The sequence below is a fragment of the Vallitalea sp. genome (genome assembly GCF_025211055.1).
Classification (GTDB): Bacteria; Bacillota; Clostridia; order Lachnospirales; family Vallitaleaceae; genus Vallitalea.
On record NZ_JAOARO010000035.1, the window covers coordinates 1 to 57671 of the forward strand.

Genomic DNA, 57671 nt, shown 5'->3' on the forward strand with positions numbered 1-57671 from the left:
TATATTTCATAATCAAGGCGCGAAGCGCACATTTTTCGATGAATATGTCAATGGTTTTTGACAAAAAAGTGGGGGGTTTTAATAAAAAGGAATCTAGAAGCGTTGAATTTACTGGCTTAGAGATTCCGAGAGAATATTATACTTTTAGGAGGATTAAAAATGGAACAATACAAGAAAGAGTTTATTGAGTTTATGGTTGAGTGTGGAGTATTGACTTTTGGTGATTTTGTTACTAAGAGTGGGAGAAAGACTCCTTTTTTTGTGAATACAGGTAATTATAGGACTGGGAGTCAGTTAAGCAGACTTAGTGAGTTTTATGCTAAGGCTATTATGGATAATTTTGATACTGATTTTGATGTGTTGTTTGGACCAGCTTATAAGGGAATACCTCTTAGTGTAACTACAGCAGTGGCACTTAGCAATAATTATGATAAAGAAGTAGCATATTGCTCTAATAGAAAAGAAATAAAAGATCATGGTGATAAAGGGATTTTGCTTGGAAGTAAGTTGCGTGATGGTGATAAGGTTATAATTATTGAGGATGTTACTACTGCCGGGACATCAATTTATGAGACTATGCCAATAATAAAAGCTAATGGTAATGTGGATGTAAAAGGATTGATTATATCTGTTGATAGAATGGAAAAAGGACAGGGAGATGCAAGTGCTCTTACTGAATTATCTAAGAAGTTTGATATGAAAACTTGTGCTATAGTAACTATGGATGAGGTTGTAGAGTATCTATATAATAAAGAGATTAGCGGTAAAGTATTGATTGATGATGAGATGAAAGGTATGATAGAATCTTATTATAGTATTTATCGAGGAACTTCCACCATCTATTAATACCCATTCAAGGGCTGTATTAGAGATTTTGGGTTTATACAGCCCTTTGTGTTAACTTTATCATACTAATTCAGCTAATCTAGTAACAGCTACAAATATGTCAGAAATCTTATACCATGTTGGGTAATCAACTATTCCAGTAACTGGAAGTAAAAACGCTTTTTGGAAAGTTTCTACAGCTTCTTTTGTCTTGGGACCAAAAACTCCATCCACTTTTAATATAGGAATAGCAGGATAGTTTTTGGATATAGCATTAAGTTGACGTTGTATAACTCTGACAGGTTCTCCAGTTGAGCCTTGCTGCAAATTATAACCTGGAAACGATGAAGGTATTCCACTTACTTTTTCAGCAGTATTAATATACATATCCATACCATAGAAGTAACGAAGGATTTCTATAGCATCTTCTCCTAGATCACCTCTATATTTGCTTCCCCATTGAGTCATCCAATTTTCACATTGAACTCTTATACCATCACAATATTGAGTTAATATAGGTTGAACAATTCCAGGTCTTGAAAGGTAATTTACGAATAATTGATCAACTATATCTGATATATTTCTATATACATTCCGACCATATACGAATTTATGGTCAAATGCTGTAGAAGATGTAATGTTAAAGTTTTTACCTTTTGCTCTGTACCATTCTGTATAAATTCTATTTAATGTAAATGATAGTATAGCTAGTATATTAGCTTGTATAGTACTTTCAGGCCAAGTAGAATAGATTTCAGATGAAGCTACATTTTTAATGTAACTAGTGAATGGAACAAAATAATTAGGGGCACTTGTATCATCAGGTGATCCATCATGAACAATAATAATGCTAGGTACAACGGGCTGGTTTAATACAATAAAACTATCTTCAACATCATCTTTTACTTCACTTTCGGGAATTTTTGGTGGATATTCTGCATATAGAGTGTGGGGGTCAATGACTAATGTTTCTTGCTGTTGTTTCTTTATCTTTGAAGAAACCTCTACGGTAGGAATCATTCTTACATCTTGCAGAGCCAATTCATTGGGTAATATCTGACAACCTTCAATATTAACTGACTCAAATTCTGGTGCGGTTATTTCAAGATTATATTCTGAATAAGGTTTTGGATTATTAGGTTCAAGACTATATTCAAGTGGCGGAGCATCTAAGTCTATAGTTACTGTTCTACCAAGATTAGTGGTAGTAAGTTCTTCAACGATTTCATTACCAGGAGTAGTTTTTCTAATGGTTACTTTTGCAGAATTAATAGGCTTAAAACCTAATTGAGTGACCGTATTTACTGATAATTGACCAAAAGATTGAGTAGATGTTTCGGCTGGATAAATCCTTTTTCTCATAATTCTCCTTACTATTTAGGCATGATTTTATTTACTTTTAGTATATGAGAAGACAAGTATTATTGCTAAAAAATAAGTTGAATAGTTCTCAACAAAAAATAATAATCAAAAAAAGAGAATACTACTTCCGTAGTATTCTTATGTGGGGGAGAACATATTGTAAACAGGGATACTAAGTAACCTATTACAACCAATCTATACACTAGCCTTTATATAAAGACCAGAATAAGGTTGTTTGATCCTTATATAAAGGCTAATTTATTATCCATAAAAAAGCTTCCATACAATGAATCGTTATTTGGTATCCCTGTAGTAATAAGTATATCCAAATATATTTTTTTATATTCAATCACAAGATAAAATTTTTAACTAAAATAATAAATTAATTTTAGTTAAAGTTGATATTTATTGACTATAGTAATATGTAAAGGTAAACTATAATTAAGCTTGAATTTTATGACATAATAACAATTATGATTTATCCACAAAAAGTAATTAAGTATTGAATATTAGATCTTTTATTTTGTGGAATAATACTATTTTTTATAGGAGGAATTAAATATGAATATAGCTAGTTACATAGACCACACAATACTTAAACCAGATGCGACAAAAGAACAAGTCAATAAAATATGTGAAGAGGCAAAAGAATATAATTTTGCTTCAGTATGCGTAAATGCATTTAGAACCAAATTAGTGAAAGAGCAGTTACAAGGTTCTCATGTAAAAGTGTGTACAGTAGTAGGATTTCCACTTGGTGCTGTACCAACAGAAGTAAAGGTTTTTGAAACTAATTTAGCTATTAAGCATGGAGCTAATGAAATAGATATGGTTATTAATATTGGTGCATTGAAGGACAAGGATTATGATTATGTCTATGAAGATATCAAAGGTGTTGTTGATGCTTGTAAAAATAAAGCGTTGGTTAAGGTAATTATTGAAACTTGTTTATTGACAGATGAAGAAAAAGTTAAGGTTTGTGAATTGTCTGTTAAAGCAGGAGCAGAATTTGTTAAAACGTCAACTGGATTCAGTAAAGGTGGAGCAACTGTAGAAGATGTATCACTGATGAAGAAAACAGTTGAAGAAAATGCAAAAGTAAAAGCTTCTGGTGGCATAAGGGATTATGAAACAGCTAAAGCTGTTATAGATGCTGGAACTGATAGAATAGGTGCAAGCGCAGGAATTGCAATTGTTGAAGGTTCTAAATAAGATATTACCATCAGTAAGTTATAGGCAAGCCTTATGGCTTGCCTAATTGAATATTTTAGATAATTCATCTAATATGAAATCATTTTGTGCTTTATTCATAAAACAAAAGCGGAAAAATTGTGAGTTGAGAAAAGGGAATGTAGAGGCATCTCTAATCATAATTTTTTTCTTGATTAATTTTTCAAATAATTCATGTGAATCAATATCGTCTCTTAATATTTTGATTAAAATAAAATTAGCTGTTGGTGGGAATACTTTAATATCTTTCCAGCTATTCAATTCCTTGTATATTCTATTACGTTCTTGTTCAATGAAATCTTTTGTCATTTTGATATATTCTTCATCTTCAAACATAACTTCACCAGCAAAACTTGCTAAAGAATTGATTGTCCAAGGATTTTTTAGATTATTGATCTTCTCCATAATTGTTTTATTACCACAGATACCGTATCCTAATCTTAAGCCAGGTGAAGCATAGAATTTTGAAACTCCTCTAGTTATAAACAAATTATCATATGATTTCGTAAGTCCAACAGAAGTTATTTTATCCACTTCCTTTGTGAACTCTATATATGTTTCATCTATCATAACATAAATATTTTTTTTATGACAATATTCCAAGATGCACTTAATGTCTTTGGAATAAATAGATGTTGATGTAGGATTATTAGGATTACATATAACCAGTAGCTTAATATCATCTGTTATTTTAGATAATAGATCTTTAATATTTATCTTGAAATTAAGTTCTTCTTCCAAAGCATAATAATCAGAATGACCTCCACCTATTGAGATTTCTCTTTCATATTCTGAATATGTAGGACCCACAATAAGGGCTTTTGTTGGTTTGATGATATTAATGAATATGGAAATGAGTTCAGTTGAACCATTACCAACAATTATATTTTCATAATTAACACCAATGTATTTAGCTAGTTGTTTTCTTAATCTAGTATACACCCTATCAGGGTACATACCAATAACATTAACATTTTTTGATAGTAATTCTAATAGATTCTTAGAAACTCCTAGAGGGTTGACATTTCCGCTATAATTGATAATATCATATTTATTAATATTATAAACTGATTCTATTTTCTCTAGGTCGCTACCATGAAAATGACTTTTTTTATTTGACACACAATCACTTCCTTTACATATTAATTATACCTATTAATATAGATAATGCAAGATATAAACATATTGATAGTTCAAAGGTAAAAAAACCAAGAACTACATTTTATGTTTCTTAACTAGAGAAATAGTAATTAAGAACAAAGGAATAATTAACAGAATAAATAAGCCTAAAAAACCCAGATAATTATGTGATTTTCTTAGTAAATCCATAGTAAAAGGAATTAATGAGAAAATATAGGTTGTAAGACAAACAATGAAAACAATTATATTTCTATTAATCTTAACAAATACTTTGCTTAATAAATGAATTCCCATATACAAAGAAAGAACAATGGATGAATAACTAGTTAATATCCATGCTATGATAAAGAAAAAATCTAGTCTTTTTAATGATTGCAAAAAATCTATTTCAATTCTTCTAATTGTGGCAAATATTGCATCCTCATAACGTATTACACTATCAACACCCATTACAGCGATACTTGTTTCTACAGCTGAAATATAAATAAATGTAATTATAGCAATAGTTATTACTAAGTATTTAATTATTCCTTTATTTTTTTTACCTATATCCATAGGAATTACAGCCAAAATTTCTATTCCTACAAAAGGAAACACTATATCAGGTAGAGTTTTTACTATATCTTTTGCTTTAAAATGGAAAAAAGGTTGTAAATTAGTTAAACTTCCTTGACTAAATGTTGCTAAGATAAGTATTAGAGAGAATACTATAATAACAATACTTAGAATCTCGCATAACTTACTTATAACTATAATATTATTTATTAATGCATAAAATGTAATAGTCACCATAAGTAAAGATAGAGCCCAAACTGGAGTATTTAGTAAAAAGGATAACTTTATTGTTTCACTAGCTAGTCTTGTTATGACACATCCTAATGATATGGAATAGATACATATAATAGTTATAATTATATTTGTTATGACTTTCCCGGTAAGAATTATGCTATATTCATATATAGTTTTATTGCTGAACTTTTTTGCTAGGTAAACAAATAAAAAACTAGAAAAAAGAATGATGGTTGAACCAATAATAATAAGTATCCATCCGCCAGTACCTAGATTTTTTGATATGTTTTTTGGTAGAGATATTATTCCATATCCTATAATGAATGGAAATATTATAAAAGCTATTTGTTTATTAGAAAGAGTTTGATTCAAATTATATCACCTATCTTTATTGCCTTTTATTATCTTTAGTTTTTAGATAACTAGGTCTTTTGGTTGATGTTCTTACATCACTTAGTAGTAAATTTTTTAAATCTTTAAAATTAAAAGGAGATAAAGGAGAGACGTATGAAACACCAAAACTATCTATTGAACAAAGATTAATAATTATAAAGATTATTCCCATAGTAAACCCAAACAATCCAAATATACTAGTTATAATAATCATCAAAAATTTTAATATTCGAAATGTATTAGTAATAGTATAATCAGAAGTAGCAAATGAACCCATTAATGATAAGGATACAATTATAACTAACAAAGGACTTATTAATCCTGCAGCAACAGAAGCCTGCCCTATAACAATTGTTCCTACTATTCCAATAGCTGGACCTATTTGTTTTGGAAGTCGTGTACTAGCTTCTCTAAGAATTTCAGCAACTAATTCCATTAAAAATGCTTCTAAAAATCCATTAAAAGGAACAGTAGCTCTTGACGTAGCTAAACTGATAATGTAATGAGTAGGAAGTATATCCGAGTGAAAGCTTACTACAGCTACATAAAGAGAAGTTAGAAAAAGAGATATAAAAGTACATAATACTCTAATGAATTTAGAAAATAAGCTTATAAAAACATTATCGTAATGATCATCACTGGCATCAATAAATTCGATAAAAGTCTTGGGTACAACCAAAGCAAGATTTCCACCTTCTACTAATATAATAATCTTTCCATCTAATATATTTGCACTTGCAACATCAGAACGTTCTACTATACCAGCTTGAGGGAAAAAATTATATGGATTATTTAATATGAATTTTTGAACGTATCCAGATTCTAATATACCCTCTACATTTATTTTTGATATTTTAGTTTTTATAGAATCTACCAAATTATCGTCAGCAATATCTTTTATATATATGATGGCTATGTTTGTAAGGGTTCTTTTGCCCACTACATATTCATCAATTCGTAGTTGAGGATCTTTTAACCTATATCTAATAAGAGAAAGATTGTCATCATAGTTTTCAGTGAAGGCATCTCTTGCACCTTTTATAGTACTTTCAATAGTAGGATCTTGAACTTGACGTTTTTCTATTTTTAGTGTATTTGCTATAATATATTTATCTTCATTAGGGATAAGAATAATAGACTGACCTTTTAAAATATAGTCTATAAGGTTTGCTTCATCTGTATCAACAGTAATATCATCCATATATATTACTGAACTAATAATATTATCAATAGTTATATTTTTTCTAGTTTCAAGTATTAGGGGTTTAATAATACTTGTAGTCAACCTTGATCTATTGGTAAGTTGCTCTATAAAAAGAATAATAACTGTAGTGTCACTTACTTTTAAGTATCTTGATGTAATGCTTAGTTCTTCTAATTTTTTTGGATTAATTTGTTTACTGTATTTATTTATTTTCATATTTATCATCCTTTTGTGTAACTATATTAGGAGTTTTTTTGTATTTTTTAAATAATAATATAGAGAACAATAATAGGGGTAATGCAATATTGATAACTATACCAATATATCCAATAGAATCTAAAATTGATTTTGTAATTATCATACTTTGAGGAGTAAGGCATATAATCATAGATAATATAAAAACAATTAATACAATAAGATTTTGATTCTTACATTTGAATAGTTTAGTAAAAAGATGAACAGTAATATATCCTTCTAGTAAAACAGTGCAGTATAATGATAATAACCATATTATTAAAAAAACGCCATCTAGTCTTTTTAAAAATTGCAAACCATCCACTTCAATTCTTCTCATAGTAGCAAATACTGTTTCATCATACTGAACAATGCTATCAACACCCATTACAGATATACAAGATTCAATTATTAACAGATACATAAAACCAATAATTAACTGAATAAAAAGTACATTTCTAGATATTTCTTTTCTATTGCTATTCATTGGAATGACAGGTAGTATTTCAAGACCAGTTAGAGAAAAACCAATTGCTAATAAAGAATCAAAAAATTTTAAATCACTAAAATTAAAAAAAGGTTTTATATTGGTTATTTTTCCTGTGAATAAAAGAGTTATAAAAATAGTTATTCCAAATATAATAATTATCATACCAAATATTTCACAGATTCTTGCCATAGATACTAGATTTTTAGTCATTGTATAAAAAGGAACTATAATTAATATGGTAGATATAGCCCATATGGGAGTATTAATTAACATAGTTAATTTTATAGTTTCACTAGTCATTCTAGCAATCAATCCACATATAAAAAGTGTATATACTGCAAATATTATTAATACTAAATAAGATATAAATTTTCCTGTAAGAAGGGGCATATATTCATCTATAGTTTTATTAGGAAAAGCAGTGCCTATATATACAAACATATAAGCTAATACAATTATAATGATAACCCCCACAATGACTACCATCCAACCTCCAGTGCCAGCATTTTCAGCAATACTTTTAGGAATTGATAATACAGCATAACCCATAGTTATACTAAAAAGAAAATAAGATATTTGTCTGCTTGTCAAAGGATTATTCATTATTTTCCTCCTCTTTTGGAGCACTTTTTAAGTTTTGGTTAATAATTTTGGTTGTAGTATTAACATTAATTACAGCTGATAAAAAAGCATCTTCCCAATTAATTTTATTATATTGATCAACATGTTGAGATTTAAATATCTCACCAAAACTAAAAATATCACAAGTATAATCTTTTTGGGCTTTTTTTATAATATTAAGGATAGAGTCTTTTATTTTTATTGATATTTCATTTTCTAAGGCATGAATCATTTTATCATCTAATTTTTTAATATAATATTGATAACTCAATTCGGCTTCAAGTTCAAGATTGATATCAATAATTACATTATCATTTTTATAATGTGTAGTGATATCTCTATTACCAATTTTAATTCTAAAATTATATTTATTATTGGAATCTATAGGATTGGTAATCACTTCTCTTAATTTTGGATTTTTTGCTAATAGATATAATATTGGTTTTGTATCTTCTATACTAATTACATCAATAAACTTTGAATCCTTCATAACACATAATCCTAAATATTTTATATCATTTGATTCAACACCAACATAAGGTAGTAGATATCCTTCTGTACCAAAAGCAATAGTAGAAAGAATGTCACCAACATTAGGACATATAGACATACCTTTATCTTTTAGATGAACCAATATATCATCTAATAAAAAACCTATAGATATATCTTTATCAGTTTTTAATTCAAAAATATATCTAGGTGATTCACGACTTACAATAGGAAATAGAGTTTTTCTATAATCATATTCACTGTCAATTCTATTTATATAAGGTTCAATACCACTTTTTGCATAATTCTCTCCAAACACAACTACCCTAGTTGCACCAAGAAATGTAGAAAAAGGGTTGTTAGAATCATAATTAGATCTGGCTTCTTCAAAAGTTTTGCCATAAGATAATATCGTATATACTCCAGAATTTACTGAGGTTTCTTCTGTTTCCTTAGTTGTACTAAGTTTTACAATTTCTCCAGAAAATTCTATGAGATCATTGACGATATCAACACCTATAGAAACTGCAATACATTTTTTATTAATATCTTTTGAATCCCAACAACCTGTAATTAATATCATGGGAATAAGAAAAATACATATTATCTTTTTGTACATAATTTCACCTTTAATTAAATTTATATTTTAGTAAAGATTAATGAAATTAGTATTACCAATATATGAAATAATAAACATAAATTGACACTATTCTTGACACTTAATTAAGTGAACAATATAATAAATATATACTTGTAATAATATATTACTTGCTAATAATCATAATGTTGAAATATGAAAGAGGTAGCTAATGGGACTAATAGCAAACTTAAAGAATATATTTACCAAAAAAGTTGTTGCTGATATTGATGAAAAGAATTACCTTGGAGTTGATATTAATAGTGTTTATAATGATGTAGAAAATACATATAAATTGTGTAATAAACTTAAAAATACTTATAAGGATAAAGAACAGGTTATAGTAGAATATGATAGATTGAATAAGATTCATACTAGTATTCAGCAGATTGAAAAAATGAATAAAAAGCAATTAGTGGAATTTGAGGATTGTGCCAATAATTATATTGCTGTTAAAAGTGATAAAGTAGAATATGTGGATAGAATAAAGGGTGTAGGACAACAATTTGATTATCTTCAGGATTATGAGGAAGATATTAATGATGTAATTAAGAATCTAAAAAGTGTTGAAAAACGACAACGAGATGTTAAAAATGATATTACATATATAGAGGGAGAAAAAGGTGATCTTCTCTATGGTAAAGAGAGGTTAATTAAGGCACAGAAATATGTAAAAGTATTGATGATTGCTTTATTAACTATTTTTGCTTTTTCTGCATTAATATTAAGCATTATGTATACTAATAATGATATTGATATTTTTATTCCTTCAGTAATTATGATTGTAGTTGTAGGATTCTTCAGTATGTGGATATATATTTTCAGGAGATATGTCATACACGAAATCAAGAAAAACAATATTTTGATGCAAAGGGCTGTTGAGCTTCTGAATAAAGTAAAACTGAAATATGTTAATAATGAACAGTTTCTAGCTTATGAATATAATAAATACAAGGTTAAAAGCGGAGATATGTTGGAGGATAGATGGAAACAATATGAGCAGAATAAAAAAGATAAGAGCAATATACATAGAATATCAGGTAATATAGTTATTTTGGAAGATGATATTGAAAGAGTACTTAAAAAACATGGTATCCAATCAATTAATTATATCTTAGATAACATTGATATATATACCAATAAAGAAAATAGATATACGGGTATGGAAAAAATAAAGCAAGATAAAAAAACTCTAAAAAATACTTTGGAACAATATAATAATGAGATACAGCTTATAACCAAAATACTAATTGATGTTAAGAATAATGATACTACTAATGAAAAGGTTATAACTAAGATGATTAATGATGTACTTATATAATTAAAATTATTCTTCTTGGTGCAAGCAAGTCAGAAAAAGAGTTTTGTTCTGACGTGGCATTTGCAAAAATAGCCTTGACAAACAAAAAATATTATAATACCATATAATATAATTAGTTAAAGATAGTATAAATGCAGTGAGAAAGAGGAGTATGTTTGATACGGCTTACAGAGAGGAAAATTACCTTGAACTTAGTTCAGGTAGCTGAGAAATTTTCTATGATATGACAAACAGAAGGTAGCTTTTTAGCAATTTATCTGAAATTATAGTAGGATAAATCGGATGACTCCGTTAATGGTTATTAAGTGCTTATTTTGTATTGGTTATGCTGATACATATAAGAATTAAGGTGGTACCACGGTCTTATCGTCCTTATAGGGGATGATGGGATTTTTTTATTTTTAGGAATTATTTTTGATGAGGTGATTAAATGAAAATAATAGGCATTATTTTACTAGTAGTTGGAGTAATAATTTTTTATGGTGCAAAGCTTATGTATAGAAGGAATAAGAAAAAGTTAGATTATAATCCTAATAGGAATGATAATGAGGAATTCTTAGCGTTGTTGAATAACGGAACTATTGTTACTAGAATAATTGGAGCATTATTAGTAGTAGTTGGTGTAATAATAATTGTACTATTTAGTTAATATATAATTTTAGCACTATAGATACTCATACAATCTTATCAAAGGACTAAAAATAATTTTAAAAAATATATAGGAGGCAAGTTATGGGAAAAAATTTAGATAAAACTTACGATCCTTCTAAGGTAGAAGGAAGATTATATCAGAAATGGATGGACAATAAATATTTTCATGCGGAAGTAGATAGAACTAAGAAACCATTTTCTATTGTGATTCCACCACCAAACATTACAGGGCAGTTACATATGGGGCATGCTCTTGATAATACTATGCAGGATATTCTTATAAGGTTCAAAAGAATGCAGGGTCATAGTGCCTTATGGCAGCCAGGAACAGACCATGCAAGTATTGCTACAGAAGTAAAAATTGTTAAGAAAATGGCAGAAGAAGGAATTACGAAAGAAGATATCGGAAGAGAAAAATTTCTAGAAAGAGCTTGGCAGTGGAAAGAAGAATACGGTGGAGTAATAGTTGATCAGCTTAAGAAATTAGGTTCATCTTGTGATTGGGATAGAGAAAGATTTACTCTTGATGAAGGATTATCTAAGGCTGTTGAAGAAGTATTCATCAAGTATTACAACAAAGGTTACATCTACAAAGGTTCCAAGTTAGTTAACTGGTGTCCAGTTTGTCAAACCACAATATCAGAGGCAGAAGTTGAACATGAAGAAAAAAATGGACATTTCTGGCATATTAAATATCCTATAGTAGGTTCAGATGATTTTGTTGAGATTGCAACAACAAGACCAGAAACTATGCTAGGGGATACTGCAGTAGCTGTACATCCTGATGATGAACGTTATAGCGATCTTATTGGTAAAAAAGTAATTCTACCATTAGTTAATAAAGAAATACCTGTAGTAGCAGATAAGTATGTAGATAAGGAATTTGGAACAGGAGTAGTTAAGATTACACCAGCTCATGACCCTAATGATTTTGAAGTTGGACTTAGACATAACTTAGAACAGATAAATGTAATGAATGATGACGGTTCCATAAATAAAAATGGTGGTAAATATCAAGGATTAGATAGATACCAAGCAAGAAAGCAAATGGTAAAAGACCTAGATGAACAAGGATTACTTGTAAAGGTCAAAGAACATACACACAACGTAGGTATGCATGATAGATGTAAAAGCGTTATTGAACCAATGATTAAACAACAATGGTTTGTTAAGATGGAAGAATTAGCAAAACCTGCAATTAGAGCTCTAAAATCTGGTGATTTAAAATTCGTACCAGCCAGATATGGTAAGATATATCTTCATTGGTTAGAAAATATTAGAGACTGGTGTATATCAAGACAGTTATGGTGGGGACATCGTATACCAGCTTACTATTGTGAAGATTGTGGAGAAATCATAGTTAGTAAAGAAGCCCCTGAAAAATGTACTAAATGTTCTGGTACTAAGTTCCATCAAGATGAAGATTCACTTGATACATGGTTCAGTTCAGCATTATGGCCTTTCTCAACACTTGGCTGGCCTGAAAATACTGATGAATTAGGATATTTCTTCCCAACTAATGTACTGGTAACAGGATATGATATCATTTTCTTCTGGGTAGTTAGAATGGTATTCTCTTCAATGGAATTCATGGGTGAAGTACCTTTTGATACAGTACTTATACATGGTCTTGTAAGAGATTCACAAGGTAGAAAAATGAGTAAATCTCTTGGAAATGGTATTGATCCATTAGAAGTAATTAAGCAATACGGAGCAGATGCTCTAAGATTAACATTAATGACTGGTAATGCACCTGGAAATGATATGCGTTATTACGATGAAAAAGTTGAAGCAAGTAGAAACTTTGCCAACAAGATATGGAATGCATCAAGATTTATATTAATGAATCTTGAAAACATAGAAGAAAGAGAAGTAGCATTAGATGAATTGACACCAGCAGATAGATGGATATTATCTAAAGCCAATACTTTAGTAAAAGATGTTACAGAAAACATGGAAAAATATGAGTTAGGTATTGCTGTAGCAAAATTATACGACTTTATCTGGGAAGAATTCTGTGACTGGTATATTGAAATGGTAAAACCTAGATTATACAATGATGATGACGATACCAAAGCAGCCGCATTATGGACCCTAAGAAATGTATTAATAACATCACTTAAGCTATTACATCCATATATGCCATTTATAACTGAAGAAATATTTACTTTTCTTCAAGATAAAGAAGAATCTATCATGGTTTCTAACTGGCCAGAATTTAAAGAAGAATGGAATTTTACAGCAGAAGAATCAGAAATCGAATTAATCAAACAAGCTGTAAGAAGTATTAGAAATGTAAGAGCCGAAATGAACGTACCACCATCAAAGAAAGCAAAAGTTTTTGTTGTATCCGATAAAGAAGAAGTAAGAAATACATTCCAAAAAGGAAAAGTATTCTTTGCAACACTTGGATATGCTAACGAAGTAGTTATTCAAAACAACAAAGATGGTATTGATAATGACGCAGTATCAACAGTTATAGAAGATGCAACTATATTTATGCCTTTTGCTGAACTTGTAGATATCCAAAAAGAGATAGAAAGATTGAAAGCCGAAGAAAAGAAACTTGAAAGTGAATTAGATCGTGTAAATAAAAAATTAGCTAATGAACGATTTGTTAGCAAAGCACCTGAAAAAGTAGTTGCCGAAGAAAAAGCAAAGCTTGAAAAATATTCAAGTATGATGGAACAAGTAAAAGAAAGATTAAATAATTTGATTGCAAAATAAATAAAAAAGTAAGTAAAAAAAGACAACGGGTGTGTATATAAAGGGTCTGTCTAAAAATACATTAATTATGAGACTCAGCTTCCGTAAAATGGACTCTATTTAGCTACCCAGACCCTTAAACGTCCTGTTTAAAGGGTCTGGGCTACATTAGATAATTTGTATTGTGATACAGCCCCCTTTTTACTATATATGCCACTCTTGAGCCAGTAAAAGCTCTAATATTTCTTTAGATTATAAAAGAAAAAAGAAAAATAAACTTGTAATCCTAAAGTTAGAAACCTTAAATGCCAGATTAATAGAGGGGTTATACCTACCATTCTCCAAAGAAATTATCTCCATTCAATATCTCCTTTAGTAAAAAATACTACTTACCTCTTAACAAATGTAAAGTGAACTTTACATTGCATTTTAATTCAGCAACATTATACACAATCCCCATTAAGATACACATCGAATAGAATAGGGAGGTTACTAAACTCTTAAAAACTAACTACAATGAAAATCTGAGTTGACGTACATAATAAAAAGGTGGTATAGGACTCGTTTTACGCAGACCGTTCCTTGGAGTAAGGCAAGTAAAACGAGTCTTATACCACCTGCCCCCACATACTAAACCCAACCATCTATTTTACTATTGAAACTCCCAATCTTATATGATACATTTATATAGAATTTAATCATAAAAATTAATCGAAAAATACAACTATATACATCGAGCTTATGTATTTTAATATAAACCCCTGGAGGTATTAACCCTTGAACTATAATGAAGCTACTAAATATATAATTAATATATCAAAATTTGGAAGTAAATTAGGACTAGATAATATAAAAATGCTACTAAAACTATTAGATAACCCCCAAAATAACCTAAAATTCATACACGTAGCAGGAACTAATGGAAAAGGTTCTGTATGTACCATGCTCTCATACATACTATGCGAACATGGCTACAAAACTGGACTATTCACATCACCACACCTTGTAGAAATAAACGAAAGAATAAAAATAAACAACACTAACATAAGCAACGACGACCTAACAGACATATTAAATCTAATTAAAGAAAAAATAGACTATATGGTTAAAAGTGGTTTTAATCATCCAACTTTTTTTGAAGTATTGACAGCAGTAGCATTTGTATATTATAAGAAAAAAAATGTAGACTATGTAATATTAGAAACAGGACTAGGAGGTAGATTAGATTCAACCAATGTAATTCAAAATCCTATAGTATCTATAATAACATCAATTGGATTTGACCATGTTGCTATTCTTGGAAATACTATAGAAGAAATTGCAAGAGAAAAAGCAGGAATAATAAAACAAGGTAGACCTACAGTTTTATATTATAATAAAAAAGAGATATTTGATGCAATTAATGTCGAATGTACAAATAAAGAATCGAAACTTTATAGTTACAATGATTTCAACTATAGTATTTTAAAAAGAACCAAGAAAAACATTGATTTTTCTATAAATAACAAGTATTATAATTATGAAGAAGTTTTTTTGAACACTATAGCTAATTACCAAATGATTAATGTTTCTATTGCACTTACCGCTGTTGAAGTATTAATTGATGAAGGTATAAATCTAAACCCACAATCTATATTAAAAGGTCTAAAAAAATTCAAGTGGCCAGGTAGAATGGAATATGTAATGGATAATATGCTAGTTGATGGAGCACATAATACCCAGGGTATCATCATGTTTGTAAATAATATTAATACTTTATATAATAATACAGAAATCAACATTCTATACGCTAGTTTAAAAGATAAACCTTATAATGAAATGATTAGTGAACTAAAAAAATGTAATAATATAAATAAGATGATTTTGACTCAGATAGATAGTGATAGAGCAACAGACGTTAATCTACTTAAGGAATCCTGTGAAAAATTAGGTTACGATAATCTTTGTCCAATAGCTAATATAGATGATGCAGTTAATTATGCAATACAGTTAAGTCGTGAAGGTAGAATGGTATGCTGTATCGGTTCACTATATCTGGTTGGTTATATTAAAAGTAAAATTATAAAGGAGGACCAATATGATTAATTTTGAAGAAGAGATTAAAAGATTTAAACCATGCCTAGAAATTGAACAAGCAGAAGAATCAATATATGCTTATGATTCAAAAGATGTGTCCGATATTTTACAAGAGATGATTAAAGAAATAAAAAATGATGATAAGTAGAGTGGTGAGATAATAAATGAGTAAATTATGCCTAAAATGCGGTAGTGAATTAAACGATGAGGATATATGCACTAATTGCGGACTAAAAAATGGTATATATGAAAATATTCAGAATGCTTCAAAAATACTTTATAATCAAGGTTTGCAAGTTGCTAAGCTTAGAGATCTTACTGGTGCTATTAGCTTGTTAAAAAGAAGTTTAAAATTAGATAAAAACAATATAGATGCCCGTAATTTATTAGGACTTATATATTTTGAGATTGGCGAAGTTGTATCAGCACTACAACAGTGGGTAATAAGTAAAAACATACAAAAAGAAGATAATATTGCTGATTATTATATTGAAAAGATTCATCATAATCAACATAAATTAGATACAATAAATTCTGCTGTTAAAAAATATAATCAGGCATTGAAATACATTGAACAGAAAAGTGAAGATTTAGCAGTTATACAGCTAAAAAAAGTAATAAGTCTTAATCCTAATTTTGTAAAAGCTTATTGTTTGTTAGCACTTTGTTACATACATGACAATAATTTAGCAAAGGCAAAAAAAATATTATTAAAAGTTTTATCTATCGATAAAAGTAATTATGTAGCATTAAAGTATTATGAACAAATAACATCACAAGATCCAGAAGAATCCAAAGAAAAAGATAAGATATATGCAATTGACAAAAAACAAGATAGTTTTTCAATTAAGGCTAAACCTAAAAAGGAAAGCAGGATTAATCCATCAGTTTTACAGTTCGGTTACGTAATATTTGGTGTTGTCATCGGACTTCTAGTTGCAGTATTTCTTATTGTACCAGGAAAAGTAAAAAGCAAAACAAAAGAAGTTGATAATCTAAGAAAAGAGATATTAACTAAGCAAAATGAATATGATACTTTGTTAGATTCTCTTAATAGTGATAAGGAAAAATTACAATTAGAGCTAAATGAGAAGAATGAACTTGTTAAGCAATATGAAGAAAAAACCGCTAACTATGAAGCGCTAGAAAATCTTCAAAATGCAGTTTCATTTTATCTAGATAATAACAAGGAAGCCGCAGCTAATAAATTATATATTGTTAAACCAGAGAATTTGACGTCAACTTCAAAAGAATTATATAATAAATTAAGACAGGAAATATATCCTGTCATAGCAAAAGATGCTTTTAATGAGGGTTCAAGATTATATAGTAGAGGTAAAAGCCCTGTAGTTGAAAAAAAACTCAATCAGGCTATTACGTATTTCAAAACTGCTACAAAATTTGCAAGTAGTGATGCTTATTTTACAGATGACATGCTTTATTACGAGGCAAGATGTCATCAATTATTGGGTAATAACAAAGAGGCAATTGATTTATTCCAGAAACTGCTAGATCAATATCCAAAATCAAGCTTTAGGACTTGGTCAAATAACTATATTAATGAATTGAAAAATTAAAAATATAAATAAGGAGCTGTTTCATAATATTTTTATGGTAAACATTTTGATGGAAATACTAATCTATCATTTGATTAAAAATATTATGGAACAGTTTTTTATTTTAAAAAAAATTATAAATAAAAAAGGAAATTGGAAATAAATGGAGAATTTATTAAAATATGTAAAATATTTACAGGAGGAGGTAATCTAGTGTCTACCCAATGTAAAATTGTAAAGAGAAGCTTAATTGTAAATGTTTCTGAAGAACTTGATCATCATAATGCAGAAATAATTAGAGATAAGATTGATAAGCTTATAATAAAACATAATATTAAGTGTGTCATATTTGATTTCTCCAATACGAATTTTATGGATAGTTCGGGAATAGGGGTTATAATGGGACGATATAAGAACATAAAAAATATGGGAGGTAATGTTGTAGTTACAAATGTTAATACTAGAATGGATAGAATCTTTAAACTATCAGGTTTATATAGAATAATTAGTAGTTATGATAGTGTAGATCAAGCACTAAAAAATATTTCTAATATTAGCTGAATAATATATTTGATTATAATAAAGGGGGATATTATGAAGTACGAAAATGAAATGAAAATTGAGTTTAGTAGTAAATCACAAAATGAGTCTTTTGCAAGAGTGGTAATAGCATCTTTTGCGGCTCAACTAGACCCAACACTTGAAGAATTATCAGATATTAAGACAGCTGTTTCAGAAGCTGTAACCAATGCAATTATACATGGTTATGAAGAATATGATGGACAAGTTTATATGTATTGCAAAATTACAGATAATAAAGTATATATAGAAATAAAAGATTTTGGAAAAGGTATTGGTGATATTGATAAAGCACGTGAACCCCTATTTACTTCAAAACCTGAATTAGAACGTTCGGGAATGGGTTTTACAGTCATGGAGACTTTTATGGATGAAGTGGAAGTAGAATCAAAAGTGGGTGTTGGATCAAAAATAATTATGAGGAAAAAGCTAGAGAGTTTAGAAAAGCTTTGAGAAGGTGTTGAATATGGATAAAACACTAGAACTTATAAAAAAATCTCAACAAGGGAATCAAAACGCAAGAGAACAGATTGTCGAAGAGAATATTGGATTGATCTGGAGTATTGTAAAAAGATTTTCTAATAGAGGGTACGATTTGGACGATTTATTTCAGATAGGTAGCATTGGATTGTTAAAGGCAATTGATAAATTTGATTTATCATATAATGTAAAATTCTCAACTTATGCTGTTCCTATGATAATGGGAGAAATAAAAAGGTTTATGAGAGATGACGGAATGATTAAAGTCAGTAGATCATTAAAAGAAGTAGCTAATAGAGTACGTATCAATAAAGATCTTTTGAATAAAAGATTAGGTAGAGAACCCACCATAGATGAAATATCTCATGAGATAGGTACATCAGTTGAAGAGATCGTAATGGCTCTAGAATCTAATGCAGAAGTAGAGTCTCTCTATAAAACTATTCATCAAGGAGATGGTCATCCTATTTTCCTAATAGATAAACTTGAAAAAAACACAGATGAAAACACAGTGATGATAGATAAAATAGCGTTACGTCAGGTAATTAGTCAATTATCTCCAAAAGAAATGGAGCTAATTATACTTAGATATTATAAAGATAAAACTCAGACAGAGATAGCAGAGAAGATTGGTATATCTCAAGTACAAGTTTCAAGGTTAGAAAAAAAGATCTTAAGTCAGATTCGTGAAAAACTATCATAAAATAGAGTAATTATTTGAAAATTACTCTTGTCATATATTTGTTTATTTGTATTTTCATTCCCATTAAGGAAGATAAAAATTAATTTTATCTTATCCAAACCTATGATTTCTAATCATAGGTTTTTTTTTGAATTTTATAATGAAATAGTAACTTTTCTTGTAATTACCAGAATAGTTATGGTTAATACTTCAAAAAATATTAGTAACTTATATAAAATTTTAAAGAGGTGATTAAATGAAATATAAAAGAATATTGATAATCGCTATTATGCTTGTATTAGTATTAGTATCTGTTATGACTTATATGTATTTTAATAAAGAAACAGATATAACATATCAAGGAACATTTGTTAATCGTACCTTTAATAAAAAAGGGTGATTAGATGAATAATGTATATATTAAAGCTAGTAAAAAAATATGTATTACAGGGAAAAAAAATGTTATTATTGACGATATCGCTGATATAGAAGGTAGAAAAGATATCATAGACAAGATAAAAAATATTATAGTATTTACTATAGATACTAATGAAAAAAAGAATTACTTATTATCAATAATTACAGTAATTACAGAAATACAAAAAGTGTTCGAAAATATAACGATCCATAATGTTGGTGAAGAGGATATTATAATATCCTATAGCCCTAAAAAGAAAGAATGTAAGTATAAGAACCTAATTAACATCTTCAAGGTTATATTTGTTTGTATTACCCTGTTTACTGGTGGTGGTATTGCAATAATGACTTTTCATACAGATGCAGCTGTACCAGATGTATTTGTAAGATTATATAGTTTGTTTTTAGGTGAAGAAAACCTTAACCCTCTAATTATTGAGATACCATATTCTATTGGTTTGGCAGTAGGTATAATCGTATTTTTTAATCATTTCTCTTCAAAAAAATTAACAGATGACCCTACCCCAATAGAAGTAGAGATGAGATTGTATGAAAGAGATGTAGAAGATTGTATTATAGAAAATCTTAGTGATGAAGGGAATAAACAATAATGGTTTTACACTATTTATTATTAATAATTATTGGATTTGGTGGTGGGGTAGTTATATCAGGGGGTGTCTTTGCTTTTATAGCTATTATCGGAATTGTGCCTAGATTAGCACAAAAAACCGCAACACAAAAATATATATGGATATATGAAGATGCCATTATGTTTGGTGGAATGTTTGGAACCTTAGTGATGATTATGGATTTTGAACTACAATTAGGGAATATTGGAGGGATTGTATATGGATTCTTTTCTGGTATTTTTGTAGGATGTTTAGCTGTTTCTTTAGCAGAAGTATTAGATGTAATACCTATTTTAACCAGACGATTTAATATAAAAGTAGGAATGACATATTTTATAGTAACATTAGCAATTGGAAAATTGATAGGTTCATTACTCTACTTTATCATACCGGGATTTTATAAGATAAAGTAGAGTAGAGAGGTAAGAAAGGATTTTTATAATGGAAAATATTAATGAGAAGCAAAAAGAATTTCAAAAATTAGTTGATAAAACTTCGCCAAAAGCTAGTTTGTTAAAAAACTGTATATGGGCTTTTGTAGTAGGGGGAATCATCTGTTGTATTGGTCAGGGAATTACTGATTTGCTAATGTATGTAGCAGAACTTCCCAAGGATACAGCATCTACTTTTACTAGTATTATTCTAGTATTCATTGGGGCATTATTAACTGGACTCGATATATATGATAGTATTGGAAAAAAAGCAGGAGCAGGTTCAATAGTACCTATTACAGGATTTGCTAATTCTATTGTATCTCCTGCTATTGAATATAAAAATGAAGGTTATGTATTTGGAGTAGGAGCTAAGATTTTTACTATAGCAGGACCAGTTATTCTATATGGTATGATTTCTTCAGTTATAGTAGGATTAATTTATTATATGGTGGGTGTAGGATAAGATTGAGTTAGTAGAAATTATAGTATTTTTTTTTGAAAGGATGATTATAGCATGGGTAGTCAGGTAGGAGAGCAAACTATAGCTTTTGATAACCCCCCTACTATTATAGGACAAGGAAATATTGTAGGACCTAAAGAGGGTAATGGATTATTAAAGGAATATTTTGATAAAATATTAGAAGATACTATGTGGGGAGAAGAATCTTGGGAAAAAGCTGAGAGCAAAATACTTAATACAGCTATAAATTTAGCAATTGATAATGCAAATATTGCAAAAAATGATATCAGGTATATTTTCGCAGGTGATCTTTTAAACCAATTAACAGCTAGTACTTTTGCTATTAGAGATTTTAAAAAAGCCTTTTTTGGGTTATATGGTGCTTGTTCAACTATGGGAGAATCATTAATATTGGCTTCTATGGCTGTAGAAGGTGGTTTTGCTAATTATTGTGTAGCAGCTACATCCAGTCATTTTTGTGGAGCAGAAAAACAGTTTAGATATCCTTTGGAATTTGGTAATCAAAGGCCACTAACTGCTACTTATACAGTTACTGGTAGCGGGGCTGTTGTAGTGGGTAATACTGGAAATGGTCCAAAAATTACACATGTCACACCTGGAAAAATAATTGACCTAGGTGTAAAAGATACCATGAATATGGGAGCTGCTATGGCACCTGCCGCAGCTGATACTATAATTACTCATTTTAAAGATACTGGCAGATGTGCAGCTGATTATGATTTAATCGCAACAGGAGATCTAGGAATGGTAGGTAAGAAATTGACCATTGAATTGGTTGGAAAAGCAGGATACGATTTGAGTAATAATTATACAGATTGTGGTATTGAGATATTTGATAATGAAAAACAGGATACACAATCAGGTGGTAGTGGCTGTGGTTGTTCAGCAGTTACGCTGACAGGTTATATTTTAAAAGAGATGGCTAAAGGTACATTCAATAGAATTTTATTCATACCTACAGGGGCATTATTAAGTCCTAGCAGCAGTTTTCAAGGTGAGAGCATACCGGGTATAGCTCATGCTGTTGTAATACAAAATAGCCAAGAATAGTGTGAAGGAAGGGACATTATGATTGATTATATTAAGGTTTTCGTTACTGGTGGAGTAATATGTGTAATAGCACAGATTTTAATGGATAAGACAAAACTAATGCCTGCAAGGGTTTTGGTTATTTATGTTTCATTGGGAACATTTCTAACTGGACTAGGTCTATATGAACATATTGTAGAATTTGGTGGAGCAGGAGCAACTGTACCTCTGATAGGATTTGGTTATTCGTTAGGTAAAGGAGTAATAGAAGCTGTGAAGACATCGGGTTTTTTGGGAGTTTTTACAGGAGGAATGACAGCAACTTCTGGAGGAATAACAGCGGCTTTATTATTTGGTTATCTTGCAGCAATATTATTTAAGCCAAAAGATACAAAATAGAAGAAATAATATAGGGCTGTCACATTACAAGTGACAACCCTTTTATTATTCTTGATATATGAATGGTGGTGGTGAATAGTAATCGTCATCAAGATATGGCTTTTTATTATTGTCTTCGCTTTCAATAGGTTTATCTTCTGGTGCTATGAATTCTTCATCTTCGTTAATGTTATTATTAAGATCACCATCAATATAATCTGTTGGTAATTTGATTTTTGGTTTCTTAACATGAGGCCCATGTACGTTGCAATATTCACCAATTGTACTGTAGAGTATTTCATATTTTCTATCTTGTATCCTTGGAGGATGTTTAGGGTCCCAATTGGAAGGAACAAGAGGTTCAGGTCTTTTTATGAATACTTTTGTATACTTACTAGTACTTGGACAATATTTATTAGCAGGAAGTCCAGAAATAGAACAAATAGTTTGCTTCACATGAACATCACAAGTCTCAGTTGGAACTGTGCCCTTCTCAAAGAATTCAGTCATGATTGTAGAACCACGAGGGTCTTTATTACATAATCCTAACTTAGCCAGTTTACCAGATTCAGTACATATCTTAGCTGTTATAATATTATCAGGTTTATAGAACTCTTTTCTAGGCAGCCCTTTATGAATTTCTTCCATAATTTTTCGCCAGAGTATCTTATGATAGCTCCTTTTATAAGCTTGTTCTTTGGGTGTGTCATAACCTTGCCATATACTGGCAGCATAATAAGGAGTATATCCTGTAAAAACAAGGTCTTTCTTCTCAGAAGAGGTTCCTGTTTTACCAGCAATGGGCATACTAACGCTATTGAACTTCACAATTGTTCCAGTACCTTTTTTTACTACATCTGTCATAGCATTAGTCAATAAAAATGATGTTGTCTCTTTCATGACTCTAACAGGCTTTGGTTGTTCATTGTTAAGGATTAGGTTATTGTCATGGTCTAGTACTTTTGTATAGAAGATAGGTTTAACATATTTACCAGTATTGGCTATAGTACCATAAGCTGCTGTCAGCTCCAATAGACTAACACCTTTAGTAATGCCTCCTAGAGCTAGAGAATAGTTTTTATCAGAGTATATTTTCCCATTTATGGTTTCCTTTTCTACCAATGATGTAAATCCAAGATTTAATAAATAATTAAAACTTGTTTCTATTCCTATATCCATCAATGTTTTTACTGCATGAATGTTGATAGAATAGGTGATACTGTCTCTTACAGTTGATAATCCTTTATAATTATATTTGTATTCACTGCTGTCATACCAATTGTGTACTTCCCACGGTACAGAATTTTTTGAAACAGAATATGAAAAGGGTACATCATCTAGTACGGTAGCTAATGTGTATCTACCAGTATCAATGGCTGGAAGGTAGGCGGCTAATATCTTAAAAGTTGAACCAGGGTGACGATAGGTCTGTGTAGCTCTATTTAACAGTTGGTTACCTAGTTTTTCACCTCGACCTCCTGCTATAGCTTTTACATGCCCTGTGTGATAGTCGAGTATTACCATAGCGGCTTGTGGCTGAGGTACTAGAATGCTTGATTCCGATATTACTTCATCTCCTTCTAAGATCCATGAAGCTTTTAATTCTTCTGAATAGGCTAGTGCTTCTTTATCAGTATCGAATTCTTTCTCTTTATAATAATGTTTTATCCCAGAATCTTTTTTATTCACTGAGAGACTATACATAATTTTAACAGAGTAATCTTCCTTTTTAGGAGGATAGTTGGATTCATCAAGGAATTCTTTATCCACTATATTTTGTATATTGAAGTCTTGAGTAATATATATATTAAGTCCACCTGTGTATATAAGGTCATAGGCTTGTTTTTCTGTGTAACCTTTTTTAATGACTAAGTCATCTTTTACTCGAAGAATGACTTCATCCACAAAATAAGAATAGTTAGAACTTTTATTAGCACTTTTATTAGTTAATTCAATCTTGGAATATACATCTTCTTGTATGGCTTGATTATATTCACTTTCAGTAATCTTACCTTGCTCAAGCATTTTACGAAGAACTATAAGTTGACGTGAATGATTATTTTCTGGGTTAGCTATTGGGTCATATCTAGTAGGATACTTAGTGATACTTGCAATAACTGCTGATTCTGCAAGAGTAAGGGTTGAAACATCTTTGTTAAAATATCTATTGGAAGCTGCTTGGACTCCATTAGTACCACGCCCAAGAGTAACTGTATTCAGATAACTTTCCAGTATGATATCTTTATCAACTCTTTTTTCAAGTTCGATGGCTAGATATTGTTCTTGGATTTTTCTTTGAAATGTTTGGGTAGCCGATAGGACATTATTCTTTATGACCTGTTGAGTTATAGTACTTGCACCTTCGCCTGTTAGATCTTTTGATTTTATATTATTTATGATGGCTCTTAGAATACCCTTTAGGTCAATGCCCTGGTGTTCGTAAAAACGTTCATCTTCAATTGCAATAAAAGCGTTCATTAAGTGTTCAGGCATTTGGTCTAATGATGCATATATTCTATTAGCATCAGTTCCATGAAGTGTAGTTATTTCATTTCCAAGCTGATCATATATAAAAGTTCGATATCCTTTTGGCATAATATCCTTATCATAATTTATTTCTGGTGCTGCATCAATGATTGCTTTAGTTATACCAAGCCCAGCCATTATTATGAGTCCAAAGGTTATTAAAAGAGTTAATACTAAGATTCGGATAAATGATGTGCTGATTGATTTTTTTACTTTATTCGATTTTGATTCTAATTCTTTTTCCCTTTTGCTTTTTGAGTGATTGCTATAATTCATATAATAGCTCCTTATAATGTCATTTTGATTGTTTCCTAGTATTTTTCCTATATTAAAAGGATGTCTTTTTTGGGAGTCTATTATTCACAATTTAGGGGAAAACTTACAGTTTTTTTTAAGTATATATACAATAAGAGAAACCCCTAGGAAGAGGTTTCTCTTATTATATTATCAAGGATTTGTATTATCACTATTTGCATCGTTAGTATGTTCCTTAGGTAAAAATGGTGTAAATAAATCAGGGTTAACATCATTATTATTATTAGTATTAGTATTGTTATCATTACTACTATCAGGGTTCATATAATCTGGTGGTAGAATATATGGTACTTCTGGCTCTGGCTCTGGTTCTGGACCATGAATATTACAATATTCACCAATCATTGATGGCGGAAGTTCATATTGTCTATCCTGAATTGTAGGTGGTCTTCTTGGATCCCATTCTTCTGGTACGAATGGAATAAGTCGTTGAATATATACTTTTTCTTCCTTGCTTGATTCAGGACAATATTCTGTAGCAAATAATTTAGAGTCTTTACATATTGTTGATTTTATATGAACATCACATGGTTCTGTTGGTTCGGTTCCTTTAGCAAAATATTCTGTTCTGACAGTAGAACCTCTTTGGTCTCTATCACATAGTCCAGACACAGCTAGTTTTCCTGATTCTGTACATATTTTTTTGGTTACAATACCAGATGGTCTATTAAATTCTTTTCTAGGTAATCCTTCATGTATTCGCTGCATTATTTCTTTCCATATCTTTTTATGATAGTTTAGATATTTTTGTTCCTTTTGAATATCATAGCCTTTCCACACAACAGCTGTATAATATGGAGTAAATCCAGCAAAAACTAAGTCTTTGTCACCTGTAGATGTACCTGTTTTACCTGCAATAGGCATGCCAGTAAATCTTACTTTTTTACCAGTACCATTTTTTACAACATCAACCATAGCATCTGTTAACAAGAATGCAGTCGTTTCTTTCATTACTGTTCTTGTAGCAGGTTCTTTTTGAATAAGTAGTTTACCATCATGGTCAAGTACCCTTGAATAAAATGTAGGTTCTATATATACACCATTATTTGCAATAGCTGCATATGCACCTGTTAGTTCTAATACAGTAACACCATTTGTTAAACCTCCAAGTGTTAGGGATAAACCTTTATCAGTAAAGTTTTCCCCATTTACAGTTTTCTTTTCAACTAATGTTGTAAAACCTAAATTAATTAAATAATCAAAGCCTGTTTGTACACCTATATCATTTAGAGTTTTTACAGCTAGTATATTCATTGAATAACGTATACCTTCTCTAACGGTTGTAAGACCTCTAAATTTATAATCATAGTTCTTAGGCCAGCCCTTAGGTTCATTTGAAAATTGAGTAGGAACATCATCAATGACTGTAGCTAATGTATAACCAGCTGTATCAATAGCAGGTAAATAAGCTGCGAGTATTTTAAATGTTGAACCTGGGGAACGAGTGGAAGTCGTAGCACGGTTAAATGTGAGATTTCCTACTTTTTCACCTCTACCACCTGAAAGAGCTTTTACATAACCTGTATGTTGATCAATAAGTACCATTGCTGATTGGGGCTGTGGTATATATGTAGGTTTTTCAGCAACTATTTCATAGCCTTCACCAGTTAATTCTTTTTTCAATTGTTCAATATAATCATTAGCTTCTTGGTCAGTTTCAAAAGTTTTGTTTTTATTAATGTCTTTTTTATTACCTTTTTTATCTTTTACTGTTACTGAATAATCTAGTATAACACTGTAATCAACATTTTTCTTAGGGAAAAAGTCTTCATTAGTGTAAGTTTCATCTACTATTTTTTGTATATCAGTGTCTTGATTAATATAAATGCTTAGTCCACCACGATAGATTAAGTTATATGCTTGAGTTTCAGTATATCCTTTTTTAACCATAAGGTCATTTTTTACTCTTGAAATAACTTCATCAACGTAATAAGAATAACTTGAATTACCAGCATAAGTTTTGTTTACTATTTGAATATTATTATATACATCTTCTTTTAGGGCTTTATCATATTGAGCTTGAGTAATTTTTTCCTGTTCTATGAGTTTTTTGAGAATTCTTGTTTGTCTTCGCTTGTTATTATCAGGATAAGTAACAGGATCATAAAAACTAGGGTTCTTAGTTATTGAAGCAATAACTGCTGACTCAGCAATTGTTAATTCGCTTACATCTTTATTAAAATATTTATTAGAGGCAGCTTGTACACCATTGGTTCCTCTTCCAAGTGCTACAGTGTTTAGATAGTTCTCTAATATGGTTTTCTTGTCAGATTTTTTTTCAAGCTGTACGGCTAAATATTGTTCTTGTATTTTCCTTTCAAATGATGTTTCTGTTGATAATATATTATTTTTAATAAGCTGTTGAGTGATTGTGCTGGCACCTTCACTTAAACTTTTTTCTTTTATATTAGTAAAAATAGCTCTAAAAATACCTTTTACATCAATTCCATTATGTTGCCAAAAACGTTCATCTTCTATAGCAATAAAAGAGTCTTGAAGATAAGTAGGTATTTCATCAAGTTCTACAAATATTCTATTAGCATTAGACCCATGTAACTGAACAATTTCGTTACCATCTTGATCATATATAAATGAAGTATATCCTTTTGGAACAATATCTTCTACGTTAATATCAGGTGCAGAGTCAATGATGGATTTAACAAACCCTAAACCAGCACAAACACCTACAATGATTAGTAACAATAATGCAAAAACTAAAATCTTAATAAAAGATGTGCTTACACTTTTCGTGGCTTTACTTGATTTGGAATCAAGTTCTTTTTGCTTTTTCTTGTTGGAATCCTTACTAAAATTCATAATTTTCCTCCTTCATACAGATGATATTATATCAAATATAACTAGATATAGAAAGGAAAATATATATTTTGGAACAAATTTAATATTTATTAACAAATTATTCATAAATTGTATTGTGTTTGTAATTATTCTGCAAAGGCTTTATTAAATATGGTTTCAGGGATTACACAATCTTATTTCAATAAGTTTAACTTAATAGGTAGACATACACAAAATGTTATTGCTTATCATATAATTTATATAAGGATTAAGAAATGCTGTTAAGTAACAATAGACATAGGAGGAGATATGAGAAGGAATATAAAAGGCAGGAAGCCGAGAAAGAGTAGAAGTAAGAAAAAACGATTTGGTGCATATATATGTATCCTTATAGCAGTAATAAGTCTTAGCTTTATTTTTGTATATACATATTTAGATAAGCAGATCTTACCTATTGTAGTAGCTATGTCACAGTTGAAAATCAAAACAATAGCTACACAGTCCATAAATGATGCAGTTAGAAAAACATTAGAAGAGAAACAAATAAATACTGATGAGTTAGTGACGTATATATATAATGAGGAAGGAGAGATAGTATCATGTGGTATTGATACTATAACCATTAATGAAATATGTGCTGATGTCATCAATAAGATCTCAGAAGAAGTGGATAAATACACAGATGAAACTATACCTATACCATCTGGTAATCTAATAGGGTCTAATATATTTGCAAATACAGGCCCTAATATAGAGGTGGAAATACTTCCTTTTGGTACAGCTACTATCAATTATGATAGGGAATTTAGGTCAACAGGGATAAATCAAATAAATCATAGAGTATGGCTTAATATAGAAACCACTATGCAGGTTGTAGTTCCTCTTGCATCTGAAAAAGTAACAGTATGTCAACAGGTAACTCTAGTAGATAGAATCTTAAGCGGAATAGTACCTCCTAATTATGTAAATGTTCCAGATAATAATATCTTGGATGTAGCACCAGGAGAATTCAATAAGAATTAATCTATATGAGTATTCCAAAATACAATTTATAGTATACTACTTGAATAGAATAGACTTTGTTCATCTAAAACAAAGTCTATTCTATTGGGTACTTACAACATATCTTCTCCAGGAGCCCAATCAACTGGACATAGACCACCTGCTTGTAAAGCTTGTAAAACTCGTAGGGTCTCATCTACAGAACGGCCTACATTAAGATCATGTATAACACTATATTTTACAATACCTTCTGTATCAATAATAAATAGTCCTCTCAAGGCTATACCTTCATCTTCAAGTAATACACCATAATCTCTTGAAACTGATTTTGTTATATCAGAAGCAATTGGAAAATTAATTTTACCAAGATTATCATTTATCCAAGCTTTATGAGAGTGTTCGCTATCTACGCTTACACCTAAGACTTCTGCTCCAAGTTTTCTGAATTCTTCAATTTTCTTACTATAACCTGTAATCTCTGTAGGACAGACAAAAGTAAAGTCTAAAGGATAAAAAAATAGTACCAACCATTTACCTTTATAATCTTCCAACTTTGCTTTACCAAAATCACTTCCATCACCTAGGGCTGTTGCCATTTCAAAGCATGGAGCTTTTTTACCAACTATTCTATCCATATAATTCCTCCTTAAAATAATGAATTTTAACCTTTTATAAGAGTATTAGATTTTTAGGATAATATTATTCTCTTATTAATACATAAGATAGTTGTATAGTTATTTTATCCTTATTAAGCCTTGATTTTATAAAATTAATTATGATATAATAAAATAGTATTTGTAATTAGAACCACTATTTTGTAAGGACGAAATTTATTAAAAAGTAAAAATAAATTATAGCGAGGTGTTTATATGATATTTACTAAAATGCATGGTTGTGGGAATGACTATATTTACATTAATGGTTTTCAAGTAGAAGTAGATAATCCTGCTGAACTATCTATTAAAATGAGCAATAGACATTTTGGAGTAGGTTCTGATGGAATAGTACTTATATTGCCATCAAAAAAGGCTGATTTTAGAATGAGAATGTTTAATGCAGATGGTTCAGAAGCTGAAATGTGTGGAAATGCTATTAGATGTGTAGGAAAGTATGTTTATGATAATAAGATGACAAAAAAGACTAGTATAACAATTGAAACTCTAGCTGGTAATAAGATACTTGATATGACAGTAGTTGATGAAAAGGTCACATATGCAAAAGTTGATATGGGAGAACCAATATTAAAGGCAGAATATATTCCTGTAATTAGTGATAAATATCCTGTAATTAAGGAAAAAATAGATGTTAATGGTAAAAAATATGAATTTACTTGTGTGTCTATGGGTAATCCTCATGCTATAACTTATGTTGATGATACAGATACTTTCGAAGTAGAAGAAATAGGTAAGTTAGTGGAAATAGATGAAAAATTCCCTAAGAAAGTAAATGTGGAGTTTGTACAAATAATAGACAATGAAACTATTAAGATGCGTGTATGGGAGAGAGGCTCTGGAGAAACTTTAGCATGTGGAACTGGGGCTTGCGCTACTCTAGTAGCATCAGTTCTTAACAATTTAACCAATAGAAAAGCTGTTGTAAAATTAACTGGTGGAGATTTATTAATAGAATGGGATAAAGAGAGTAATCATATCTATATGTCAGGTGAAGCGGTAACTACATTTGAAGGAGAATGGTTATTATAGAATTAATAATAAAAACTGGAGGTAAAATAAATGGAGACCTATATTCAAGAATTAATAGCAGACAGAATTGGTGGAAATCAATTTGGAAAAAGCACAGTGATATATAAATTTGAAAAGATAAAAAGAGCTAAAGCTGTAGCAATAAGCGAACATCCAGATATCAAAATCATTGATATGGGTGTTGGTGAACCAGATTCAATGGCAGATGAAGGCGTTGTTAAAGTATTGTCAGAAGAAGCAGCCAAGTGGGAAAATAGAAATTATGCTGATAATGGAGTTGAAGAATTCAAATCAGCCGCTGCGAAGTACTTAGAAGATGTCTATAATGTAAAAGATATCAACAGTGACACAGAGGTTAATCATGCAATAGGTTCAAAACCAGCCCTTGCTATGATGGCTCAGGCATTTATTAATCCGGGAGATGTCACTTTGATGACTGTACCTGGATACCCAATAATGGGAACTATGACAAAATGGCTTGGTGGAGAAGTTTTTAATCTAAGTTTGGTTCAAGAAAATCACTTCTTACCGGATCTAAATTCCATACCTAAAGAAATACTTAAAAGGGCTAAGTTGCTATACTTAAATTACCCAAATAACCCTACAGGAGCAGTTGCCACTGAAGAATTTTTTAAGGAAGTAATTAAGTTTGCAAAAGAAAATGATTTGATTGTTGTACATGATGCTGCATATGCAGCTTTGACATTTGATGGAAACAAACCATTAAGTTTCTTAAGTGTAGATGGAGCTAAAGAGGTAGGAGTTGAAATCCATTCATTATCTAAAGCTTATAATATGACTGGATGGAGGATTGCTTTTGTAGCAGGTAATGAAAAAGTAGTGAGTGCGTTTGCAGCTGTAAAGGATAATAATGATTCTGGACAATTCAAAGCTATCCAAAAAGCTGGTATCTATGCTCTAGAACATCCAGAGATTACTGAAAAAACTGCAGCTAAGTATTCAAGAAGACACAATATGCTTGTTGAAGTTCTTAATAAAATAGGTTTTCATGCAAAAAAACCAATAGGTTCTTTCTATTTATATGTTAAAATTCCTAAAGGTGTCAAAGAGGGTATTGATTTTGAATGTGCTGAAGATTTTTCCCAGTTCTTAATAAGAGAAAAATTGATTTCAACTGTACCGTGGGATGATGCAGGAGCATTTGTAAGATTCTCTGTTACATTTTTAGCAGATACAGAGGAAGAAGAGAAGAAAGTTATTGATGAAATATATAATAGGTTATCAGATGTTGAATTTATTTTTTGATTGAAATGGGGGCGTTCCTATAAAAGGGACGCCCTTGTTTATTAATTTTAATGCAACAAAGAAAATATAGATTATTTGCTGAACAACATACTGTAATATATAGAATTTTGTTAAAATAACAATTGAAAATATTCTAAATAATGATATAATAATATGGTTGAAAAAATACATAATAGAAAAGGAGTTAAGTTTATGAAAAAATCAGTAAAATTATTAATGAGTATTAGTTTGTGTATGGTTATGGTGTTAGGTTTATTTAGTATTAATATTAGAGCTACTGAAGATAAAAAAGTAGCACTGTATTATGCAAAAATAAAAGAGATCCGTGATCATGGAGTAATAAAAGGATGGACTACTACAGGTAAAATCGCTGTAAGAGATTTAGGAGATAGTAAAAATGTAGTAGTTCATTATACTAATAATGGTGGAAAAACTTGGAGTGATATATCTGCATCATATTTAAAGACTTCTTCAGATGGATATGATATCTATATATTTGAAACACCTATGTACCCATGGAATGGTTATTATTATTATAAATATAATAGTTCATTTGCTATTAAAGTGGAAAATGATGGACAAATATTCTGGGATAATAATAACGGGGAAAATTATTCGTTAAATATTTCAAGTACAAATTGTAGTCAAGATTATAAACTAAATAAAAGTAAATTATTATTAAAATCAAACTATAAGAATGAAAGTGGATTTCATGGAACTGTAATAATTAATGATTTTAATTCTAATAAAATCCTAACTGTAAGATATACAACTGATAATTGGAAAACTTATAAAGATGTTAAGGCTTACAAGAACTCTTGTTATCAACCATATACAGATATGGAATTATGGACATTTGATATTATTGAAAATGCAGAGACTTATGAATTTGCAATCAAATGTGAAATTAATGGACAAACATATTGGGATAATAATTTTGGAGATAATTATATCTATAACAAACCATTCTAGAACTTATTGTTTTGTTAATCTAATACATAAGAACAGAATTAATAGGCGTTCCTTGATGGAACGCCTTATTACTAGATTAAAAATCCTGTCAATGAGATATATTTTATGAAAATCATCCTTTTTAAGATAAGAGTAAGTATATCAGAAATACATGTTCATAATATATTCTTTGTTGAATTTCATATTAGTTGACAGTTCGATATATTTGCATTTTGATTTTATTTCATCAAAATTATTGGAACTGTTATCATTTAATAGATATTTAACACAACCGCCTAATGAACTATTACCTATAGTTTCAACTTTATTTTTTAGTTCTTTTTGAAATAGACCTATTGTTATAGCATTAGCAATATTAAGATTGCTGCCAAAACCTCCAGCTAGAAAAACTTTATCAACATCATTAATGGATATAGAAGCTTCATCTAATAATACGCTTATTCCCGCTGAAATAGCAGATTTGGCAAGTTGGAGCTGTCTGATATCTTCTTGATATAATCCTATTTCAGATTGCTCATCTTGGTATAGAATAACTTTATCAATGTTTAGTTTTCCTGTATTATCTATTACATCAATATCAAGTAGTTCAGCAGTTATATCTACAAGAGCTGAACCGCAGATGCCTTTTGGAGTGCTTTTACCAATAACATCGTATTTGAATTTATTATCCATCAATCTAATATTACAAATAGCTCCATCAATACTTTCCATGCCGCATTTAATATTAGCACCTTCAAAAGCAGGTCCTGCTGCAGTTGCAGCACAGATAATAGAATCATCCTTAGTCTTAAGAGCTATTTCTCCATTGGTGCCTATATCAATAAAGAGTATATTTCCTTCTTGATCTATAAGGTCACTATAATAAAAACCTGCTATTATATCAGAGCCAATGTAAGCAGAAACTCCAGGTAATAGAGTAACATTACAATCAAGTAGATTATCTGTGAATAGTTGACTATATAAGTATTCATTAAGAGATAAGTCCATTGTTGTAAAAGGACTTATGGATAATTTATAAGGATTGACGCCAGTCAATAAATATTGCATGGTAGTATTACCGCTAATAGTTATTTCCACTATATCTTTTTCATTCAATTCATATTTATCCACAATAATTTTTATACCAGAACTAATTTCATCACAAATCAATTTAGTCTGAGTGTTTTGGGTGTCTTTTATAGCATAATTAATCCTGCTTATTACATCTGCACCATAAGCCTTTTGAGGATTAACATTTTTATATATACCTATTTCTTTATTTTTCAATAGATCAATAAGAGTTATTACAATAGTAGTAGTACCTATATCAATACCCACACCATATGCAGTAATTTCATTATTAGCAGATCTAAGTATTTCTGTATTGTTCTTAGATAACAGATAGATATCTTTTATTAGATTCTCTATATTAGATAGTTCTTTTACTGCATTCAAAGAATATTTATAATCTACTCCTAATTTCTTATTAATTAATTCTACTACACTACTATTATTATTATGACTTTCTATTATCCCATCAATTTTAAGTAATTTATATTTCTGTTTTTTGATATTACCAATTTTATAGCCAGTCTGTATTCTTGAAGTAGTAGCTTCTTCATTTAATTCTATAGTCATATCATTATCAATATTATGGAAGCAAGATAGAATTATACCTTCTTCAATCTCAATATCTGTAAGGAATTTTTTCTCTTCATCTGATAGTTCTATATTACCTTCTATAAGTTTCACCTTACATTTACCACATACTTTTTTGCCACCACAATATGCTTTAATGGGAAAGTTGTAATGTCTGATAACATTTAGAAGATTCTCACCTTTTTTCACTTGAAATCTATGGGATTTAGTAGCTTGTTTTATTATTAAATTATATTTTCTGAAAGTACAAGAGGGATTAGTGCATTTACTACAATTATGGTCTACTGTAGAAGGAGGTATATTTGTTGATGCTCCATAATAATAAGATAAAGTTTTAGTAGGAGAGAACATATATCCTGATGTTATAGTAATATCAGTAGGTTCTTTCTCATTAATCATATCTAGTATTATCTTTTGGAATTCGATACTTGATTCACTAGAGCCAGGTTCTATTCTTGAGGTTAGATTGATATCATAATAACTTTGTTCTTTTTGCAGTAATTGATATAGAGAATTACTTATATCAAACAACATCTGGTCACCTATAGTATTCAACATCATACCTTTTAGATAATCATTATTATCAAAATAACGTTTTATCTCTTCATCAATATAACTACCCAAAGTAACTAAACAAAAAATCACTTGTTCACAATTATTGTTAATATAATTATTATTATCAGTTATAATATAGTATCCTTTTGGGGTAATATTCTTAACAGAATTTTCAACTACTTCTTCATATATTTTGCAGTATTCACCATAATTAGTACTATCTTCGTAGCACTGCATAGTATTAAGTACTTCCTTCTTATTAAATATTTTATTAAATTCAATAACCATTTTTGATAATCACCTCCATAAGCCCTCCATTAAATAGAGAGTTAAAATACGATTATAATTATATATTATAACTCTTCATTTTATAACTCTCAAGGAATTCTATAGATAGATTTTATATGCTAAAATAATTCTTTGCTAGATATAATGGAGATTAATGGAAAAGTATTGCAAGAATAATATTTTTATAATATACTCTTAACTAATAAAGATTGCTGATAATATTAATACTATATGAAAAGGAGGCATTGTTATGTTAGGAGAAAGCAGATATACAAAAGAAGATATAATTAAAATCACACGTGAAGAGGATATCAAATTCATAAGACTTCAATTTGTAGACATTCTAGGTACTCTCAAAAATGTGGCTATTACAGATGAACAACTTGAGAAAGCGTTAAACAATCAGATATTGATTGATGGTTCATCAATAGAAGGATTTGTTAGAATGGAAGAATCTGATATGTATCTAAAACCAGATTTGGATACTTTTGAGATATTTCCTTGGAGACCTCATCAAGGTAAAGTAGGTAGAATGATATGTGATATATATAATCTTGACGGTACTCCTTTTCAAGGCGATCCTAGATATGTTCTTAAGAAAGTAATAAAAGAAGCTGCAGATATGGGTTATGACTTTAATGTAGGACCAGAATTTGAATTTTTCCTATTTCAAATAGATGAAAATGGTTATCCTACAACAACAACTCACGATAATGCAGGATATTTTGATCTGGGACCAATTGACTTAGGGGAAAACGTAAGACGAGACATAGTACTTACACTTGAAGAAATGGGATTTGATATTCAGACCTCTCACCATGAAGTAGCTCCAGGTCAACATGAAATAGATTTCAAATATAGTGATGCACTAAGATCGGCAGATAATATTGTCACTTTTAAGTTGGTAGTAAAAGTCATTGCAAGAAAACATGGACTACATGCTACATTTATGCCTAAGCCTATCTTTGGGATAAGTGGTTCAGGAATGCATTGCAACCTGCTTATGTATGATGAAGATGGTAGGAACATATTCTACGACAAAAAAGATGAACTTAATCTATCAAAAGAAGCATATTATTTTATTGGTGGATTATTGAAGCATGCAAAAGCTTTAACTGCTGTAACTAATCCTACAGTAAATTCTTATAAAAGATTAGTATCCGGATTTGAAGCACCTGTCAGAATTGGTTGGTCAACTATAAATGCCAGTCCACTTATTAGAGTTCCAAGAGGTAGAAATAAAAAATCCCTGATTGAGCTTAGAAGTCCAGACCCTTCCTGTAATCCATATTTGGCAGTTGCAGCAATATTGAAAGCAGGACTTGATGGTATTAAGAACAAGATAGAACCCCCCAAAATGATGGAAAAAAAAGAGCTTAGTAAAGTACTTGATACACTTGATGTAGAATCAACAATTCCAAGTACTCTAAAAGAAGCCTTAATAGATTTATCAAAAGATGAAATTATAAAAGAAGCATTAGGTGATGTTTACGAGAGATACATGAAAGCAAAAAGTCTGGAATGGGATGAATATATATCAGTAGTTCATTCATGGGAAGTTGAAAAATATATTTCAAGATATTAAGAAAATATTTATAGCTGAGTAAAAGGATGTTTTGTGTATGGGAGCTAGAATCATAGTAGGATCCTCTAACAAAAAAATATTGAAGCAATTATCGCACTTCCTTAATGAAAATGGATATAATGTAGTAGGTGAAACAACAGATGGATATGACATCCTAAGGAGAATCCATACGGTTTATCCAGATTTATGTATTATGGATTTTAACATGAAGGGAATTAACGGTCATGACGTAAGTGAAGTGCTGGTAGCAGACAATGTATGCCCAATCATTACTATAATTGGTTCATCCCAACTACAGTATTTTACTAACCTAAAACATGAACCAATATTTAGTTTGCTAATCAAGCCTATTAATAAAGATTCATTAATAAATACTATTGATTTATTGGTTAAAACATCAAGGAGTATAACTAAGTTACGCAAAGAAGTCAGTACTCTCAAAAAGAAGCAAGAAGATAAGCAAATAATTAATCAAGCTAAACAATTATTATTAGAGAATAACGGTTTAACAGAAGAAGAAGCACATAGGAAGATTCAAAAACTCAGCATGAACAAGGGTATCTCAAAAAGAATAGTAGCTATAGATATTATTAACAAATATAAATGATAATAGTTTGAAAATTATGTATAATAAAATTTTGTTAATTAATACTTGCATTATCAATTGTGATATGATATATTATATACAGATATAATCGGGCAAAGGAGTCCGGCTTTAACTAAACTTTTAGAACAATGGCGTTCTTAGGGAAGTTCCCTTAGTAACGCTTTTTTTATTAGATTTTTATATGAAAAGTAGATTAAGATTAGGAGGACATAGTATGAGTATCAACGATTTATTCGGAACAAATGTATTTAGTGATGCAGTTATGAAAGAAAGACTTCCAAAAGAAACATATAAATCACTTAAGAGAACAATAGAACTTGGAGAACCACTAGAGAAGACAACAGCTGAAGTAATTGCAAACGCTATGAAAGATTGGGCTATAGAAAAAGGAGCAACTCATTACACACACTGGTTCCAGCCTATGACAGGAAAAACAGCAGAAAAGCATGACTCTTTTATATCATTAACTCCTGACGGAAGAGCAACTATGGAGTTCTCTGGTAAAGAGTTAATTCAAGGAGAGCCTGATGCTTCATCTTTCCCTAATGGAGGACTTAGAGCTACATTTGAAGCTAGAGGATATACAGCTTGGGACCCAACATCACCAGCTTTCCTAAAAGAAGATTCAGCAGGTGTAACATTATGTATACCAACTGCGTTCTATTCATATACTGGTGAAGCTCTTGATAAAAAAACACCATTACTGCGTTCAATGGAATCTATTTCCAAACAAGCAATGAGGGTATTAAAATTGTTTGGAGAAACAAGTGCTAAGAAAATAATAACTACAGTAGGAGCAGAACAAGAGTATTTCTTAGTAGATAAAAAATATTACCAAGCAAGAAAAGATCTAATATTTACTGGAAGAACATTATTTGGTGCAATGCCTCCAAAAGGTCAAGAATTGGATGACCATTATTTTGGAAGCATAAAAGAAAGAATTGCTAATTTTATGAGAGAATTAGATGTTGAACTATGGAAGTTAGGGGTATCTGCTAAGACAAAGCATAATGAAGTAGCTCCAGCTCAATTTGAAGTGGCACCAATATTCTCAACAACAAATATTGCAACAGACCATAATCAGTTAATGATGGAAATCATTCAAAAAATTGCAATGAGACACGATCTAGTATGCCTATTACATGAAAAGCCATTTGCTGGAGTTAATGGTTCAGGTAAGCATAACAACTGGTCATTAGCTACTGATGATGGTATTAATTTATTGAAGCCAGGAAAAACACCTGAAGAAAATGCAAGGTTCTTACTTTTTCTATCAATAATTATTGCAGCAGTTGACGAATATGCTCCATTACTCAGATTATCAGCAGCTAACCCTGGTAATGATCATAGATTAGGAGCTAATGAAGCCCCACCAGCTATAATTTCAGTATTCTTAGGAGATAAATTATCTAGTATAATCAATCAAATTGAAGCTGGAGACCTTAATATAGAAAAACAAGTAGAATTACTTGAAGTAGGTGTTTCTACACTTCCAAAACTTCCAAAAGATTCTACAGATAGAAATAGAACATCACCATTCGCATTTACTGGTAATAGATTCGAATTCAGAATGTGTCCTTCATCCGCATCAATAGCCGGACCTAACATTGTTCTTAATACAATTGTTTCTGAATATCTTAGAAGAGTTGCAGATGAATTAGAGAAAGCTGATGATTTCAATGAATCTCTTAAAAAAGTTATCATAAGATTAATAAAAGACCATAAGAGAATCATATTTGATGGTGACGGTTATTCTGATGAATGGGTTCAAGAAGCAGCAAGAAGAGGACTTCCTAATCTATCATCAACAGTTGAAGCCTATACTTATTTTGATAAACCAGAAGCTGTTGAATTATTTGAAAGACATGGTGTCTTTACAAAAGGAGAAATAGTTTCTCGTAAAGAAATCGTATTTGAAGAATATGCAAAAATAATTAATATAGAGGGACTTACAATGTCTCAAATGGTTAGAAAGCAGATTATTCCTGCATGTATTAATTACATGACTGGTGTTGCTGAATCTATTAGCAAGATTAAGGGTGTGTGTCCTTCAGTAGATGTATCTGTACAAGAAGAACTTGTTAATAAGATTTCAAAACTATTATTTGATGTTAGAGTTAAAGTTGCTGACCTTAATAAAGCAATTGAAGAAGCTAAGGTAATTAGTAATATTGAAAGTATGGCATTTGCTTATAGAGAGACAGTATTCCCAGCTATGGCAGAATTAAGAAAACCATGTGATGAACTTGAAAAAATAGTTTCAGAAGAAGCATGGCCATACCCAACATATGATGAACTATTGTTTAGAGTTTAGTCATATCAGATACACTTAATTACGGTTATAATATACTCCTTAATGTAAATATATTATACTAGTCTAACCATGAAGAAAGCAGTTATAGCAATCTTCGTGGTTTTTCTAATATCTATTTATTTTATATTTGTTAATAATTAAAAGGTCTGTTATAATATTAAATAATCTATAAGATTAAACATATTGTTGAGGTGGAATAAAATGATTGTTACTATAGCACTTAATCCTTCAATTAATAAATTGGCAGTTATAGACGGGTTAGAAGTGGATGGTGAAAACAAAGTACAGGATTATCGTATAAGTCTTGGAGAGAGCCCGATATATACTGCATATATAATAAAGTTACTTCAAGGTGAACCATATGTATTAGGATTCTTAGGAGGAATGGGCGGTAGGTTCATTCATAATATAATGCAGAAAAACAGAATAAAATCTGATTTTGTATTTAACATGGGTGAAAGTAAATCTATTTATAGAATTGTTGATTCAGTTAATGGAAGACAAACTACGTTATTGGATGACAATATGTTAGTAGATGAAAGAGACAAGAAGAATCTGAAACATAAACTGCAAAATAGAATAAAAGATGCTAAAATAATGATTTTAGGTGGAGATATGCCAAGAGGTACTGATTTTAATCTGATTGAAGATATAAGTTCAGTAGCTAAGAAACATGATATAAAAGTGATTACTGCATTAGAAGGACAAAATCTACGTAAGTCGTTAAAACTTAATCCCTATGCTCTGAAGATAAGTGATAAGAATATTTCAGATTTAGTTAACGTGGATACGTTAACCTATGATAAGTACTATGTATTAAAAGAGTTGTACCATATACTAATATCAAATAAGATTCATTATATATTATATGATTCTGCCGAGGGTCTTTATGTACTTTCTAAAAATAAAATATGCAAAGTTATATTTAGTGAAACTCCAGAAATAACCGACGGAATTGGTGCAAGTGATTCAATGGTTGGAGCGTTTGCTGTTTCTATAGAAAGAAAATATGAGCAGGAAAAGATGGCTAAACTAATTATGGCAAGTAGTATAGCAGTAAAAAGTTCAAAATATCCTACTATATGTAATAGGAAGGATATAGATTATTATAATAATAAGGTAAAGATCGTTGAAATAATGAATAGGAAAAGGGGTTTTATAGAATAAAACATATATTTGAATATGATAATAAAAATATCGCAGTAATATCATATATATGACGGTATTATACAGAGATGCTAAGATGTAATGAAATGATACGTCGAAAGAAGTGATTTTCTACATTGATTTGCGATATGTTTATATAGAATACCTACTATAAGTAATATATAATGATGATAAGGCATGAAACTACAATATGTATTGTGAAAGAAAAAAATAGGTACTACATATTGTGGAAATATTAATGATATTTCTAGAAAGCTAGGGGATAGTTTGGACATGTCTATTAGATTTTATTACAGAGAGCGGGGATGTTATTATGAAAAAATACCTTAAAGGAACAAGACAAGTTATAACTGAGAATAATCGAATTATTAACCTAGAGTATTATTTAGTTGAATCTACATACTACGAAAAAGATAAAGCTAAAATTGCATACGGTATTGAAATACTTAAGAGAGATAATTGTAATCATTTAGAATCCGATATTGTTTCTAAGGTAACTGACAGTAAAGATAAAATTATAAATATAATTAATAAGCTTATAGCTAATATAGTAACTCCTGTGGGTATAGTTTGTGCGATTGATGAATTATTTTAACTTAAATATAGAAAGGACTGTTCGATAATAGTACAACATTAAAAGTACTATGGAACAGCCCTTTTTTTATAGTTAATCAGTTTTAATGTGATTTTGTTTGAAGGTATTAGGAGTCATTCCACTAATCTGTTTAAATATCTTACTAAAATGACTCTGAGTTGTATAACCTAATCGGGTAGAAATCTCTACTAAGGATAGGTTGGTGAACAGAAGTAGATGTTTAGCTTTTTTTATTCTATTTATATGAATATATTTAGTAAAACTAATACCTACTTCTTTTTTAAAGGTTCTGGATAAATAACTACTATTAGCATTAATATAATCAGCAACATCAGTCAATGCAAAGTTGGTACAAAGATTATCATTAATATATTTAATTACTTTTTTTGTTAAGGGAGAGTAATTATTTTTATTAGTAGATAGACTATTCTTTATCTGAGTCATGAAATCAAGTATCATAATAGCATTAAGATTAATTAAAGATTCTTTATCTCTTAGAGATTCTATTTTATTAATGTATAGGTCACTAAGGAAATATGCATAGTTTTCTTCTAAACCTGTTTCAATAGCCATTCTAGTTATGAGTGCACAACTGCAAATCATATTGTTCTTCAGAGATCTTATGGAGTTGTTTTGACATAATACTGAAAGAGGATAATTACTATACTCATATCCAACCTTTTCTATTTCATCTATATTACCAGTAATAATTGCCTGATAAAGTTGTTTTTCTAATTCATAAGGGTAATGGGAATAGTTTGTAGAATCATTTTTTGATTCTTGGTATAAGTATTCCTCTTTCTTGGACATATCAGTTATTTTAAGTGAGTTAAAAATCTGACTAAAATCCATATTACCTATAAACACAAAATCCCTCCCAAAAGTAAAATTTACGAAAAAAATAGTAAATAAAATGATATACATTATATAGATAAATCTTTACAATATAATCAATACCATTAATACAATTATATCAGATTGAAAGGTAAATAAATAGATAAAATTAAGGAGGAGATATTATGCAAGAAAATATTAATAAGCTTCTATCAGAGTTGACATTGGAAGAAAAAGCTTCTTTATGTTCAGGTAAGGATTTTTGGACTACAGAGCCAATTGAAAGATTAGGTATTCCCTCAATAATGGTTACTGATGGACCTCATGGATTAAGGAAACAAGCAGGCGATTCAGACCATCTAGGAGTTAATACCTCGGTACCATCAACTTGTTTTCCTTCTGGTGTAGGGTTGGCATCATCATGGGATAGAGATTTAGTACAAAAAGTCGGTGTAGCATTAGGTGAAGAAACACAATCAGAAAATGTATCAGTTCTATTAGGTCCAGCAGTAAATATTAAGCGTTCACCTCTGTGTGGAAGGAATTTTGAATATTTTTCAGAAGACCCATATTTATCAACTCAAATAGCTAAACATCATATATTAGGTGTTCAAAGTCAAGGAGTAGGAACATCTATAAAACATTTTGCAGCCAACAATCAAGAATACAAAAGAATGAGTGTTAATACTTTGGTTGATGAAAGAACCTTAAGAGAAATATATCTTGCTAGTTTTGAAACTGCCATCAAAGAAGCGAAACCATGGACAGTCATGTGTGCTTACAATAAATTAAATGGGACTTATTGTGCTGATAACTATAAACTGCTAACAGAAGTTTTGAGAAATGACTGGGGTTATGAAGGTTTAGTAATCTCAGACTGGGGAGCAGAAGATGATAGAGTAGAAGGAATCAAAGCAGGTATGGACCTAGAAATGCCAGGTAATGGAGGACTCAATGATAAAAAAATTGTTGAAGCAGTCAAAAATGGTACTCTAGATGAAAAAGTTCTAGATAAAGTTGTCAACAGAATATTGGAACTAGTTTTTAAAGGCATAGAGAATGCAAGAAATATGAATTTTGATAAAAAAGAACATGATTTATTAGCAAGAAAAGTTGCATCAGAATGTATGGTACTTCTAAAAAATAATGATAAAATACTTCCAATGGATAAAAATAAAAAAGTCGCTGTTATTGGTGAATTAGCAAATAACCCAAGATATCAAGGTGGGGGAAGTTCACATATTAATCCTACGTTTTTACACAATGCTTTAGAAGAAATGAAAAAGCTGGGTACAGTAAGTTTTGCTAAGGGATATGATATTAATGTTGATGAACCTAGCCAGGAATTGGAAAATGAAGCAATAAACTTAGCAAAAGATAGTGAAGTTGTTGTAGTATTTGTTGGTCTTCCTGATAGATATGAATCAGAAGGATATGATAGAAGACATATGCAAATGCCTGAAAACCAAGTTCATCTAATAGAAGAACTAAGTAAAGTGAATGAAAATATAGTTGTAGTATTATCTAATGGTTCTCCTATAGAAATGCCTTGGATAAATAGTGTGAAAACAGTGTTAGAAGGTTATCTAGGTGGTCAGGCAGGTGGAGGAGCTGTCGCTGATATTATATATGGCAAGGTTAACCCATCAGGTAAACTAGCTGAAACATTCCCAATTAGGTTAAAACATAATCCATCATCATTGAATTATCCAGGAAAAGAAAACAAAGTCTGCTATAACGAAGGATTATTCGTAGGGTATAGATATTATGATGCCAAAGATATAGATACTCTATTTCCATTTGGACATGGGCTTAGCTATACTACTTTTGAATATACTGATATTGAAATAAACAAAAATGAAATACAAGATTCAGAAAAAGTGGAAGTTACTGTAACAGTTAAAAATACTGGAGATCTAGCTGGAAAAGAAGTTATTCAAATATATGTGAGAGATATTGAATCATCAGTTATAAGACCAGTAAAAGAGTTAAAGGATTTTGCTAAAGTACAATTAGTACCAGGTGAAGAAAAGAAAGTGAAATTTATATTGAATAAACGTTCCTTTGCTTATTATAACGTAGACATTAAAGACTGGCATGTGGAAACTGGTGAATTCCAGATATTAGCTGGTTCTTCAGTAGTCAATTTACCTCTAAAAACAAATATTAGAGTAAATTCAACAAGAAAAATTAAAAAGTCATTTGATAGAAGTTCAACATTTGTAGAAATAGCAGAGCACCCTGTAGGTGCAATGATAGTAAAACAAATTACTGAGAATATGAAACAAATGTTCATTGATACAGATATATTTAATGAAAGTGCAATAGAGGAGATGGCGGCAACTAATACTCTAAAATCACTTATAACATTTGGTGCCATGAACGAAGAAGAATTACAAAATCTAATTAATCAACTAAATGCATAGATATTCAAAAATATCTTATACATTGAAAAGCAAACTAATACTTAACTAACTCTTTTATAGCAAGGATTTTGAAAATAAATTCAAATTCTTGCTATTTTTATAGTTAGAACTCTATTGATTATTAATTAGATCCTTTTTTAAATGAATTAATTGATTTTTATTATAAAATCCTAAGATATATATATGCTTAATTATTTTTATAATGAAAATAATTAAATAGTGAATATAGAATTATAGATCAGTACATGATTTGCGATTGGATAATTATCATTAGCGATTTTAACAACGATTTATTAAGTAAATAAAGAGATTGTGTAAATATAATATATCGATTTTATAAATTGGAATTATTTCTTGTTGAAATTAACTATATAGTATGGTAATATAGAACAAATGATAATTTCAAAATGAAAAAAATATATGTTGGAGGTTAAATAATGAATACAAAACAACCTAATATAATTTTGATTTTAACAGATCAATGGAGAGGTGATTGTATTGGTGCTTTAAATAACGATATAATACAAACTCCTTTTCTAGATGAAATGACAGTAGATAGTGTTGTTTTTGAAAGAGGTTATAGTCCGTCGCCTGTATGTGTTCCTGCAAGGGCTTGTTTAATAACAGGGAAAAAACCATCTTCTACTGGTTTTTTTGGAAACGATTTCAGTATTGAATGGAACTATAAGAATACCTTAATGGAAGTCTTAAGAGATAATGGGTACCAAACGATTAATGTTGGTAAAAATCATTTTGAACCACAAAGAAAGGCTCTTGGGTTTGAAATTAATAGACTTTATGAAACACAAAATGCTTACGATGAATTTAAATTACCAAGTGACTATCATCTATGGCTAGAAAAGGAAACAGGCGGAAAGGTTAAAGATACTGCCAAAATGCATGAAAATAATGGTCGAGTTGTATTCCCTTGGAATGCGGAAAGCAGATTGCATCCAACTGAATGGACGCTACAAGAATCTCTGGATCAAATTGAAAGAAGAGATCCTACAAGACCATTTTACTTACAAATGAGTTTTCATAGACCACATCCACCTCTAGATCCACCAAGTTTTTATTATGAAATGTATAGAGATGTTGAGTTCCCAGAGGTACCTATTGGTGAATGGGCTCCAGAATTTGAAAAAACTTCAACTACGACAAATCCGTTTGAAGGAAGAATAGAAGGAAAAGCTTTAGATATGGCTAGAAAAGCATACTATGGTTCTATTAGTCATATTGATGCTCAAATTGGTAAATTACTTATATGGTTGAAAAGAAGAAGAGTTTTAGATGATACAATCATAATATTTACATCAGACCATGGTGAAATGTTAGGTGACCATAATATGTTTAGAAAAGGAGCTGCTTTTGAGGGTTCTGCTAAAGTTCCTTTCATTGTTAGACTTCCAAAAAGTGGTGGGTATAAGATTAATAGACGAACCAAAGTACCAGTAAATCTAAGTGATATTATGCCAACAGTATTAGATGTTGCAGGAATCGATATTCCAGAAGAAGTTGAAGGTGATAGTCTGAAACCTCTTTTAATGGGCGAAAATCTTCCTAATAGAAAATATGTACATGGGGAAAATTATAGAATTGGGCTAAATAGAGGATGGAATTATATAGTCAATGAAAGATATAAATATGTCTGGGATTCATACTCAGGATTAGAGTTGTTTTTTGATCTAGATAATGATCCTAAAGAACTAAATAATCTTATAAAAGAAGAAAAATATGGTAATATAATTTCTCAATTTAAAGAATATCTGATAGAAGAATTATCTAAAAGACCTACAGATGGCTTGGTTAAAGACAATGAGTTGACAAAAGGTAAATTATTACCTGCATATAGGAAACTAGAAAAGTAACTGAAAAAATATTATTTTCATATTGAAAGTATGTAAAAAATATGTTAAAATGAATTTGTAAAATAAATGTTAATTGTTAGTAATCACAATGAATAAGATAGGTAGTACAAGGTAATTTATTAATGTTGACTAAGTCGACGATTGTTAAAAAAACTTGACTAAAAAAAACATGATTAAGGAGTGATTTAATGAAAAAGTCAATCAAACGTTTAAAAGGGTTTTTATGTTTAGCATTAGTTTTAGTAGTTTTTACTGCATGTGGAACTACAGGTAGTGATGAGAAAAAAGGTGATAGTACAAAGAATAATGTGACAAAAGAAAAATCAAATGCTGAAGATAAAACTGATGCTCAAGAAGAAAAAACTGATGCAGAAGAAAAAACAGTAAGCTATCCAAAAGATAAGCTAAAGATTATTGTTTCAGGTGGCGCTGGTGGTGGTATGGATATTAATGCACGTACAATTGCTAAATATCTAGAAAAAGTAATGGGAGCAACTATAATAGTTGAAAATCGTCCTGGAGCAGGTGGAATTGTAGGTGCTACAGAATATTTAGTTGAAGAAGCAAATTCAGATACAATAATTGTTCTACCAAGTTTAGTTAACGCAGTAGCTCCATTGTATACTAATGTTCCATATAAAGGTGATGATTTTGTTCCAGTTATTGGATTAAATCAAGAAGTTAATGCTATATTTGCTAATCCTAAAAAAACTGGAATTGAAACTTTTGAAGATTTAGTTGAGTATAGTAAAGAACATGTTGTTAAATTTGGAAGTGGTGGACCTGGTACTTATAATTTCTTAGCTCAAGATGCTTTATATAAAATGGCAGATATACAAGCTGAAACTGTTCCTCATAAAAGTGGTGCAGAAGGTTTAACAAATGTATTAGGTGGACATACTGATATTACATTAGCACCAGCAAGAATTGCAAAAGATTATGTTGAAAATGGAGATTTAAAACCATTATTTGTATTTTCACAACAACCATATGATTTGTATGAAGGTGTTGATCCTGTACCAACAATTATGAGTAAAGGTTATGATGTTCAATATGAAGGATATGTATATATTGCAACAAGAAAAGGTACAGATCAAGAAATTATAGATTATTTATATGATTGTATAAATAAAGTTTATCAAAATGAAGAATTTAAAGCAGAGTTAGTTCATTTAAATATAAATAATAGTAATGGAAAAGAAGTTAATGAATATATGACTTCTAGAATAGAAGATGCTAAAAAGTTTTATGAAATAGCGAATCCATCTGAGTAATAGCAAGAAACGAGGAGTAATATATAATGAAAATTAAAATTAGAGCTAATTTAATTGGTGGAATATTCTTTTTACTACTTTCTGTAATTGGATGGATTTTAATTCCTTTCCAAATTCAAGTTGGTAAATCGTCTACAACGCTGATAGATGCACAATTTATACCTAAATTAACTATGATATTAATATTTATATTTAGTATTGTTTTAATAGTTTTAAGTTTAATAAATGAGAAATATGAAAAGTATATTGAATTAAATATTTCAAATGAACTAAAAGTGTTAATATTTTATATAATGTTAATCGGGTATGTGTTATTAATACCAATTTTAGGATATGTAATTTCATCAATGTTATTTTGTGGAGTAATGTTATTGTATTTTAAGGCAAAAAAGTGGACTTACTATATAGTTTCATTTTCTGTAGTGCTAGTTTTATCTTTTGTATTTAGTAAAGTTTTAGGTGTTCCTTTACCATAAGTTATAACTTTATAACTGTATTATATATAAAATGATTGATTTTAGAATTGACTACTATATTATTATATATAGTAGTCAATAATTAGATTAAATAACATATATAGCAATTATTATTCAAGGAGGAATTTTATATGAAAGCAGTAATGGTAATGTTTGATTCACTAAATAAACATTATTTGTCAGCTTATGGTAATGATTGGACAATAACTCCAAACTTTAAGAGACTTGCTGAAAAAACAGTAACTTTTGATAATTTCTATATAGGAAGTATGCCATGTATGCCAGCTAGGCGTGAAATACATACAGGTAGATACAATTTTTTGCATAAAAGTTGGTCACCCATCGATCCATTTGATGTTTCTATGCCGGAATTATTAAAACAAAATAATATTCACACACACTTAGTGTCAGATCATTTTCATTATTGGGAAGATGGAGGTGCTACATATCACAATCGCTTCTCAACTTATGATTTTATAAGAGGCGATCAAGGTGATTTATGGAAAGGTGTTGTAGATACACCAGAAGATTTTATATATAATGAAGAATTTTCGCCTAGTTATAAGATGGTTAGACAAGACCATATCAATCGCAAATATATGAAGGATGAAAAAGAACATTATCATGTAAGAGCTTTTGAAGCAGGTATAGAATTCATGAAAACCAATATGGATTCAGACAACTGGTACTTACAACTTGAATATTTTGATCCTCATGAACCATTTTTTGCACCAGAACGTTTTCATAGATTATATGATGATAAATTTCCTGATGAAGGATATGATCAACTACCGTATAGAGAAAGAACAGATGATAATACTAAATATATGAGTAGAGTTCAAAAAGCATATTCAGCAACATTAACTATGTGTGATGAGTATTTAGGAAAAGTCCTAGATTTATTTGATGAAAATAATATGTGGGAAGATACAATGCTAATTGTGAATACAGATCATGGACTTTTATTAGGTGAAAAAAACTATTTTGGGAAAAGTCATCCTAATGTTTATAATGAAATGGCAAATACACCATTTTTTATATGGGACCCAAGATGTAAGGAAAAAGCAGTAAGACGAAAAAGTTTAGCTCAAACCATTGATATAGCGCCAACCTTGTTAGAGTTCTTTGGTGTTAAGCAACCAGAAGAAATGCTTGGAGTTTCATTAAGTGACGTTATAAAAAATGATACAAAAATACATGATTATGTATTATTTGGCTATCATGGTAAGGCTGTTAATATAACTGATGGAAGATTCGTCTATATGAGACATCCAAAAGAAGGAAATCAACCATTATATTCATATGGACTTAATTTTGCTCATATTAAGCGAATGTTTAATTTAGACGAATTAAGAAGTATGGAACGTGAATTATTTGAAGGTTTTAAATTTACCAAAGGTGTACCTGTTATAAAAATACCGGTAACTCATAGATTTGATCCAAAAGGGTATGATAGTTTATTATTTGATTTAAAAAACGACCCTATACAACAAAATCCAATAACTAATACAGATATAGAAAACATATTAATAGATAATATGATTAAATTAATGGAAGAAAATGATTCACCGGTGGAACAATATGAAAGATTAAATTTATCAATAAAATAGAAGAGTTCCATGACTTAATAGCAAAACTACTAACATAAAGATTATGAGGTGTTAACAAATGTTTGAAAATCTAGCAAGTGGATTTTTTGAATTATTAACTATAAAGAATTTTATATTTATGAACGCAGGATTATTAGTTGGTATTATTTTTGGTGCAATTCCAGGATTATCTGCTAATATCGGAATTGTTCTCTTATTACCATTTACTTTTAGTCTAAATCCTATTAATGCAATATTAATGTTGCTTGGAATTTATTGTGGTGGTACATATGGTGGTTCAGTTGCCGCTATATTAATTGGTACTCCAGGTACTAATGCAGCTGCAGCAACATTATTGGACGGTTATCCTTTAGCTCAAAGAGGACAAGCCAACAAAGCATTAAGTATGGCTTTAACTGCGTCTACAATTGGTGGAGTAATTAGTGCTCTAATTTTATTATTTGCTGCACCAGCAATCTCCAGATTTACAATTGCTTTTGGACCACCAGAATATTTTGCTTTAGGAATATTTGGATTATCAGTTATAGCATCTGTTTGTGGAGATAATGTTATAAAAGGAATTATATCAGGATGCTTTGGTGTATTTTTAGCAATGGTTGGATTAGATACTATGAGTGGAACTGTTAGATTTTCTTTTGGTAATATTAGATTAATGTCTGGGCTAGGGTTAATACCTGTTTTATTGGGGCTATTTGCAATAGAAATAGTGCTTGGACATGTATATACAATTTTTAATAAAGACAATTTGGGTGATGCATCTGAAGTTGATTTGAGGGATAAGTTAGAGTTATCTGAAGTTAAACAATCTATGCCAGCTATCTTGAAAGGTACATTAATAGGAACGATTATTGGTGCCATACCAGGGATTGGAACAGGTGTTGCTTCTTTCCTTAGTTATAATGAAGCTAAAAGAACATCTAAACATCCTGAGAAATTTGGTGATGGTGCAATAGAGGGAGTTGCTGCGCCTGAAGCAGGTAATAATGCAGTTACAGGAGCTTCTTTAATACCACTATTAACACTTGGCGTACCAGGTAGTGCTGTTGCAGCAACATTACTAGGCGCATTCATGATGCATGGTCTCGTTCCAGGACCTAATTTATTCAAAGATCAAGGCCCTATTATGTATGCAATTATGATCGGACTTGTTTTCATTAACATATTTATGTTTTTACAAGGAAAAACTTTAGTTAAATTTTTTGCTAAAGTAACTAAAGTACCAAATGCTTTATTAGTACCAATTTTATTAATTACATGTATTGCAGGAGCTTTTTCTTATAAAAATACACTTTTTTATGTATACATTTTATTGATATTTGGTGCTCTATCATATATTATTAAAAAATTAGGATTTCCTCCAGTTCCAATTGTATTAGGTTATATACTAGGACCAATTGTAGAGTTTAACCTAAGAAGAGCGTTAGTAATGTCTGAAGGTAGTTATTCTATATTTTTTACAAGACCAATTAGCTTAGCATTTGTAATATTAACAGTAGCGTTTATGTATATGTTAACAAGACAACAAAGAAAGCAAAAAAAACAAAAACAAGCATAGAAAAGGTTTGTATAATTAATTACACCAAGTAGTTGGTAGGTTACTGAAAAACTTAAGACTTTTCAGTGGACTTAAGCAGTTGACTTGGTGTTTTTCCTAATATATATATTAAATTAGAAAAAAGTTTAATAATATATTTTCATATTGAAAATAATCATGTATAATATGATATAACATAATAAAATTATAAGGAGTAGAATGAATGAAAGAATATAAAACAAATACAGAAGATGGTATATTTGTAGTTAGTATTTGTGATGAATTGGTAGTTAATGATGAACTTGAATGGCAATTACAATTTATCGCAAATAAAAAAATAGAGACTAATGGTAGTATTAAGATTCTTGTTCCTGCATATCAACATCAACGAAGTGAGGAATATTTACAGACATATGATTATTGGAAACCAAATTATATATATGCTGTTGGTGAAGATGATGATATTGAAGTAAATGTGAGAATTGATAAAGTTCCATCAGCTTTTTCTCATATAAAAGATTGGGTTGATAGTAATAGAATTGCTATAGTTACGTTTCCAAATGGTCTTGAAAAAGGGGAAAAAATAAATATAAAATTTGGTGGTATTGATAGACCTTGGTTAGAGGGAGAGTGTTCACCATCAAGAGTATCACAATTTGCATATAAAATTGGTGGTACTTATCTAGAATATGAAGTTTATATAGATACTGATGGGAATAATAATTATAAAAAGGTTGATGCTTTTCCTAAGGTGAAAATTGTGCCTGATAAAGCCGAAAAAATTATAATAACAACTAATTCAGTTGTTAGAGTAGAGGAAAAATTTATTATTAATATTAATGTAGTTGATAGATTTAATAATCCAATTATTGATTATAATACAAATTCTATAAAGTTAAATTTGATTAATTTAGAAACAAAAGAGAATGTAGTTTTGGTAGAAGAAAATGAAGCTTTTGTTGCTAGTGTTAAAAAAGAAGGGTTTTATGAAATTACAGCAATAGATGAAGAACTATACGTTGAAAAAGCAGTTTTTGTATGTGATTGTTCTATGGAAAAGTTATATTGGGGTGATATTCATAATCATTCTAATCTTACAGCTAATATTAGAGACAACGATTGCGGCGCTTCTCCAAAACAAGGTTACTTATATGCAAAAGAAGTTTCGTGTCTTGATTATATTTGTTTATCTGAGCAAACTTTTTTATTCAATGAAGATGCAAGTGTAAATATTAATAAAAAAACATGGGAAAAACTAGGAAAAGAAGCCGATAAATACTATAAAAAGGATGAATTAGTAACATTTCCAGGAGTAGAGTTGCATAGTAAGAGAGGCGATACAATTGTATTATTCAGAGACTCACTAGATAATTATTCTTATCCTTCAGAAGATGTAACAGATATTCAAGATATATGGAGTTATTATAAGGGGAAGAACTTTTTAACAATTCCACATTTTCATAGATACTGTGAAGGACGACCTAAAAAAGATCAACAAGAAAAGAAATATTCTGGATTTGAATATAGTAATTGGGAAGAAAATAGTGAGCAAGAGGTAATATGTGAAGTATTCTCAAGTCAATGGGGAAGATTTGAAAATGAAAATCATCCAATGATTTTAAAAGCACGAGCTAACGTAAAAGGTAATACAGTAGTTGACTTTCTGAATAATGGGAAAAAATGGGGTATTACAGCAAGTAGTGATGGACATGATGGAAAGCCGGGTTATGGTGGTATTACAGGAGTTTATGCTTCAGAAAAAACAAGAGAGAGTATTTTTAATGCTTTAAGCAATCGTAAGACTATAGCATCCACACACCCTAGATTGATTATTAAATTTGATATTAATGGATATGATATGGGAAGTACTATAGAAAATAATAATGAAGTAAGAAACATTAATATTAAGGTTGTTGCACCAGATAAAATAAAAAAAGTAGAAATAATTAAAAATGGAGAAGTATTTATTAAAAGTGATAGTAGCGATAATTATATAAATAAAACTTTTATTGATGATAAAGAAATAGAAAGTAATACTTATTACTATATAAGAGTTATTCTAGAAAATGGACATATAGGCTGGACTAGCCCTATCTGGTTTAATAAATAAAGCATTTGTTACAAAAAATATAAAATAAGGAGTTTGGCATAATGAAAGATTATTATAGCTTAAAAGAAAATGAATTAGGAGAAAATAGTAAAATTGATTTCGAGATAATGGATACAGAAGATGATATGTATCATGATATGGCTAGGATTATGTTTGATGAGATATATGAGAATAATAAAATAGGTAAAAATACAGTATTTATTTGTCCTGTAGGCCCTATAGGCCAGTATAAAAGATTTGTAATGCTTGTTAATAAATATCGTCTTAATCTTAAAAATGTATATTTTTTCAATATGGATGAATATTTAAATGATGATATGACTATGATTGATAAGGATAATCATCTTAGTTTTAGAGGTTTTATGGAGAGAGAAGTTTATAGTAAGATTGATGATGAGTTAAATATTCCTGCAAATCAAAGATTTTTTCCTGAACCAGGTAAAGAAAATGAGATATGGGATAAAATGGTAGAACTTGGTGGAGTTGATATATGTTTTGGTGGAGTAGGTATAAATGGTCATCTTGCATTTAATGAGCCACCAGAAACCGATGAAAATATTACTAATGATGATTTTAAAAATAAGGGCACTAGAATTTTGAAGATTTCAAGAGAAACTAGAGCTATAAATGCAGCTGGTGCTTTAGGTGGTGCTATAAATATTTTCCCAAAATGGTGTATAACTATTGGAATGAAAGAGATTCTTAGTGCTAGAAAAATTCGTTTATATATGTTTAGAGATTGGCATAGATCAGTAGTAAGACGTGCTCTTTATGGTGAGGTTGATGCACAGTTTCCTGTTAGTTTTATTCAAGAACAAGGAGATTCAAAGATTACTATATCTAAATATGTTGCCAAAAAACCTTTTTAGATAGATTTTCATAGTCTTTAGTATCCTCCTTATGTTGGAATTTATAACATTAGTAGTCTTTAGTAAAATATATTTGTAATATGATTATTTATACTTACAATAAATTCTAACACCCAAACAAATAATCTGCTATAATATATTACATAAAAGTGGTTGCAGTGAAATTAGTAAATATATAATTAGAATTTGTTAAGCAACAGGGATAACAAGCATTAGGAGGAAAATCAAATGTTTAAAATTGAAAATAAAGGGAAATCTCAAATAAAATCTAGAAATAGAATAAAAATATATAGTTATATCTTAAAAAATGGTCCTGTTTCAAGAACTGATTTAGAAAAAAAATTAGGGATTTCTGCTCCTTCTGTATCAAGAATAGTAGAAAATTTAAAAAAGGAAAAGTTAATTAGAGAAATTGGCAAAGAGGAAACAAGTGTTGGTAGAAAACCAATAAAATTAGTGATAAATAAAAATGCAAGATATATAGTTGGTATTAGTATTACTAAGACAAAAATATATATATGTATAACTAATCTAGGTGCAGATATAATATATAGAAATATAAATAGACTTGATGAAATTGAGTCAGAAAAGGATTTATTAAATGCAATTGATAGACTTATTACCAGTTCGTTAAATATTACTAAAATACAAAAAGAATTAATTCTGGGAATTGGTATAGCTTCAAGAGGAATTGTTGATTATAATACTGGTACTATATTAAGATGCTATTTTAATTATTATAAAGAACCTATTAGAAATATTAAGGTAAAAGACTTTCTACAAAGCAGATATAACTGTGAAGTTATTATTGACAACAATATAAACGTTGAGTTATTTGGAAACTTTTTCTTGTCTAATAATATTAAAGATAATAAGAAGAATAATATCTTATATATTTATATGGGAGAAGGTGTTGGTGGCAGTATTATATGTAATAATGAACTTGTAAGAGGAAAAAATAATATTGCTGGAAGAATAAGTCATATGATAGTTGACCCTAATGGTGTTTTATGTAATTGTGGTGGTAAAGGACACTTAGAAGCATATGTATCCAAGTCTGCAATTGAAAAACAATACTTAGAAATCAAAAAGATAAAAGATAGTGAGATTAATATTTTTGAAATTTGTAAAATGGGTAATAATGGAGATAAAGTTTGTACTGATATAATAGATGATGTATTAGAAAAATTAGCTTTTGCTATAGCTAACTTACAAATTATCATTAGCCCTAATACAATAATTTTAGCAGGTGAAATTTTTGATTACTATGATTGTGCATTAGAAAAATTAAATGAAAAGTTACAAAGTATAATATTTGATAAGAGATTATATGGAGTAGAATTAATTATTCGCCCTAAAAAAGATATTATGTTTGATCATAGCGCAACTGCTTTAATTATGAATAAAATATTTACAGTAGAATAGTTATATATAAGAAATTCAAAAAATAGATTGAAAAGAAGAGCCAAAAAGTTGAAGTAAAAATCAATTTTTTGGCTTTATCAATGTTCAGATAAAACGTATAGAAGAATCTAATAGAGTACGAATGAATTGATTGAACGGGGATATAAAGAAAAGTATATGTGATATTGATAATTATTATTGTTTGAGGTATACTTAATGGGGAAAGAGTTTTAATATATTTTAAATGGGGGAATATTATGAATATTAAACAAGCACAAAAGGTTCTAAAGTTATCCAATGAAGTGATTAAAAAAAATATAGGCAAAGAAAAAATGCAAGAATTTATCAATCAAACATTAATAAATTACAGAAATATTGAACCATATGCTAGGAAGTACAAACAGAATTTAAATAAAAAGAATTTTAACTATGGTGTATTGGGACTTTCCATGTATAGAACATTAAGAGATGATTTTAGAATGGAACAAGAAACATCTGTTAATATTTTGACAGAACTATTAAAAGGTATAACTGCAAAGGTTATAGAAAGCTCTAGAATTACACTATTTTTCATTTCTAAAACTTCAAAATATAAATTTATAAAAAAATTATTAGAGAAAAACATGTATTCTCTTACTGAACCAAATGGCTGGAAAATGAAAAGATGTAAGTCAGATGCATATATTGCTTTTGATATATGTAAATGTGGATTATATGATTGGTTAGTAGAACAAGGAGCAGAAGAAATATGTGTTGCATTTTGTGAAACAGATTATGTTAGTGCAAAATATATGAAAGATATTAAATTTGTTAGAAATAAGACTATTGCAAGTGGGTGTAAAGTTTGTGATTTTAGATATTATAAATAAACGATGATAAGATAATAAAGGAGTATGATTATGTACAAATATGTTTTAATAGCATTTCTCTTATCAATGTTAATTGGATGTACTGTAAATGAGCAATCATTATAACCATTAAGTAAAATATAATAAATATTTATTCCTATAGGAGGTATTTATGAAACAAGTAAAAGTTGTAATAAGTACAAGCTTAGATCCATGGAAGAATTTATCTATTGAAGAATATTTGGTTAGGAATCTT

General features: G+C 29.6%; 49 protein-coding genes and 1 other annotated feature (1 of these 50 running past the window's edge). Of the genes, 38 read left to right on the forward strand and 11 right to left on the reverse strand.

Going from position 1 to position 57671, the window contains the following annotated elements:
* Together N4A55_RS04225 and pyrE are read left to right on the forward strand one after the other, a co-directional pair.
* Positions 1-188 (forward strand): hypothetical protein (locus N4A55_RS04225; protein WP_293754254.1); only part of this gene is annotated, 188 nt, incomplete at its 5' end.
* Complete coding sequence (pyrE, locus tag N4A55_RS04230) at positions 160-846, forward strand: orotate phosphoribosyltransferase (RefSeq protein ID WP_293754255.1); 687 nt, start codon at positions 160-162, stop codon at positions 844-846. The genes N4A55_RS04225 and pyrE, both read left to right, overlap by 29 nt.
* 60 nt (positions 847-906) lie before the next feature.
* Here pyrE and N4A55_RS04235 read toward each other — a convergent pair whose 3' ends face one another.
* Positions 907-2187, reverse strand: a complete 1281-nt coding sequence (locus tag N4A55_RS04235) for a peptidoglycan-binding protein (protein ID WP_293754256.1) — start codon at positions 2185-2187, stop codon at positions 907-909.
* A 561-nt stretch (positions 2188-2748) separates the two neighbouring features.
* Between N4A55_RS04235 and deoC the strand changes: the two genes are divergently transcribed.
* Positions 2749-3399 (forward strand): deoxyribose-phosphate aldolase, encoded by a 651-nt coding sequence (gene deoC / locus N4A55_RS04240; protein ID WP_293754257.1) that lies wholly within the window; start codon positions 2749-2751, stop codon positions 3397-3399.
* 42 nt (positions 3400-3441) lie between these two features.
* Here the strand turns inward: deoC and N4A55_RS04245 are convergent, their stop codons facing one another.
* The 5 genes from N4A55_RS04245 to N4A55_RS04265 form a co-directional block, all read right to left on the reverse strand.
* Entirely contained in the window at positions 3442-4539 is a 1098-nt protein-coding gene (locus N4A55_RS04245; RefSeq protein WP_293754258.1) for a pyridoxal phosphate-dependent aminotransferase, read from the reverse strand.
* Between the two features lie 93 nt (positions 4540-4632).
* Positions 4633-5718 (reverse strand): GerAB/ArcD/ProY family transporter, encoded by a 1086-nt coding sequence (locus N4A55_RS04250; protein ID WP_293754259.1) that lies wholly within the window; start codon positions 5716-5718, stop codon positions 4633-4635.
* 16 nt (positions 5719-5734) lie between these two features.
* Positions 5735-7159 (reverse strand): spore germination protein, encoded by a 1425-nt coding sequence (locus tag N4A55_RS04255; protein WP_293754260.1) that lies wholly within the window; start codon positions 7157-7159, stop codon positions 5735-5737.
* Entirely contained in the window at positions 7146-8270 is a 1125-nt protein-coding gene (locus tag N4A55_RS04260) for a GerAB/ArcD/ProY family transporter (RefSeq protein WP_293754261.1), read from the reverse strand. The genes N4A55_RS04255 and N4A55_RS04260 overlap by 14 nt, the downstream gene beginning before the upstream one ends.
* A complete protein-coding gene (locus N4A55_RS04265; RefSeq protein ID WP_293754262.1) occupies positions 8263-9396 on the reverse strand; it encodes a Ger(x)C family spore germination protein in 1134 nt (377 codons plus the stop codon). Before N4A55_RS04265 ends, N4A55_RS04260 begins: the two co-directional genes overlap by 8 nt.
* Positions 9397-9586: 190 nt before the next feature.
* Here N4A55_RS04265 and N4A55_RS04270 point away from each other — a divergent pair, with 190 nt between their 5' ends.
* From N4A55_RS04270 to spoVAE, 15 genes are all read left to right on the forward strand, one after another.
* Positions 9587-10735, forward strand: coding sequence for a hypothetical protein (locus tag N4A55_RS04270; RefSeq protein WP_293754263.1), 1149 nt, complete (start codon positions 9587-9589; stop codon positions 10733-10735).
* A gap of 127 nt (positions 10736-10862) precedes the next feature.
* Positions 10863-11112, forward strand: a binding site (T-box leader).
* Positions 11113-11165: 53 nt separating this feature from the next.
* Positions 11166-11384: a hypothetical protein gene (locus N4A55_RS04275; protein ID WP_293754264.1), complete on the forward strand. Its 219-nt coding sequence runs from the start codon at positions 11166-11168 to the stop codon at positions 11382-11384.
* A gap of 83 nt (positions 11385-11467) precedes the next feature.
* A complete protein-coding gene (locus N4A55_RS04280) occupies positions 11468-14113 on the forward strand; it encodes a valine--tRNA ligase (RefSeq protein ID WP_293754265.1) in 2646 nt (881 codons plus the stop codon).
* Positions 14114-14869: 756 nt separating this feature from the next.
* Entirely contained in the window at positions 14870-16177 is a 1308-nt protein-coding gene (locus tag N4A55_RS04285; protein WP_293754266.1) for a bifunctional folylpolyglutamate synthase/dihydrofolate synthase, read from the forward strand.
* Positions 16170-16316 (forward strand): hypothetical protein, encoded by a 147-nt coding sequence (locus N4A55_RS04290; protein ID WP_293754267.1) that lies wholly within the window; start codon positions 16170-16172, stop codon positions 16314-16316. Before N4A55_RS04285 ends, N4A55_RS04290 begins: the two co-directional genes overlap by 8 nt.
* Before the next feature lie 16 nt (positions 16317-16332).
* Positions 16333-17745, forward strand: a complete 1413-nt coding sequence (locus tag N4A55_RS04295) for a tetratricopeptide repeat protein (protein ID WP_293754268.1) — start codon at positions 16333-16335, stop codon at positions 17743-17745.
* A gap of 192 nt (positions 17746-17937) precedes the next feature.
* Complete coding sequence (gene spoIIAA / locus N4A55_RS04300) at positions 17938-18285, forward strand: anti-sigma F factor antagonist (protein ID WP_293754269.1); 348 nt, start codon at positions 17938-17940, stop codon at positions 18283-18285.
* 33 nt (positions 18286-18318) lie between these two features.
* Positions 18319-18756, forward strand: coding sequence for an anti-sigma F factor (gene spoIIAB, locus N4A55_RS04305; protein ID WP_293754270.1), 438 nt, complete (start codon positions 18319-18321; stop codon positions 18754-18756).
* A gap of 13 nt (positions 18757-18769) precedes the next feature.
* Positions 18770-19486 carry an RNA polymerase sporulation sigma factor SigF gene (gene sigF, locus N4A55_RS04310; protein ID WP_293754271.1) on the forward strand — a complete coding sequence of 239 codons (717 nt, stop codon included), beginning with the start codon at positions 18770-18772 and terminating at the stop codon, positions 19484-19486.
* Between the two features lie 235 nt (positions 19487-19721).
* Entirely contained in the window at positions 19722-19865 is a 144-nt protein-coding gene (locus N4A55_RS04315) for a hypothetical protein (protein ID WP_293754272.1), read from the forward strand.
* A gap of 4 nt (positions 19866-19869) precedes the next feature.
* Positions 19870-20493, forward strand: a complete 624-nt coding sequence (locus N4A55_RS04320) for a stage V sporulation protein AA (RefSeq protein ID WP_293754273.1) — start codon at positions 19870-19872, stop codon at positions 20491-20493.
* Positions 20493-20924 carry a stage V sporulation protein AB gene (locus N4A55_RS04325; protein ID WP_293754274.1) on the forward strand — a complete coding sequence of 144 codons (432 nt, stop codon included), beginning with the start codon at positions 20493-20495 and terminating at the stop codon, positions 20922-20924. The genes N4A55_RS04320 and N4A55_RS04325 overlap by 1 nt, the downstream gene beginning before the upstream one ends.
* A gap of 28 nt (positions 20925-20952) precedes the next feature.
* On the forward strand, positions 20953-21408 hold the full coding sequence (gene spoVAC, locus N4A55_RS04330; RefSeq protein WP_293754275.1) for a stage V sporulation protein AC: 456 nt from the start codon (positions 20953-20955) through the stop codon (positions 21406-21408).
* Positions 21409-21459: 51 nt separating this feature from the next.
* Entirely contained in the window at positions 21460-22476 is a 1017-nt protein-coding gene (spoVAD, locus tag N4A55_RS04335; protein ID WP_293754276.1) for a stage V sporulation protein AD, read from the forward strand.
* A gap of 21 nt (positions 22477-22497) precedes the next feature.
* Positions 22498-22854, forward strand: coding sequence for a stage V sporulation protein AE (gene spoVAE / locus N4A55_RS04340; RefSeq protein ID WP_334303777.1), 357 nt, complete (start codon positions 22498-22500; stop codon positions 22852-22854).
* 45 nt (positions 22855-22899) lie between these two features.
* Here spoVAE and N4A55_RS04345 read toward each other — a convergent pair whose 3' ends face one another.
* Complete coding sequence (locus N4A55_RS04345; protein WP_293754278.1) at positions 22900-25635, reverse strand: transglycosylase domain-containing protein; 2736 nt, start codon at positions 25633-25635, stop codon at positions 22900-22902.
* A 171-nt stretch (positions 25636-25806) separates the two neighbouring features.
* Entirely contained in the window at positions 25807-28491 is a 2685-nt protein-coding gene (locus N4A55_RS04350) for a transglycosylase domain-containing protein (protein ID WP_293754279.1), read from the reverse strand.
* A gap of 288 nt (positions 28492-28779) precedes the next feature.
* Here N4A55_RS04350 and yunB point away from each other — a divergent pair, with 288 nt between their 5' ends.
* Positions 28780-29493, forward strand: a complete 714-nt coding sequence (gene yunB / locus N4A55_RS04355; RefSeq protein ID WP_293754280.1) for a sporulation protein YunB — start codon at positions 28780-28782, stop codon at positions 29491-29493.
* A 92-nt stretch (positions 29494-29585) separates the two neighbouring features.
* Here yunB and N4A55_RS04360 read toward each other — a convergent pair whose 3' ends face one another.
* Positions 29586-30107: a peroxiredoxin gene (locus N4A55_RS04360; protein ID WP_293754281.1), complete on the reverse strand. Its 522-nt coding sequence runs from the start codon at positions 30105-30107 to the stop codon at positions 29586-29588.
* 234 nt (positions 30108-30341) lie between these two features.
* Between N4A55_RS04360 and dapF the strand changes: the two genes are divergently transcribed.
* The 3 genes from dapF to N4A55_RS04375 all read left to right on the forward strand — a co-directional run bounded on the left by dapF (position 30342) and on the right by N4A55_RS04375 (position 33413).
* Positions 30342-31175, forward strand: a complete 834-nt coding sequence (dapF, locus tag N4A55_RS04365) for a diaminopimelate epimerase (RefSeq protein WP_293754282.1) — start codon at positions 30342-30344, stop codon at positions 31173-31175.
* A gap of 30 nt (positions 31176-31205) precedes the next feature.
* Entirely contained in the window at positions 31206-32441 is a 1236-nt protein-coding gene (locus N4A55_RS04370) for an LL-diaminopimelate aminotransferase (RefSeq protein ID WP_293754283.1), read from the forward strand.
* 192 nt (positions 32442-32633) lie between these two features.
* Positions 32634-33413: a carbohydrate-binding protein gene (locus N4A55_RS04375; protein ID WP_293754284.1), complete on the forward strand. Its 780-nt coding sequence runs from the start codon at positions 32634-32636 to the stop codon at positions 33411-33413.
* A gap of 141 nt (positions 33414-33554) precedes the next feature.
* Here the strand turns inward: N4A55_RS04375 and N4A55_RS04380 are convergent, their stop codons facing one another.
* Positions 33555-35894, reverse strand: coding sequence for an ASKHA domain-containing protein (locus N4A55_RS04380; protein ID WP_293754285.1), 2340 nt, complete (start codon positions 35892-35894; stop codon positions 33555-33557).
* Between the two features lie 250 nt (positions 35895-36144).
* On the opposite strand from N4A55_RS04380, the gene glnA reads away from it, so the two are divergent.
* The 5 genes from glnA to N4A55_RS04405 all read left to right on the forward strand — a co-directional run bounded on the left by glnA (position 36145) and on the right by N4A55_RS04405 (position 42162).
* Positions 36145-37479, forward strand: coding sequence for a type I glutamate--ammonia ligase (gene glnA / locus N4A55_RS04385; RefSeq protein ID WP_293754286.1), 1335 nt, complete (start codon positions 36145-36147; stop codon positions 37477-37479).
* A 37-nt stretch (positions 37480-37516) separates the two neighbouring features.
* Positions 37517-38086: an ANTAR domain-containing response regulator gene (locus N4A55_RS04390; protein ID WP_293754287.1), complete on the forward strand. Its 570-nt coding sequence runs from the start codon at positions 37517-37519 to the stop codon at positions 38084-38086.
* A gap of 214 nt (positions 38087-38300) precedes the next feature.
* A complete protein-coding gene (locus N4A55_RS04395; protein ID WP_293754288.1) occupies positions 38301-40400 on the forward strand; it encodes a glutamine synthetase III family protein in 2100 nt (699 codons plus the stop codon).
* Positions 40401-40601: 201 nt separating this feature from the next.
* Entirely contained in the window at positions 40602-41567 is a 966-nt protein-coding gene (locus tag N4A55_RS04400; RefSeq protein ID WP_293754289.1) for a PfkB family carbohydrate kinase, read from the forward strand.
* 313 nt (positions 41568-41880) lie between these two features.
* Positions 41881-42162, forward strand: a complete 282-nt coding sequence (locus N4A55_RS04405) for a DUF6514 family protein (protein ID WP_293754290.1) — start codon at positions 41881-41883, stop codon at positions 42160-42162.
* A 72-nt stretch (positions 42163-42234) separates the two neighbouring features.
* Here N4A55_RS04405 and N4A55_RS04410 read toward each other — a convergent pair whose 3' ends face one another.
* Positions 42235-43029 (reverse strand): helix-turn-helix domain-containing protein, encoded by a 795-nt coding sequence (locus N4A55_RS04410; protein WP_293754291.1) that lies wholly within the window; start codon positions 43027-43029, stop codon positions 42235-42237.
* A 152-nt stretch (positions 43030-43181) separates the two neighbouring features.
* Here N4A55_RS04410 and N4A55_RS04415 point away from each other — a divergent pair, with 152 nt between their 5' ends.
* From N4A55_RS04415 to N4A55_RS04465, 11 genes are all read left to right on the forward strand, one after another.
* Positions 43182-45422 (forward strand): glycoside hydrolase family 3 C-terminal domain-containing protein, encoded by a 2241-nt coding sequence (locus tag N4A55_RS04415; protein WP_293754292.1) that lies wholly within the window; start codon positions 43182-43184, stop codon positions 45420-45422.
* A 437-nt stretch (positions 45423-45859) separates the two neighbouring features.
* Positions 45860-47290 carry an arylsulfatase gene (locus tag N4A55_RS04420; protein WP_293754293.1) on the forward strand — a complete coding sequence of 477 codons (1431 nt, stop codon included), beginning with the start codon at positions 45860-45862 and terminating at the stop codon, positions 47288-47290.
* Positions 47291-47478: 188 nt separating this feature from the next.
* Complete coding sequence (locus N4A55_RS04425; protein ID WP_293754294.1) at positions 47479-48564, forward strand: tripartite tricarboxylate transporter substrate binding protein; 1086 nt, start codon at positions 47479-47481, stop codon at positions 48562-48564.
* A 26-nt stretch (positions 48565-48590) separates the two neighbouring features.
* Positions 48591-49040 carry a tripartite tricarboxylate transporter TctB family protein gene (locus N4A55_RS04430; protein ID WP_293754295.1) on the forward strand — a complete coding sequence of 150 codons (450 nt, stop codon included), beginning with the start codon at positions 48591-48593 and terminating at the stop codon, positions 49038-49040.
* Positions 49041-49171: 131 nt separating this feature from the next.
* Entirely contained in the window at positions 49172-50650 is a 1479-nt protein-coding gene (locus tag N4A55_RS04435; protein ID WP_293754296.1) for a sulfatase, read from the forward strand.
* 58 nt (positions 50651-50708) lie between these two features.
* The gene (locus tag N4A55_RS04440) at positions 50709-52205 is read left to right on the forward strand and encodes a tripartite tricarboxylate transporter permease (protein WP_293754297.1); all 1497 of its coding nucleotides are present in this window, start codon (positions 50709-50711) and stop codon (positions 52203-52205) included.
* 202 nt (positions 52206-52407) lie between these two features.
* Positions 52408-54294 carry a DUF3604 domain-containing protein gene (locus N4A55_RS04445; protein WP_293754298.1) on the forward strand — a complete coding sequence of 629 codons (1887 nt, stop codon included), beginning with the start codon at positions 52408-52410 and terminating at the stop codon, positions 54292-54294.
* Between the two features lie 41 nt (positions 54295-54335).
* Positions 54336-55163, forward strand: coding sequence for a glucosamine-6-phosphate isomerase (locus tag N4A55_RS04450; protein WP_293754299.1), 828 nt, complete (start codon positions 54336-54338; stop codon positions 55161-55163).
* A 228-nt stretch (positions 55164-55391) separates the two neighbouring features.
* Positions 55392-56588: an ROK family transcriptional regulator gene (locus tag N4A55_RS04455; protein ID WP_293754300.1), complete on the forward strand. Its 1197-nt coding sequence runs from the start codon at positions 55392-55394 to the stop codon at positions 56586-56588.
* A 236-nt stretch (positions 56589-56824) separates the two neighbouring features.
* The gene (locus N4A55_RS04460) at positions 56825-57436 is read left to right on the forward strand and encodes an L-2-amino-thiazoline-4-carboxylic acid hydrolase (RefSeq protein ID WP_293754301.1); all 612 of its coding nucleotides are present in this window, start codon (positions 56825-56827) and stop codon (positions 57434-57436) included.
* A 151-nt stretch (positions 57437-57587) separates the two neighbouring features.
* Positions 57588-57671: the 5' end (the start) of a lipoate--protein ligase gene (locus N4A55_RS04465; RefSeq protein ID WP_293754302.1), read on the forward strand. The gene runs 921 nt beyond the window's last position; the window shows 84 of its 1005 coding nt (coding positions 1-84); its start codon is at positions 57588-57590; its stop codon lies off the right edge, out of view.

Excerpts from the sequence above, each read along its gene's own strand:
- N4A55_RS04455 (WP_293754300.1), top strand. The coding sequence starts at position 55,392 with ATGTTTAAAATTGAAAATAAAGGGAAATCTCAAATAAAATCTAGAAAT.
- N4A55_RS04450 (WP_293754299.1), top strand. The coding sequence starts at position 54,336 with ATGAAAGATTATTATAGCTTAAAAGAAAATGAATTAGGAGAAAATAGT.
- spoVAC (WP_293754275.1), top strand. The coding sequence starts at position 20,953 with ATGGAAAATATTAATGAGAAGCAAAAAGAATTTCAAAAATTAGTTGAT.
- spoVAD (WP_293754276.1), top strand. The coding sequence starts at position 21,460 with ATGGGTAGTCAGGTAGGAGAGCAAACTATAGCTTTTGATAACCCCCCT.
- N4A55_RS04235 (WP_293754256.1), bottom strand. The coding sequence starts at position 2,187 with ATGAGAAAAAGGATTTATCCAGCCGAAACATCTACTCAATCTTTTGGT.
- N4A55_RS04290 (WP_293754267.1), top strand. The coding sequence starts at position 16,170 with ATGATTAATTTTGAAGAAGAGATTAAAAGATTTAAACCATGCCTAGAA.
- N4A55_RS04405 (WP_293754290.1), top strand. The coding sequence starts at position 41,881 with ATGAAAAAATACCTTAAAGGAACAAGACAAGTTATAACTGAGAATAAT.
- N4A55_RS04440 (WP_293754297.1), top strand. The coding sequence starts at position 50,709 with ATGTTTGAAAATCTAGCAAGTGGATTTTTTGAATTATTAACTATAAAG.
- yunB (WP_293754280.1), top strand. The coding sequence starts at position 28,780 with ATGAGAAGGAATATAAAAGGCAGGAAGCCGAGAAAGAGTAGAAGTAAG.
- N4A55_RS04350 (WP_293754279.1), bottom strand. The coding sequence starts at position 28,491 with ATGAATTTTAGTAAGGATTCCAACAAGAAAAAGCAAAAAGAACTTGAT.
- N4A55_RS04315 (WP_293754272.1), top strand. The coding sequence starts at position 19,722 with ATGAAATATAAAAGAATATTGATAATCGCTATTATGCTTGTATTAGTA.
- N4A55_RS04280 (WP_293754265.1), top strand. The coding sequence starts at position 11,468 with ATGGGAAAAAATTTAGATAAAACTTACGATCCTTCTAAGGTAGAAGGA.
- N4A55_RS04415 (WP_293754292.1), top strand. The coding sequence starts at position 43,182 with ATGCAAGAAAATATTAATAAGCTTCTATCAGAGTTGACATTGGAAGAA.
- N4A55_RS04295 (WP_293754268.1), top strand. The coding sequence starts at position 16,333 with ATGAGTAAATTATGCCTAAAATGCGGTAGTGAATTAAACGATGAGGAT.
- N4A55_RS04390 (WP_293754287.1), top strand. The coding sequence starts at position 37,517 with ATGGGAGCTAGAATCATAGTAGGATCCTCTAACAAAAAAATATTGAAG.
- N4A55_RS04370 (WP_293754283.1), top strand. The coding sequence starts at position 31,206 with ATGGAGACCTATATTCAAGAATTAATAGCAGACAGAATTGGTGGAAAT.
- N4A55_RS04375 (WP_293754284.1), top strand. The coding sequence starts at position 32,634 with ATGAAAAAATCAGTAAAATTATTAATGAGTATTAGTTTGTGTATGGTT.
- N4A55_RS04265 (WP_293754262.1), bottom strand. The coding sequence starts at position 9,396 with ATGTACAAAAAGATAATATGTATTTTTCTTATTCCCATGATATTAATT.
- N4A55_RS04435 (WP_293754296.1), top strand. The coding sequence starts at position 49,172 with ATGAAAGCAGTAATGGTAATGTTTGATTCACTAAATAAACATTATTTG.
- N4A55_RS04255 (WP_293754260.1), bottom strand. The coding sequence starts at position 7,159 with ATGAAAATAAATAAATACAGTAAACAAATTAATCCAAAAAAATTAGAA.
- N4A55_RS04270 (WP_293754263.1), top strand. The coding sequence starts at position 9,587 with ATGGGACTAATAGCAAACTTAAAGAATATATTTACCAAAAAAGTTGTT.
- dapF (WP_293754282.1), top strand. The coding sequence starts at position 30,342 with ATGATATTTACTAAAATGCATGGTTGTGGGAATGACTATATTTACATT.
- N4A55_RS04420 (WP_293754293.1), top strand. The coding sequence starts at position 45,860 with ATGAATACAAAACAACCTAATATAATTTTGATTTTAACAGATCAATGG.
- N4A55_RS04445 (WP_293754298.1), top strand. The coding sequence starts at position 52,408 with ATGAAAGAATATAAAACAAATACAGAAGATGGTATATTTGTAGTTAGT.
- N4A55_RS04425 (WP_293754294.1), top strand. The coding sequence starts at position 47,479 with ATGAAAAAGTCAATCAAACGTTTAAAAGGGTTTTTATGTTTAGCATTA.
- N4A55_RS04360 (WP_293754281.1), bottom strand. The coding sequence starts at position 30,107 with ATGGATAGAATAGTTGGTAAAAAAGCTCCATGCTTTGAAATGGCAACA.
- N4A55_RS04275 (WP_293754264.1), top strand. The coding sequence starts at position 11,166 with ATGAAAATAATAGGCATTATTTTACTAGTAGTTGGAGTAATAATTTTT.
- pyrE (WP_293754255.1), top strand. The coding sequence starts at position 160 with ATGGAACAATACAAGAAAGAGTTTATTGAGTTTATGGTTGAGTGTGGA.
- deoC (WP_293754257.1), top strand. The coding sequence starts at position 2,749 with ATGAATATAGCTAGTTACATAGACCACACAATACTTAAACCAGATGCG.
- N4A55_RS04395 (WP_293754288.1), top strand. The coding sequence starts at position 38,301 with ATGAGTATCAACGATTTATTCGGAACAAATGTATTTAGTGATGCAGTT.
- N4A55_RS04430 (WP_293754295.1), top strand. The coding sequence starts at position 48,591 with ATGAAAATTAAAATTAGAGCTAATTTAATTGGTGGAATATTCTTTTTA.
- sigF (WP_293754271.1), top strand. The coding sequence starts at position 18,770 with ATGGATAAAACACTAGAACTTATAAAAAAATCTCAACAAGGGAATCAA.
- N4A55_RS04380 (WP_293754285.1), bottom strand. The coding sequence starts at position 35,894 with ATGGTTATTGAATTTAATAAAATATTTAATAAGAAGGAAGTACTTAAT.
- N4A55_RS04460 (WP_293754301.1), top strand. The coding sequence starts at position 56,825 with ATGAATATTAAACAAGCACAAAAGGTTCTAAAGTTATCCAATGAAGTG.
- N4A55_RS04260 (WP_293754261.1), bottom strand. The coding sequence starts at position 8,270 with ATGAATAATCCTTTGACAAGCAGACAAATATCTTATTTTCTTTTTAGT.
- spoIIAB (WP_293754270.1), top strand. The coding sequence starts at position 18,319 with ATGAAGTACGAAAATGAAATGAAAATTGAGTTTAGTAGTAAATCACAA.
- N4A55_RS04345 (WP_293754278.1), bottom strand. The coding sequence starts at position 25,635 with ATGAATTATAGCAATCACTCAAAAAGCAAAAGGGAAAAAGAATTAGAA.
- N4A55_RS04320 (WP_293754273.1), top strand. The coding sequence starts at position 19,870 with ATGAATAATGTATATATTAAAGCTAGTAAAAAAATATGTATTACAGGG.
- glnA (WP_293754286.1), top strand. The coding sequence starts at position 36,145 with ATGTTAGGAGAAAGCAGATATACAAAAGAAGATATAATTAAAATCACA.
- N4A55_RS04400 (WP_293754289.1), top strand. The coding sequence starts at position 40,602 with ATGATTGTTACTATAGCACTTAATCCTTCAATTAATAAATTGGCAGTT.
- N4A55_RS04325 (WP_293754274.1), top strand. The coding sequence starts at position 20,493 with ATGGTTTTACACTATTTATTATTAATAATTATTGGATTTGGTGGTGGG.